The following is a 57671-nucleotide window of genomic DNA, read 5'->3' as shown; positions in this document are numbered from 1 at the left end:
TAGTCTGGGTACTTTTATATATATGGCTTTTACCAGGTCATGGCGGTTGTCACTATGATGAAATGCTCTGTGGCAATTCGGGCATACCGCTATGCAGTTCTCCGTTGTATCTGCTCCCCCATCGGCCAGTGGGATGACATGATGAACTTCAAGAAAAGGAATACCGTCAGGTGTTTTAAACGGAGCAGTAGAACCACAACATTCACATTTTCCCTCACTCTTTTTTAAGACCCATGCTTTTACTTTTGGATCACGATAATAAGTCGTTTGGTTTATAAATTTCTTTTCAGGATTACTGAAGCCTTTGGGCTTTTCAAGCTCCTGAAGATATAATGCAGCCACCTCTTTCTCGTAATCCCTGTCTGCGTTTAGATAAATATTTTTTTCATTAAGTACAATAGACTCCCAAAACAGGCGACTAGCATTTTTGCAAACAAAAAGGATTCTTTTAGTTCTGTTTCCTGTTGGCTTTTCATTCATAAGGTTGTTTCCACTTCCAAACAGCCCCTGAACTTTTCCTATTGCCGCACGCGCTTCTTTTCCTGAAAAACATTCTATATTTATACAGTTATTATTATCAATTTTTATTCTTCTGGCTTCAATGTCCGGCATTATTTTCTTTAGAAGAGACGTTACTAAATATGCTTCAATAGTTTTTACGCCGGACTTTTTTAAACGTTCGATTATAAGCTCTACAGCTTTATTATAATCCCTGTTACGATCTTTCGGTCCCCAGGACTCAATCACTAAACCAAACATCCCCTCTTCGGCTAAAATTTTAACTTCTGAATTCAGCTCATTCCCAAAATCATCAATAACGTTCATTATAATCTCTTTTATTACAATCAATGAAAATAGATTATAATTTAAACAAACAGCATTTTAAATAAAAGATATTTTAATGTTGTCTTGCTTTTTGTTCTGTAAGCGGCCTTCTGACATTAACGGCCAAAACAGCTTCATTCTTTTATTCAAAACCACTTTACTGTTTTATGCTTTGCCTGAACCCTTCACATCATTCCCCTTATCCTGACGTTCCCCGACTCATCAAACCCTCTCGTCACAAGAAAGCAAAAGGGCTGCCAGCCTGAACTGACAGCCCGTTTAAAGGCGCTCGCGGTATGCTGACCCATCCTGTAAAAGCGGGGTCGCCCCCGCTTTCGGGTTGCTACTTACCGGATTCGTAAGCCATAAGCGCAACAACCTCCCTGAATCCGTCCTTATAGTGAACACCGCAGAGCGGGTTTCGCAGCAGGAAAACGAGTAATAACAGCGTTACACAGGCCATTAATGCTCGTAAGATCCGGGGGTTATGCGGCAGCTTCATAGCGTTGTCTCCTTGCCTTTCGGCGGGTAAGAGGCTACTCTGGATGTGTCGAGCATGCAGAGTAGGCCTCGTTGGTTAATAAAAGACCTTCGGGGCTTTCTTCTTTCTGCCTCAACACTATCCGCACTTCTGCCGACGGCCTGAAGCAAAAAGCCTCAAGCGCCACCGCTATCATACTCTCCCGGCTCGTTGATACCTTACACAAAACCGCCCTGTTCGCCCGCTGCTTTTTCTGAAAAATATCTATTACAGCAATAAGTTACAGGAAGTAAAAAACCACCTCCAGAGGAGGTGGCTTTAAAGTGAGCCCCCTGAAAGGGGGCCGCTGCTAACCGGTTGATTAGTTCTGTAGTAACTCCATCTGCATGTCGAGTTCCTGTTCCTTTTTGTCCTGATGCCTCACATATCGCCGGATAATCTCTTCGTTCACACCAACCGTATCCACAAAGTATCCTCGCACCCAGAAATGATTGCCCCACAACTTCTTTCTTATGTGCGGGAACCTGTTATAGAGCCTTATTGCACTGCGCCCTTTCAGAACACCCATGAGCGTTGAAATAGAGAGTTTGGGCGGTACGATAACCACCAGATGAACATGGTCAGGCTGAATATTCAGTTCCAGCACTTCGCAGTCCTTGATGTTGCACAGAATATAGATTGTCCGGTACAACTCCTTACCAATCTTGTCCGTCAGGATCTTGAAACGATACTTGGGTGTCCAGACGATATGATATTTGCAGCGCCAGAATACATGTGATGAACTTCTGTAAAGGCCCATGTTGGTTTTTCCCTCTTACTTGTGGTGAGTAAGGAGAAATATTCCGGCATGGGCTTTCTTCAGGCTATAGCCTTACAGGGACAATCACCACCTCCTCAGGAGGTGGTTTAGGGCTGACAATAAAAAAGGAGGCCGCAGCCTCCTTTTTATATGAACCGCTCAATCAGAAGCTGTAGGTACCGCTGACGGAGAAGTTACGCGGCGCGCCGTATACGCCATATGTGCCCAGGTAGTTGTAATACTCTTTGTCGAACAGGTTATTGAGGTTCGCCTGCAGCGCAAAGTTTTTGGTGACCTGGTAGCGGCTGAAGAGATCGACCACCGCGTAGCTGCCCTGGGTGATGCGCTCATCGCCGTTCGGGCCGGCGACGTCACGCCAGGTTTTGTTCTGCCAGTTCACGCCGCCGCCCACGGCCAGCGCCGGCAGCATCGGCAGCTGATAACGGGTGAAGAGCTTCAGCGTAGTGCGCGGCTGGTCCGGGTTGACCGCCGTGCCGTTGTTCTCTTCCGCCACATAGCGGGTAGCGCCAAAGGTGAGCTGCCAGTTGTCGGTGAGCGCGCCGTTCAGCTCGAACTCCACCCCGCGGCTGACCGCATCCACAGACTCATACGCTTCCTGACCGCCGCTGTTCGGGATGTACTCGCCGGTGCCGACCGGCACCCCTTTCTGCTCGGTGCGGAAGACCGCAAGCGTGGTGGTCAACGCCGTGTTGTTCCAGTCCGCCTTCAGCCCCGCTTCGTAGCTGCGGCCTTTGGTCGGGTCAAGGAATTCGCTGTTAATGTCGCGCTGTTCCGTCGGCTGGAAGATTGAGGTGTAGCTGGCGTAAGCCGACCAGGTGTCGTTGATATCGTAAACCAAGCCCGCGTACGGGGTCACATCATCGAACTGGCTGTTGCGGATCTCATCCGGCTTGCGCTCGAGGTTGTACTGCGCGCTCCAGTCGGTATAACGCGCGCCGACGATCAGGTGCAGCGGGTCTGCCAGCGAAAACCGCGCAGAAGCGTAAAGCGATTTCTGACGGATGGTGTCGCGGCTGTAGAGCGCCCAGTCGGTCCACTGCGGGTCCGCCAGCTGGCTGCCGTCATTGTAGGCGTTGCCAATCGGAATGATGCCCGCGCTCGGGTAAGAGTTATCGTAGTTGTTGCGCTGACGGCTGTAGCTGCCGCCGACCATGATTTCATGCTGACGCTCAAACAGTTCAAAGCCGCCGCGTACGAAGGCATCCACCGCATCCTGCTTGCGGTTGCCGCGGTTCCAGCCGCCCCACGCGCCCTGATACGCCGCCGGGTCCATATAGCCGGTGGAGCGTTCCGGGTAGCCATCCCAGTACATCAGCTTGCTGTCGAAGTTGGTTTCGGTGTGCATCGCGTTAACGCGCGCTTCCCAGCCGTCGCCGAAGCGCTGCACCAGGTTGGCAAAGACTTTGCGGGAATCGTTATCGGAATAGGCCCAGCCCGCCGCCGGGTTGAACTCGCGGTCGTAATGGGTGCGGCTGCCGTCGCTGTACCAGGTCGGCCAGCCGCCCCAGGTCGGGCTGTCTTCGCTGCTTTCCTGGTAGTCGTAACCGAGCGAGAGCGTGGTGGTGTCGGTCAGGTCCGCATCTACGATGCCGTAGAGGAATTTTTTGCGGTAGTGGTTGCGGTCAAGCCAGGTGTCGTTGTCCTGATAACCGGCAATAACGCGCCCGCGCACGTTGCCCGATTCGGTGAGCGGCGATTGCAGGTCCAGCACATAGCGCTGCTTATCCCAACTGCCGTACGTGGCGGAGGCCGAGCCCTGGAACTCGCGGCTGTCGGCGTGCTTGCGCACGAGGTTGATGTAGGCGGACGGGTTGCCGGTGCCGCTCATCAGCCCCGCCGCGCCGCGCACCACTTCCACGCGGTCATAAATGGCGGAATCAAGCGCGGTATCGCCGAAGTTCCAGCGGTCGCTGACCGTGGTCGGCAAGTCTTCGTAAGCGTAGTTGTTGATGAAGAAACCGCGCGCGTAGAAAGTGGTGCGGTTGCTGTCGATGGTATTGGTGGTAATGCCCGTGGTGTTGCTCAGCACCTCGCCCACCGAGTCGAGATCCTGGTCCTTGATGCGCTGCTGGCTGATAACGCTGACGGACTGCGGAATATCGCGCGGCACCAGCAACAGCTTAGTGCCGGTGGTGGTGGTTTTCACGCTGTAATCGGTTGAGCCGTCGGCAGCGGCCGGGGCGTTGCTTTCCACCACGACGGTGTCTTCGGTTTTGATTTCAGCGGCCTTCGCGGCTGCAGGCAGCAGCGCTAAAGCGATGCTGGCCGCCAGTAGCGAGGGCGCAACGGCAGGCTGAGCCTGCACCTTCCTGGAGCGAATAGTGAAAGACATCATTAACCTTTTTAGTATTTGAAATGATGACGCGCCGCCAGCGCAACGGCGATAAGCGCGTATGTAGTCGTTTTTATGCAAAAATTGCGCATGAAAATAAGAATGAGAAATATACTCATTTGGTTTAATGATGTAAATGCGTGAGACAGAATGTGTACAGCGAAGCGCAAAGGTTCACAAAAAATCGGTAAGCAAGGAGTATCGAGAAAGGAGCGTTGCCGGGCGGCCTGATGCCGCGTTTTGTAATGCCCGGCGGAGTCCCGCCAGGCCCACGCGTTTAATGGTGCAGCGATAAGCCCTTGATGGCTTTATCCACCGCTTTTTTCGGCCCGCGCAGGGCCAGCCCCACCAGATTTAAGTTGTCGGCGTCTTCCGCCATAAAGACCTCCCGGTTGGCGGCGTCATGGCCCGTTGAAAACATGGCGAAAACATAAGGCACCAGCGTCAGCTCCCGCTCAACCCCTACCCGGTGCGCCTTTTGCAGGCCCGCAAGGTCGCCTTCAAACACCAGCACAGGTTGGCCAAGCATATTGCCGTACTGGCGGCCTTTGGCATCAACATAAGGCTCTCCCATCGCGTCGGGCGCGGCGGAAGCCACGCCCGTCGCCAGAAAGGCCACAACGTTCAGACGCTGCCAGACGGCCAGATCGTCACGGACAATAATCGCTACTTTGGTATCAAACATCAGGTTCTCCGGATTCATGGACGGCAAAAGCCCATCATCGGAATTCTGACAGGGTCAAATCTAGAACGTTTGTGCAGGAAGGAAACCGCAACGCGTGCGCAGGGCGTGACGGTTCACTGCGCGTTCGCGCACTGGCGCTGATAGGCCGCAGGCGTTAGCCGGTAAGCGCGCTGAAACCAGCGCCCCAGGTGGCTCTGGTCGGCAAAGCCCACCTGCGTCGCCACCAGCGCAGGCTTAAAACCCTGCGCCAGCAGCGTGCGCGCCGTGCGCAGCCTTAAGCGCACAAGGTAAGTGTGAGGCGATAAGCCGAACGCTTTTTTAAACTCGCGGGTCAGCCGAAAGCGGTCGACGCCGGCGTAGCGGGAAAGCTCGTCAAGGCCGATGTCCAGCGCCATGCCGTCATGCAGATAGTCGCGCACCCGCAGCATCTGGCTGGCGGCGTCGCTGTAAACCGACTGCGGCCGGGTACAGATATGCTTTGAGAGCAGCGCCAGCAGGTGATCGAGCGTCTGGTCGCGGGCGAGCCGCCCTTCGCCATGGTGGATAGCCGCAAAGGCCTGCACGATGGCGTTATTGAGAAAGCTGTCGTCGGTAAGGGTATATTTGAACGCCGCCTGTAGCGCAGACACGTCGCCCAGCCCGCGCCGGGCCAGTTTTTCCGCCACCCACGCCTGCGGCAGGTAGAGCATCAGGTAGGTAAAACCTTCCGCGTGCGGGGCGTGGCCGTCATGCACCGCGCCAGGCTCGATGAGAATCGCCCTGCCGGGCGTACTGGTGTGCAGCGAGCGGTTGCAATTAAAGCGCTGAAGCCCCTGCTGCGTAACGCCGACCAGGATTTCATCATGGTCGTGCGGGTCGTACGCGTGGCCGCAAAAATGGGCATGCACGCTCTCTATTCCGGTTTCCCCGTCGCGCTGCAGGTGGATCCAGTCCCGGCTTGCGCCCTGTTGCCCGCCCGTTTTCATATGCTATGCCCCGCCTTTTAAAAAACGCTGAACAGGAAGTATCCGCATTTGTGGGGCTTCATGCAAAACGAGAGGGGAAAAAAGCGCGGAAGGGGTTCCGCGCTCTGAGGGATTATCGCTGCGCCTGCTTCATGACTTCTTCGAATTTCTCCCACGGGCAGAAACCGTTAGCGTCGGTCGGGCAGCCGTTCAGCTCAAGCGTCACGCGCTGAGGCGGGCTTGCCAGCGAAAGCGGCGTGGCGTTGCGAAGCTGTTCGGTGCTCTGGTAGACATACTCCACCTTCATCAGGTTCTTGTTGTTTTTTTCGTCGTGCCAGCGCTGGAAAACAATCTTCCCGCCAATCGGCGTGCGCTCGTACTGGTCGTGAAGTTGATAAGGCTTGAAATCAAGCGCCGTCAGCAGCGAGGCGATATTGGAGTCATGCCCCACCAGCACCGTCACCGGCGCGCGTGTTTTGTTCTCCACCAGCGCGCCGTTGATATATTTCACCAGCGGCGCCGCCACGTTGCGCGCCACCTCCGGCGAGGTGAAAAGCGTATCCTGGTAGCCGTTTTTCAGGGCGGAAAGCTGCCGCCACTGTTCTGGCGTTTTGATCTCCCCCCACGCGACCTGGTCTTGCGGGAAGCCTTCGTAATACTGAAGCGTAAAGGCGTCCGCCAGCGAGTTGCCCACCTTCAGCGGCCCGGAAACGCCCGGCTCTTCGCCCGCGTTGGCTTTAAAACTGTCTTTGCCGTTAGCCAGGTCGCACTGCTGCTTCTCCTTGCAGGAGGCGGAGTCTTTGTAGTCGGTCACCTGCTCAAGCAGCTTATAGCTTTCGTCCAGCGCATAGTTTGCACGCTGCTTTTCCATCGCCTGCACGGCCTGCTGGTTGAAGGCGCTCTCTTTGTTGGTGATAACCGGGTTGAAGGTCGGGTCCATCTTGCCCATCGCCGCCTGATGATGAACGGTGATGTCGCAGCCGGGGAAAGCGCCGTTAGTAAAGAACTGCGCGGTGGCTACGGTACGCTGAAGGCTGTTGGCGTACACGTAAACGCTCGCCGGCTGCGGGCATTCGTTCTCTTTAATAAGCCCCTGCTGCGCCAGCCATTCGCGCATATAGTGGCCCATATAGACTTCGAGCACGCCGCCTTTGGTGGTCAGCTCGCCGCCAGGCACGTCCCACTGCGGCCACTGCCGGGTGGTGGATTGCTCCAGCACGCTGCCGTTATTGGCAAGCGGCGCGCGCAGGTTGTGGCGGCTCATCATCAGTACCTGTTGAAGCTGGTATCCCTCCGGCGCGTCCTGCGTCTGCGCCAGTGCGTTGACGGATAAAGCGCTAATAAGCAAAGCGAGTGTTAAACGGGTCATGCAGGCTCCTTTTTTGTAAGTAAAGTCACCCGAGAGTATGACGTTTTTGTGACACCCCGCCGTTACCGCGCTCCCATTTAGCCAGACGAAGATCGTATTGATGCGAAATAAGGGCTTAGCGTTGATAAATATCCGGTCGCGCTATCTGCCAGACAAAGTCCGGCGTGTTTACCGCCTTATACCCGACCTTTTCATAAAGCCAGGCGGCGGTAGAGGTCACGAGCATGATGCGTCGCAGTTTCGCCATTAGCGGATGGGACTGGCAGCATTCAATCAGCCACAACCCCAAGCCGCCGCCCTGATGCTCCTCCAGCACATACACGTCGCACAGATAGCCGAAGGTGGCGAAGTCGGTCACAAGCCTGGCGAAACCTATCTGCGTCTCGTCAGCAAACAGGCCAAAGCAGAGGCTGTTCGCCACCGACAACCGCACGGTCTCTTTATCAATGCCCTCCGCCCAGGAGGAGCGGGTGAGATAAGCGTGGATAGCGTCAATATCGAGCCGCGTTTTATCGGTCGTGATGCAAAAACGCTCGCGACGCCAGTGAAGCGGTGCGGTCATGTTTATCCTCAGGTTGCTTATCGTTGCAGTTCCGCCACCGTCATAGTGAAGCTCAGCGGCTCGTTGTTTTCATTGGCATATTCATGGGGAACGTCGGTACGCGCCACCGCTGCGCTCCCCTGCGTAAGCGCTGTGCGAACGCCGTCGACAATCAGCGTCAGCGTGCCCTGCTCCACGTGAAAAAGCTCAAACGTGCCCTGCGGATGGCCTGGCGAAGCGAACCGCTCGCCGGGCGGCAGGCTCCAGCGCCAGAGCTCAACCATATCCGGCCCGCTGCTCCCTGCCAGCAGCCGCGCCGCGCCACCCTTCTCGCCCGTCCACAGCACGGGAATATCCGCCTCGTCGATCACGTGCACGTTCGGTTTGCTGGCGACATCCACCATCTCCGCCACCGAAACGCCCATCGCCGCCGCCACTTTACAAAGAATGGCGATACTGGGATTGGCCATTCCCTTTTCCAGCTCCACCAGCATCCCTTTGCTGACGCCCGCACGGTGTGAGAGCGCATCCAGGGTGAGTTTCTGCTGTTTGCGCCAGGCTTTAATGCGCAGGGCCACCGCCTCGCTGACCGACTGCACGTCGGCGCCGGTTTCAGTCAGTATATTGACTTTATTGGTCACTAGTCACTACCATGAAATAAATTAGTCATTACAGGATTATCAAATGGTCGCCATTACGCCGTCAATCGATCCCCGTGTTACCGCCTTGGCGCCCGGCTTTCGCGCGTTGAGTATTGCTGTGCAGGCCGCGCCTGTGGTTAACCCGCAGGCAGGCGAAGCCGCGCTTGCCCTGGCCTGCCGGCAGGTGCTGGCCAACGACGCCGCGTGGGCGCAGGCGCACCTGGATGCCTGGGCCCAGGTGTTCCGCCAGTTTGGCGCAAAACCGAACCGCACGCCCTGCTCCGCCGAAGCGCTGCGCAAACGCGTGTTAAAAGAGGGCTCGCTGCCCGCTATCGATCCGGTTGTCGATTTATACAACGCCGTCAGCCTTCGCTACGCCATTCCGGTGGGTGGAGAGAATGCCGCCGCCTACGTCGGACAGCCGCGCCTGACCCTCGCCGATGGCCGCGAGCGCTTCGACACCCTGAAAGCCGGCGAGCCCGTTGTTGAATCGCCGGAGCCGGGCGAGGTTATCTGGCGCGATGACGAAGGGGTGACCTGCCGCCGCTGGAACTGGCGCCAGGGCGTACGCACCCGCCTCGGCGTGGAAGCGCAACAGATGTGGTTTATTCTGGAAAGCCTGCCCGCGATGCCGCTGGAAGCGCTTCATGAAGCTGGCAGCGCGCTCACCGAAGGGCTGCGGCAGATGATGCCGGGCGCGCAAATCGCTACCACGCTGATTGAAGGCTAAGCAACGCCGCGCGGTGGCGCTGAGCCCTTTTCGGCGGCTATACTCGCCCTGCCCCTGAATACGCTCATTAAAAGGACTGATAATGCTGATAAAAGGTGTAGTACGGCTGCTGGCCGCCGCCGCGTTAGGGAGCGCCACGCTCAGCCACGCCGTCGATTTATCACAGCTGACCGCCGCCGCGCAGCAGGAAGAGAAAACGCTCAACGCCCGTATCGGCGTTGCGGTGCTGGACACCGCCACCGGCAAAACCGCCAGCTACCGGGGCGATGAACGCTTCCCGTTGAACAGCACCCATAAGGCGCTGCTGTGCGGCGCGCTGCTAAAGCAGGCGGACGAGAAAAAAGTCAGCCTCACCGAGGCGGTACGATTCGATAAATCCCGGCTGGTGGAATACTCGCCGGTGACCGAAAAGCACACCGCCCCGCAATCCATGAACTGGCTGCAACTGTGCAGCGCGGCAGTCAGCTACAGCGACAACACCGCCGCCAACCTCATCAGCCAGAAAGTGGGCGGGCCACAGGGCGTCAACGCGTTTTTACGCGCCAACGGCGACAAGACAACGCGCCTTGACCGCGTTGAGCCGGCGCTGAACGAAGCCCGACCCGGCGACGAGCGCGACACCACCACCCCGCAAGCGATAAGCCGGACGCTGCAAACGCTGCTGCTTGGCGATGCGCTGTCCGAAGCGTCGCGTAAACAGCTCACCCGCTGGATGATGGACGATAAAGTCGCCGACGCGCTGCTGCGCCAATCGCTGCCAAAGGGCTGGACGATCGCCGATAAAACTGGCGCGGGCGGCTACGGCTCGCGCTCGATTATCAGCATGGTCTGGCCGGAAAAAGGCGCGCCGCTGGTGGTCGCCATTTATATCACCCAAACTGACGCTTCGCTCTCGCAGAGCAACGCCGCCATCGCCCGCCTCGGCCGCATCATTTTCCAGCAACATTAAGGCCCTTGCGGGCCTGTTGCCGCCGCTCAGCGCGCCGCCCAGCAGAACCGGGGCCTCTTTAATAATCGGTGCGCTTAATCAGGGTGGTGTGGTTTTCGCCATCCTGCCGCGCAATGTTGAACTCATCCACACTCAGCAGAATAAGCATCACGCCCCGGCCGCTTTCCAGATCCATTTCGCTGTCGCTGCCGATTTTGTTCCACGCCCTCTGGATGGCGCCTTCCGGCATCGGCGCGCCGCGGTCGGTAAACTCTACGCGCACTTCGTCAGGCTGGCGCTCGAAAGCCACACTAAAAACGCAGTCGCTCTGCTCGTTCAGCGCGTGACGAATAATGTTCGCCGCCGCTTCGCACACGGCGAGATCGAGCGCATAGCGCCACGCGTCGTCCACCGGTAAAGGCGCCATGTGTTGCGCTAACCACTGCGCGATGTCGGGCAGCGTGCTTAAGGCTGCCGGAAACGTCACAGAACCGTTCATAACGTTACGGATTAAAACGGGACAGCGCCGAGGCGCGGTCGGGGCTGATGGTAAATATCCGGTCCATTCTGGTCAGCGCGAACATATTTTTAATACCGGGATTCAGCGCGCAGACCACCAGTTCGCCTTTGCCGTTCATCATCTTGAGCAGCGAAACCAGCGTGCCGAGGCAGCTGCTGTCGATAAAATCGACCCGGGTAAAGTCGATAATCACCGATTTCGGCTCCGCGTTGATTTCACGCGCAACGCCATCCCGAAACGCGGCGGAAACCGAGGCGTCAAGGCGTCTTACCGCCGGCGTCAACACGTTGACGGCGGGGTGGCGTTCGATTTCGATATTCATTGGGCAACTCCTCTGCGTTCAATAATCAGCAATGACACATCGTCAGTCATCGTTCCGCTGTGGCGGCCCGCGTCGCTGCGCCAGTGGACCAGTTGCTCGCCAAAGCGCGGCAACAGCGCTTCTACCGTAAACCCGGCATGCTGCTGCAGCCACGCTTGCAGCCGGGCCTGGCCAAACTGCTCGCCCGCCGGGTTTTCACATTCGGTAATGCCGTCGCTGAACAGGCATAGCCGTTCGCCCTCATTGAGGGTAAAGGCGGTATCCTCCCACGCCAGGTGCGAAAACAGCCCCACCGGTGCGCCGCCGTTGCCGGTCTCTTTTGCTTCGCCGGTCGGGGTCACGATAAAGGGGGTGGGATGCCCCGCCTGACACAACCGCCCTTCCCCGCTGCGCAGGTCGATGACGCCGTAAATCATGGTGAAATAGCTGACGATGTCCGGCTCTTCGCTACAGAACCTCTCGTTCAGCATGCGCACCACTTCCGCAGGCGACGTCACGCCGCCCTGCTCGTCAAACAAGAAACGCTCCACCACGCGCCCGTGTAAAAATTGCCGCGCCACAGCGAGGGACATCATCGCCGCGCCAACGCCATGCCCCGCCACGTCGACAAAATAGAACCCCAGATGGTTATCGAGCGCAAACACGTTAAAGATATCGCCCGACACCCAGGCGGAGGGCAAAAACAGCCAGTCGGCGAAATAGTCCTGATAGCGCAGCCGGTGCGACGGCAGCACCGACTGCTGCAGCCGCGCGGCAGCCTGCAAATCTTGCTCTATCTGCCCTAACGCTTCGCTTAACCGCGTGTTATGCGCGGCCAGGCTTGCTTCAAGCTCAAGAATGCGGATGCCCGCGTGCAGCCGCGCCCGCAGTTCGCTCTGGTTCACCGGCTTGCTGAGAAAATCGTCGGCGCCCGCGTCAAAGCCTTCGGTGAGATCGTCGGCGCTCTCGCGGGCGGTGAGCAAAATGATGTAAACATAGTGGCCAAATTGCCGCTCGCGAATGGCGCGACAAAGCGTCAGCCCGTCCATTACCGGCATCTCCCAGTCGCTGATGACCATGTTGACGGCGGTCTGCGCGAGGATGTTCAGCGCCGCTTCGCCATTCTCCGCCTCGCTGACCTGATAGCCCCATTGCGCCAGCATTTTCGCCAGCAGGCGGCGGTAGACCAGCGAGTCATCCACAATCAGTACATGTTGCGACATCGCAGCTCCTTAAAGCGGTAAATACCAGATAAGGCTGACCGTGCCTTCGCGGAATTTGGCGTTGCCATTCTGATGGCCCGGAAAGCGCGTGCCGGCATAATTGGCGTATTGAACAGAGAACGAACCGGGCGTATAGCCCGCGTAGCCGAAGCTGTAGCTGTAGTCGCCGTTCCAGGGCTGTTGCTGGCTGCGGTCGGGATACCAGAAGGCGGTGGCGCGAATAAAAAAGTGCTGCTTAAAGGTGTAGCCGCAGCCGCCCAGCAAGACGTTTTTATTTTTCTTCAGGCCGTTACTTTCAACGTCATAGTAGCGAGGCACCCAGCTGTAGCCCGCCTGGCAGATAAGGGAATCGCCTTTGTTAATCAGCAGATGCTTTTCCAGCGGCTTCGGCAGCGAAAATTTATAAGCAAGCGTAACCGCGCCCTGCTCAAAGTAAGTGCGCCTGTCGTTGCCGGAAGGCCAGAAGTGGTTATCGCCATAGTTGCTGTAAACCAGGCTTACCGTGTTGGCGTGCCAGTCGTCATAGCCGAAGCTGTAGCGAAAATCCGTGGTGTAGCGGCTGGTATCGGTGACCGGCATGCGCGTGGTGATATTGGCGAACCAGTAGCTGTAAGGCGAGTATTGCAGACTCAGGTTCAGGGTCTGATTGATCTTCTTTTTCTGTTCGGCGCTGTGTGAGCTGTTCGGAATCGTTATCCACTGCTCTTTCAGGCCGGAACTGAAGCTTAACGCGCCGGAAAACGGCTTATCATTGCCGGAAAAAAGCCGTCCCCAGCGGCTGGTGAAGACCCCCGCCTGCACCGGCTCGCCCTGGCTGTCCCGCAGGGTTTCGTCATGGTTTGTCTGCGTTTGCGCCGCATACGCGGCGGGCGTCGCACTCAGCAAAACGCCTGCCAGCAAGACCTTTTCCCGCATCCTCTTTTCCCTCAGTTGGGTATCCAGCGCGCGCCGACGTCATATTTCGCCATTAACCACAGCACGCCCAGCGCCACAGCGTGTACCAGGGTGTTGGTGAACCAGGCTTCGCGCCATAAATCAAAAGTGACCACCTGGCTTACCGCCAGCACCACGTACACATGCAAAATAAAGGTGTAAAGCGAATGCTGCCCCAGCGGGATAAAGAACCAGCCGGCAGCGCGCCAGAGCGGCGTCCAGCAATAAGTGAGCAGTAAATAGACCGCCACCATCAGGCTGATGTCGTTCAGCACCCGCACCGGGCCAAGACCGTTTTTCGCAGCCCAGGTGTGGTAAAACGCGTTGAAATCCGCAGGCGAAATAACGTGCATCAGCAAAGCGGGCGGCATAAACGGGTTGGTGTGGTTTTGCGCCACAAACGCGAGCGCCAGCGCGATAACCACCAGCACGCCCACCGTGATTTTGCCCGGCGGGGTGCGGGCAAGCGACAGCAACTCCTGCTTGTACCAGCCGCAGGTCATGCCGATAACATAGATAAACTGCCAGGCGAGCAGCGGAAAGGCGAACTCAAACTCTGAAACGGTGACGCGCACCGGCAAGCGTTGCCAGAGACAATAGACCGCCAGCGACCCGGCGAGCAGCCAGGCCGCTTTGCGCTTTATCAATAGCCATAAAAAGAGCGGGCTGACCAACAGCAGGCAAATATAAAGCCCCAGAATTTGCGTCTGGTGCGGGCCGATTTGCAAATAGAGCACAATGTTAAACCACGTCTCTTTAATTTGCGGCGTGGTGGGAAAAAGCGCCCAGGCGGTGCCGGAATAACGATCGGTAAAATGCGTTACCTCAAAAGTATTAATAAACGGCAGGTGCGATAACAGATAAATAGAAAGTATGATGATGATATTTACCTGATATATTTTCCACGCCCGCTGCCAGAGCCCCCAGGATACCGTCAATAAATATGCTTTTTGCAAACGCTGGCGGTTTAGCATTCCCAACATAAAACCTGAAAGAATGACAAACCCTTCCGCCCCGGTGGTTAAACCAAAACGCTCCCAGGTAAATATATTAAATACCGACATCACCTCGGTATGCGCCACCACCATCATCACCAGCGCGATGCCGCGCATAAAATCGATGCGCAAATCGCGTTTATCCGCCAGAGAATAACGCCAGGCCGCTGATTTCAGCAGCCTTTCTTTCGCAGGCGAAGGTGCAGTCTGGCTTATGGACATGGCGATCAGCAGGCCTCAAAAAAACGATGCGGGATATAATTTAATAGCTTAGTTCGCTTTTAACGGCAAAATTCGCGCTGTTTTAAAAAGAGAAAATATATCCTTTAGCACTACTAACCATAAAATAAAGCAGAACTGAAGATTCAAATTCATTAGCGTTTCTGGAAAGTTAACGGCGGCCATCTACACTCACTATTAGGTTTATTTTCATCAGGTTTATTAAACACGGACAGGCTGATCATTTGCTCTGGCAAATTATTTCTTTATGAATTATTAAAACATCAGGACACCGGTTGCTATGGGGTTTTATTTCTCGCGATTTGAATCACGCTTGCCGCCTGAACCATTGCAAACGCCGCGCTGGGTGAAAATTGCCTGGCAAATACTCGCGGTGGCCGGGCTTATTCTTGGCGCTAACTATATTCGCTGGCGCTGGATGTCCTCGTTGAATATGGACGCCCTCTGGTACGCCATTCCGCTGGCGCTGGCGGAAACCCTCGCCTGGATTGGCACGCTGCTTTTTACCATCAACCTGTGGAAAGAGGTCGACCCGCCGCAGCTCGCGCCGCCCGCCGATATCAACGAGTGTCTCGCGGAGCAGGACCATACCGAGCCGCGCCCGGTGAAGGTTGATCTCTTTATCGCCACCTACTCCGAAGATGTGGAGCTGGTGCGGCTCTCCATTCGCGACGCGCTGAAAATGGCTTACCCCTTTCCGCTGGATTACCGCATACACGTGCTGGATGACGGCCGCCGGCCGGAGATGAAAGCGGTCTGCGACGAAGAGGGGGTGAATTACATCACCCGGCAAACCAACATTGGCTACAAGGCGGGCAACCTGCGAAACGGCCTGGAGCAGACCGATGGCGATTTTCTGGTTATCTGCGACGCCGACACCCGCGTCTTTTCTACCCTGCTCAGCCATACGCTGGGCTACTTCCGCGACCCGGATGTCGCCTGGGTGCAGACGCCGCAGTGGTTCTTCGACCTGCCGGAAGGCGAACGCCTGCCGCGCTGGCTGGCCCGCCGGACGGGCAAACCGGGCTACGCGCTGGGCTGGACGCTGGAGAAAATCGTCGGCCCCGTCACGCTCGGACGCGACCCGTTTTTTAACGATCCGCGTATGTTCTATGACGTCATCCTGCGCCGCCGCAACTGGGCGAACGCCGCCTTCTGCTGCGGCGCGGCCTCTGTCCACCGTCGCGAGGCGGTAATGCAGGCGGCGCTCAGAAGCTATGTGTGGAACGTGGAAGAGGAGATTGAGCGCCACACCCGCGACATTCAGGACCCGGCGATGCGCGAAGCGCTGCAGGAGGCCATGCGCCCGCACGTGGCGTTTGACACCGAGCTGACGCCCTATAAATTTCACGTTTCGGAAGATATTTATACCTCCATCGTGCTGCACGGCGATGACGCCCGCCGCTGGCGCTCGGTCATGCACCCGCGCATTGAATCGAAGATGCTCTCGCCGCAGGATATGCTGACCTGGATAATCCAGCGCTTCAAATATGCCGCAGGCTCGCTGGATATTCTGTTTCACGACAACATCTTCAGCCGCCGCCGTTTTAAGCTTTCGCTGCCGCAAACGCTGATGTACGGCACCACCTTCTGGTCCTATCTCGCCTGCGTCTGGAACACGGTGTTTCTGATCTCGCCGATCGTCTACCTCTTTACCGGGATCCCGCCGGTTTCCGCCTGGTCGACGCCGTTTTACCTTCACTTTCTGCCCTTTTTTATTGTTTCCGAACTGGCATTCATGTTCGGCACATGGGGGATCTCCGCCTGGGATGGGCGCGCCTCGTATCTGGCTTTTTTCTCCATGAACCTGCGGGCGTTGAACACGGTGCTTAAGGGCGAGCAGATCAAGTTCCACGTGACGCCGAAAGAGCGGCAGACCGGACGGTTTCTCTACCTGGTGAAGCCGCAAATCGCCATCGTGGCGCTGACGCTCGCCGGGCTTATCTGGGGCGGCATTCAGGTGGCGCGCGGCCAGGTGGATGATCCGTCGGGCTATGTGATTAACATCTTCTGGGGTGCGGTGAATATCGCCGCCATGCTGCCGCTTATTCTCGCGGCGATGTGGACGCCCGCCGACGAGGAGGCGTCGTCATGAAAACCCGGGAGGCGCTGCTGAGCGCCCGCAGCTACATCACCATCCTGCTCGGCTTTTTGCTCGGCTTTGCCATTGTGGTCTGGGTGGAGCGGCAGATGCCGACTCGCGTGGAGAGCAGCGCGGGCATGACGCTGAGCGAAAATTTCCCGCCGCTGCCGGCGCCGCGCGAGCTGACCTTCAACGAAGCGGTCTGGGCGCGGGTCGCCTGGCAATACTTTGTCAACAACACGCAACCCAATGGCCTCGCCAACGCCCATGACGGCGCACCCTGGCTGAACCTCTGGAGCACCGGCAGCTACCTGTTCGCCGCGCTCGCCGCCCGCCAGCTTGATGTCATCACGCAGGCGGAGTTTGACGAACGCATCACCGCCGCGCTGTTCGCGCTGGGCCAGCTGCCGCTGAACGCGCAGGGCCTGCCCGCCGCCTATTACCACGCCGACACGCTCACGATCCTCGGCAAGCCCGACAGCTCCGCCATCGGCATGGGCCGCCTGCTGATGGCGCTGGAAACGCTGCTCTGGCGCTATCCGGGCCATGCGGCGGAGGTACGGGATCTCTTCAGCCAGTGGCAAACCGGCGCGCTTATCACCACCGGCGCGACCACCCGCGACTCCCTGCCGGTGCGCCACTGGATGCTGGCGACGGACGAACCGCGCAACAGCTTCGGCTACCGGCTTTACGCCAGCCACACGCTGCGGCTTATCGACAGCGCGGCGGGGCTTGCCGTCACCAACCCGCCCGAAGGCCAGCAGATGATGGATATCGACGGCATCATGGTGCCGGACGAGGGGCTGCGCACGCCGTGGGGGCGTCAGCCGTCGCTGGTGAGCCTGCCTTATCTGCTTACCGGCCTTGAGCGCGGGTTTGACGCGCAGAGCGGTGAAATCGCCTGGCGCATTATGCAAATTCAGCAGCGCCGCCACAGCCTGCGGGTGCGTAAGCCGCCCATCAGCACCGATTACGCCGAGCCGGCGCCCGATTACACGCGCGATCGGCCCAATCAGCCGCCGGTTAACGAGCCGCTGCTAAGCGACATGCCGCCGGAGCAGCGCGCCATCACCTCAACCCGCTCCGCCTTCGCCTGGTATGCGCTGTTTCGCAACGAGTGGAGCGAGGCGCTGCGCCAGCAGGTGCAGGCGCTGCAGGTGCCGGGCAAAGGCTGGCAGCGCGGGCTGAACCTGAATAACAGCACAAATAACGTCATTGATGCGGATACGAACGCGGTGGTGCTGGAGAGCCTCTCCTTCATCGCGCATGGCCAACTGCTGTGCCTGGCCTGCCTGAACGATACCCCGCCCCGCCCCTCTTCTCTTGCAGGAGCTACGCCATGAAGCTGAACTGTTTGTCCCTGTTTCGCCGGTGGGTCGGCTATGCGGCGCTCGGTCTGTTGTTAAGCGGCGCCCAGGCCGCAACGGAGCTGCCCGCCTCCGGCTATCCGGTGCGCAGCGGCGAGCTCACCGCCCAGGAGATGACGATGGCGAAAAACGCCTGGCAATATTTCGTCGCCAACTATCAGCCGACCACCGGGCTTGTGAACGCGGTAAACAAATACCCGTCCACCACCATGTGGGACAGCGCTTCGTATCTTGCCGCCATGACCGCGGCCCGCGAGCTCGGCATTATTGATAAAGCGGAGTTCGACCGCCGCATGCTGAAAATTCTCGCCACGCTCAACACCATCCAGCTCTATAACAACGAGCTGCCGAACAAAGCCTATAACACCATCAACGGCCAGAAGGTGAACTACCTGAACAAGCCCGGCGATATCGGCTTTTCGGCGCTGGATATCGGCCGCATGCTCTTGTGGCTGAAAATCATCAAAGAGCGCTACCCGGAATATGGCAACAGCGTGGATAACATCGTGCTCGGCTGGGACTTCTCCCACGTCGTCGACCCCTGCGGCACGCTCTACGGCGCGGTAGTTGAAAACGGCAAACCGAAATATGTGCAGGAGGGACGGCTGGGGTATGAAGAGTACGCCTCGGCGGGCTACCAGCTCTGGGGCTTCAACACCTGCCAGGCCAACCGCCCGGAGCCTTACGATCTGGCGGAAATCTATTGCGTGATGGTGCCTTATGATTCGCGCGACCCGCGCCAGACCTATCAGCATAACTATGTCGTTACCGAATCTTATCTGCTGCACGGGCTGGAGCTTGGGTTTGACAACCCCACCGACCGCGACGACAGCCCGCGTAACTTTACCCACCCGTGGATGAAAAACTTCGCCGACCGCGTTTATCAGGCGCAGGAGAACCGTTACGCCATTACCGGCATTTTAACCGCCCGTTCAGAGCACCAGCTCGATAAATCGCCCTACTTTGTCTACGACACGGTTTTCAGCGACGGCTTTAACTGGAACACCATTACCGATAAAGGCCAGTACGTGCCCAACTCGGCGGCGGTGTCGCTGAAAGCGGCGCTGGGCATGTGGGCGCTGTGGGACTCGCCCTACACCGATCGCCTGCTGAGCACCATTGAAAACGCCAGCCAACAAGGCCTTGGCTACTACGAAGGGCTGTATGAAAACGGCGACGGCCCTATCAAGGAGTTCACCGCCAACAACAACGGCATCATGATGGAGGCGCTGCTGTTCAAAAAAGAGGGCAAGCTGCTGCGCTTTAACACCAACCAGCCCAAAAACAAAGATTTCGCCCCGTCGCTGTGGGAGAAAAAGCTGGTCAACCTGTTTGAGGAGAACAACACCCGCCGCAACCGCCCCTTTATCGACCCGACGCCGGGCGTGAAGAACTGGTGCGAACAGACCGGCACCGCGCTGCGCACAGCGCCCTCCTGCCAGGCGTGCCAGTGCGCCTCCTGTAAGGACGATGCGCCTGTCAAATTGCCTCCGGTGACCGCCTCATGCTTAAAACAGTAAGCCGCCTGCTGTTGCTGGCGCTCCTGATAGCCCTGCTCGCTTTTGCGTTCGCCGCAAGAGACGGCGCGGGCTGGCGCTGGCTCACCAAAGGAGGCTGGCACACCACGGCGCGCATCAGCGCCCTGACGCCGCAGGAGCGCGAATGGGCCGCGGTTGCCTGGCGCTACTTCGTCAATAACACCCAGCCGCAGACGGGGCTGGTGAACGGCAGCGACAAGCAGCCGCGCGTTACCCTCTGGCAGATGGGCGATACGCTGATTGCGCTGCTCGCCGCCCGTGAGCTGGGGCTGGTAAAAGAGGCGGAGTTTGACGACCGGCTGACGCGCCTGCTCGGCACGCTCAACCGCCTGATGCTCTCAGAGAGCCGCACGCCGGGGCGAATGTACTCCACCCAGTCCGCCACCATGGTCGATTTCGCCGGCAAGCCGGTGAAAAGCGGCTGGTCGGCCCGCGATATGGCCCGCCTGCTGCTGGCGCTGCGCCTTACCGCCGACTGGGCGCCGCAGTATCAGGAGTACCTTGAGCGCATCGTGCTGCGCTGGAATTTCTGCCCGGTTGTCGATAGGCACGGGGAGCTGTGGTCATCGATGCTGGAGGAAGGCGCGCCGACGCTTCGCGAAGAGCTGCGTCTTGGCGAAAGCGAGTATGCCGCCAGCGCGTTTCGTCTCTGGGGCTTCGACCCGCAAAAAGCGCTGAACCCGCCTGCGCAGAACGTGATTATTTACCAGCGCGCGCTGGCGGTAGACGCCCGCGACCCGCGCACCACCTGGCAGCCTTCGCTTATCTCTACCCTGCCTTACATGCTGCCGGGCCTGGAGTTCGGCTGGCAGCCGCCCGGCATCAACGACGAAATCAGTCAGTCGCTGCGCGAGCGGGCGAATCTCGTCTATCTCACCCAGCAAACCCGCTGGGAAAAAGAAAAGGTGCTGACCGCCCGCGCCGACTATTTTGTCGGCGAAGCGCCCTGGCACGTTGCCGACACCGTCTGGGGCAACGGCTTTGCCTGGAATACGCTTGGCGACGACGGCAAGTATTACCCGCGTCGGGCGCAGGTCACCACCAAAGCGGTGTTCGCGCTGTGGGCGCTCTGGGAAACCCCTTATACCGACGCTCTGATGCGCGTCGCGCAGCGGATGTTCGACGACAAGCGCGGCTGGTACGAAGGCCGGGTGGAAGCGACCGGCGATTACAACCGCATGGTGACGCTCTCCACCAACGCCACGGTGCTGGAGGCGCTCTTCTATAAGGCGCATGGCGGCCCTTTGCTGCGCGGCGGGCTTATCGAAAACGACAGCTACTTCAGCCTGCGGGCGCAGGACACGTTTACTTCGCCGGGCCTCTGCCTGCCGGGCGAGCGCCGTACGGAGGCCAGAAAATGAAATTCTACCGCGACCTGTTTGACGCAAGCCTGAGCCGGGTTTTTCCGCAGGATGACAAAACGCCCTTTTTCAACGCCTTTTACGAGAAGTTCATCCATATGTCGCCGGAAACGGAGCGCCATTTCCAGGCGGTGAACGCCGATGACCTGCGCCGCCTTATCCATAAAAGCTTTTTCGCCATGCTGGCGGTGGACGGCTCGCTGTTCGTGCCCGACTTTCTGGAAAGCCTGGCCCGCGACCAGGGCAGCGGCGGGATTGGCCTGCCGCCGGGCTTCTTCGCGCTGTGGCGTCTGGCGATGCTCAATACCGTGCGCGAGCGCGACCCGCTGTGCGACGAAGAGGTGCTGACCGCCTGGGCGATGTCGATTGCGCCAGGGCTTGAGTATCTGCGCCGCCAGGCGGAGCTGCACTATCAGGCGGGAGAGCAGCCATGAACGCGCACTCGCAATACGATCTTAATGCCCTGCCGGCGGCGGTGATGATTTATGACGCCGAAGAACGGCTGGCGGCGTGGAATGAGAACATCACGCGCTTTTATCCGACGCTCGCGCCGCATCTGCATAAAGGGGCCACGCTCTCAGAGCTGGCGGTCCGCTTTATTGACGCCGCCTACGATACCGAGCCGGGACGTCGCCAGGCGCTGGCGGCCTCCATCGTCGCCAACTGTCGCCAGGATAACCATTGCGAAGTGCGCCACGCGAGCGGGCGCCGCGTCTTCGTGCAACACCAGCGGTTGCCGGATGGCGGCATCGTCAGCCTGCACACGGACATTACGCGTCTCGACATGGCCCGCAACTCCCGCCAGTTGCTGCATGACGATTTTCTGCTGGCGGCGGAATCCATTCATATCGGCATCTGGGACTGGCAGGTCACGCCCGATATTTTGCAGGTTAACGACGCGCTGCTGATGCTCACAGGCCAGCCGCGCGGCGAGTGGCATTACAGCGCGCGCTTCCTGCAGGGGCTGGTGCATGAAGAGGACCGCCCCGTGCTGCGTGAAGCGATGCAGAAGGCGCGCAAACACCACCAGCCGGTGTTTGAGTGTGAGATCCGGGTGCGGCATGCGCAGGGGCACTGGCGCTGGATGCTGCTCTCCGGCCAGGTGATCACGCTCACGATGGACGGCGAAATGGAGCGCGTTATCGGCACGCTGCAGGATATTACCCGGCGTAAAGAGGCGGAGCTTATCGCCATTGACGCGGCGAAAGCGGCGCGCCAGGCGAACGAGGCGAAAAGCGCCTTCCTCGCCAATATGAGTCACGAAATTCGCACGCCGATGAACGGCATTCTGGGGATGACGCAGCTGTGCCTGGAAACAGATCTCAACGCCGAGCAGCGCGACTATTTGACCCTTGTGATGAGTTCGGCCCAGTCGCTTTTGCACATCATTAACGACATCCTGGATTTCTCAAAAATCGAGGCGGGGAAAATTGAGCTGGAGGAAGAGGCGCTGGCTATCCGCCCCTTTATTCAGACGCTCATCCGCCCGCAGATGCCCGCCGCCAGTGAAAAGGGAGTGGAGCTGCTGGTGGATATCGCCCCGCAGGTGCCGGACGTGCTGCGGTTCGACAGCGTGCGGCTGCGCCAGATCCTCACCAATCTCTTAAGCAACGCGCTGAAGTTTACGCATCAGGGCGAAGTGCTGCTGGCGATAGAGCCGGATAAACGGGCGGGCCGTTGGCGCTTTCGCGTGCGCGACAGCGGCATCGGCATTCCTGCTGAGAAGCAGCAGCTGATATTTGAAGCCTTCAGCCAGGCGGACAGCTCCACCACCCGGCGCTATGGCGGCACCGGGCTTGGGCTGACCATCTCCGCGCGGCTTGTCGGCATGATGGGCGGCCTGCTTGAGGTGACCAGCGCGCCGGGCCTCGGCAGCGAGTTTTCGTTCTCGCTGGCGCTGGAAAGCGCCCTTTCCGTCAGCGACAACCGCAAAGAGCAGCGTTTCAGCGGCGAGCGAGTGCTGGTGGCGGACGATAACGCCACCAACCTGCGGCTGCTGAACGCGATGTTGACCGCCATGGGCCTCGCGCCCCGGTGCGTGGATAACCCCCGGGAGGCGCTGGTTCAGGTGTCGCAGCAGCCCCCTTTCCCGGTGATTTTGCTGGATGCGCAAATGCCCGACATGGACGGCGTTTCGCTGGCGCTGGAGCTCTCCGTGCTGCCGCAGGCGCGACAGAGCCGCATCATCATGCTGAGTTCCATGAACCGTCATTTCGACATGAACACGCTTAAGCGCATCGGCATCGCCCATTACCTCCACAAGCCGGTGGATCAGAGCGAACTGCATCAGGCGCTCAATGCGCTGCTGCGCCCCGCCGCGTTGTCCGCCGCCTCGCCCCAGCCCGCGCCAGGTGAGACGCCGCAGCGCCCGCTGCGCATTCTGCTGGCGGAAGACAATCTGGTGAACCAGCGGCTGGCGAACCGGCTGCTGGAGCAACTGGGGCACCGCTGCGAGACGGTGGGCGACGGCGCCGCGGCGCTGGCGCGCTGGCGCGAAGAGAACTGGGATGTGGTGCTGATGGATTTGCAAATGCCCCACATGGACGGCGAAACCGCCATCGCGCTGCTGCGCGAAGAAGAGCGGCCGCGCGCGGGGGCGCGTCAGCCCGTCATCGCCATGACCGCTCACGCCATGCAGGGCGATAAAGAGCGCTGTCTGGCGATGGGCTTCGATGGCTATATCGCCAAACCGATAACGCGGGAAGCGCTGACCGCTGAGCTTAACCGCGTGACGGCGACCGCGGCGCCTGCGCCCGCGCCAAACGCGCAAACGACGCCTGCGGACGAAGGGCTGCCGGTGGAAGCCGCGCTGCTTGAACAGTGCGGCGGCGACCCGCAACTGGTGACCGAGCTGATGGCGATTTTTCGCAGCGAGATAGCCTTGCTGGTGGCGGAGATAGAACAGGCCATCGCCGGGCAGGATCGGGAAGCGCTGCGCCGCGCCGCCCATAAGCTGCGCGGCGAAGCCATCACCCTCGATTTTAATCGGCTGGGCGAGCTGCTGCGCCAGCTGGAAACCGGCGCGAAAACCCTGAGCGAGACGCACCTTAACCAGCTGTTACAAGCCTTGCGCCAGGAGCAAACCCGCGTCGTCGCCTGGCTGCAACGAAGAGAGGAGAAGCGATGATACGTTACGCGCTTGCGCTGTGGTGTTGTGTTGCCGCCTTCGCTCAGGCGACTGCGCTGCCGGTCACCTGGTCTCTTGCCGGCGACTGGCGCGCCCATGACGCCAACGACCCGGCCTTTGACGGCGTGCGCGCCCGCGATGACGGCTGGTCTTCTCTGCGCGTGCCCGCCAACTGGTACAGCGCGGGACGCGATCACCAGGGGGCGCTCTGGTATCGCCACGCCTTTACCCTGCCGAAACTTAGCGATGATACGCTGGCGACGCTCACCTTCGACGGCGTGGATTACTTTGCCGATGTGACGCTTAACGGCCAACCGCTTGGCCGCCACGAAGGCTATTTTCAGCGCTTCTCGCTGGATGCGACCGACGCGTTGCGCCGCCATAACCGGCTGGCGGTGAAAGTGGACAGCCCGTTTGAAGACCCAAAAACTATCTGGCCGCTGCATAAAAACATGGTGAAGGGCGTGCTGAACCAGCACGACACGCGCCCCGGCGGCGCCTGGTCGCCGGAGGGCCAGGACGCCAACTCCGGCGGCATCTGGGCGCCGGTGCGGCTGCACCTGAGCCGCGGCGCGGCGATTGACGAGGTCATCGTACGCCCCGACTGGCAGGCGGGCCTGGAGAAACCCCGCCTGCGCGCGGAGATAGTTTACCGCGCCCGCGAAAACCGTCACGCCACGCTGCGCCTGACGGCCTCCCCCGCTAACTTTGCCGGCGACAGCTTTCGTCTTGAGCAGCCCGTGACGCTCAGCACCACCGGCAAAACGGCGCAGCGTCTGCGCGTCACGCTGCCGATGGACGGCGCGAAGCTCTGGTGGCCCGCAGGCTACGGCAAGCCGCATCTCTACCAGATTCGGGCGAGCCTGCACGACGCGCAAGGGGTGATGGACGTGGCGAAAACCCGTACCGGGCTGCGTAAAGCGCAGGAAATGCCCGATAACCAGGGTTGGCGGATTAACGACAAACGCATTTTCATCAAAGGCTCCAACTACATCGGCTCGCCCTGGCTTAGCGAGATGACGGCGAAAACGTATCGCCGCGATTTTCAACTGGTGCTGGCGATGAACGCCAACGCCATTCGCGTACATGGCCACGTGGCGGGACGGCCGCTTTATCAGGTGGCAGATGAGATGGGGTTGATGATCTGGCAGGATGTGCCGCTCCAGTGGGGGTATAACAACAGCGAGACGTTTGCCGACAACGCGGCGCGCCAGACCCGCGAGATGGTGGCGCAGTTTGGCAACTCCCCGGCCATTATCGCCTGGGGCGGCCACAACGAGCCGCCGTGGAACTCGCCGTGGATGGAAAAACGCTTCCCGGACTGGAATAACAATCTCAACCGGATGTTGACGGAGCGCGTGGCGGACGCGCTGGCGGAGGACACATCGCGCATCGTCCACCGTTTCTCCGCGGTCGAAGAGCACTACTGGCAGGGGTGGTATTTCGGCACCATGCGCGACATGCTGGCGCCCGCCAAAACCGGCATCATCACCGAATTCGGCGCTCAGGCGCTGCCGGACCTGGCGACGCTGAAGACCATTATTCCGCCGCAGCTGCGCTGGCCCGCCACCACGGCGGCGGACGACCCGGGCTGGACGCGCTGGAAATACCATAACTTTCAGCCGTTCCAGACCTTTAAGTTCGCCCACATCCCGCGCGGCGAGAACCTGGAAACGTTTATCCATAATACCCAGCGCTACCAGGCGCAACTGGTGGCGCTGGCGGCGGAGAGCTACCGACGCCAGCGTTACCAGCCGGTCACCGCGCTGTTCCAGTTTATGTTTGTGGAGACCTGGCCTTCGATAAACTGGGGCGTGGTGGATTACCTGCGTAAGCCCAAGGCGGGCTATTACGCCCTGCAGCGCGCCTATCAGCCGCTGCTGCCCTCCATCGAACCGGTGACCGCCGTCTGGCAAAAAGGCCAGCCTGGCAGCGTTGGGCTGTGGGCCATTAATGACACCTTCGCCGATTGCCGGGCGTGCACGTTAACGTGGACCGTGACGCAGAATAACCGCACCCTGCTTGCGTCGCAGACGCGCCGGACGCTGGCCGCCGACAGCCTGAACAAGATTGAGACGCTGAACATCACGCCGCAGGCGGCGGGCGAGCTTCTGGTGAGCTTTACCATTTACGACGCGAAAGGAAAGGTGGTGGGGAAAAACCGCTATCGCGAAACGGTGAAAGAGTAAGGTTTATCGGGCAATGAACAGGCCGGACGCCCCGGCCTGTATTGTCTGGTCAGAAAACGACGCCGCCGGTGCCGAACGCCTCGCTGTGGATTTGCGCCTGCGGGATCCCGGCGTTAATCAGCGCGCGGTGCTGTTCCTGCATAAAAGGGAGAGGGCCGCAGAGATAATAGTCCGCCATTTTCGGCAGGTACGACGGCGGCACTGCGCTGAGATCGAGCCGCCCGTGCAGATGGTAATCCGCGCCCTGCACGTCATGATCTTTCACCTCTTCATACGCGATAAACACATGCAGATTGTGGTTCTCTTTCGCGAGCGCCTTAATCTCCTTGCGCAAGGCGTGTACGTCAGAACCGCGGGCGGCATGCAGGAAATAGATCTGCTTTTTATTTCGCTCCGCCGCCTCGCCGCCGTTTTGCCCGGGGTGGCTGTGCGGGTCGGCGGTTTCCGCCAGCAGATGGTTGACCATAGAGATCATCGGCGTCAGGCCGACCCCTGCGCTTATCAGCACGTTGTCTTTATCGGGGTTTAGCAGATAGAAGTTGCCGGTGGGGGCGCTCAGCTCCACCGTGTCGCCTTCGTTAATGGATTTATGCAGCGTGGAGGAGACGTAGCCCGGGTCCTGCCCCGGCGCGCGGGCCTCTTCACGCTTGACGGAGATACGCAGGTAGTTATCGCCGGGGCTGCTGGAGAGGCTGTACTGCCGCGGCTGCTTCATGCCCAGCGCCGGAACGTAAATGCGCAGGGTGACATATTGCCCCGGCTTATAGTCAGGCAGCGCTTTACCATCTTTCGCTACCAGGTAAAACGAGGTTATCTCCGCGCTCTCCTTGACCTTTTTATCCACCACGAAATTACGCCAGCCGAGCCAGCTTCCCTCGGTGTTCTGGTGCGCTTCGTAGATTTTCTTCTCGGTGGCGATAAAGATATCCGCCAGATCCTGATAAGCCGCGCCCCAGGCGCCAATCAGCTCATGATCCATGGGGATGGTGAGCACTTCGCTTATCGAGTGCAGCAGGTTTTCGCCAACGATATCGTAATCCGGCGCGCTGATATTCAGACTCACATGCTTATGGCAGATAAGCTCAATGACCGGCGCCAGCACGCCAGGATTATCAATATTTTCCGCATAGGCCAGCACGGCGCCCGCCAGCGCTTTCGCCTGCGCCCCGCTGCGCTGGTGCCCCATATTAAATACCTCTTTTAATTCAGGGTTCTTTCGCAACATACGTTTATAAAAATAATCCGTTAACGCCACGCCATTCTCTTTAAGCACCGGCACGGTATCTTTCACTAATTGTTTTTGCGTTTCCGTCAACATAGGACCTCACACGAATAGTTATCGTCATCGTGACGCTTTATAGAGAAGATCTCCTTAACTGCCGTAGGGCTATAACGAGTATAAGAGGAAAAGCAAGGCCCTGCCGGGAAGGGCCAGGATGCGCCTGTGGCGACGGCAAATGAAAAGGCTGCCGCCTGGTATGACATTTGTGGCTGTAACGTTGCTGTCAATTTCGTTACTTAAGTGACGCTCATCAAAATTCCCATTCCGTTATCACATTCTCCCTTACCTGTGCCGATAACGGTTTAAGGCGGAGCATGTCTTGCGCCCGAATAAAAAATAAAAAGAGGTTTCATCAGGTGAACATCATTTCTGTTAAGCATGCTGAGCCGTTTACGGGCCGCATCAAGGAAAGCATTAAAAAAACGCTGGCGGTGCTGGTATCGCTGTTGGGGGTTATTTTTCTGATAGCCATTTTCGCGCTGCTGAACATTGCCCACGATCTTAATGAGCACGCCGACGATCACAGTCGGTTGCTGTTGCGCAAGGCGCTGTTCAGCCGTCAGGACAGTATCCGCTCCCACCTTCAGGACAACGCCGCCTGGGGCGAAGCTTACGAAAACCTGCACCGGCGGGTTAATCCCGCGTGGGCCTGGGATAAGCAGAACCTCGGCGCTTCGCTTTACAAGAACTTTGGTTATGAAGGCGTTTTCGTGCTCGACGGGAAAGACGACACGCGCTACAGCATTCTTAATGGCAAGCGCCAGTCCCGGACACTGGCGGACTGGCTGGGAAGGAACCCGACGCCTGAACTGCGCCAGGCGCTGGCGCGCTCGCAAGGCAAACCGGTTTCCCGGCTCATGCTCGCCCAGGGCGAACTTATTTTGCTGGCCGCCGCCTGGATTACGCCCGGCAGCGATATTAACGTGACGCCTATACCTGGCGCCGCGTCAATGCTGGTTTTTGTCGATCGTCTTACGTTCAGCAAGCTGCAAAGCATGGGGCTTGAATACGGCATCCACGATACGCAGGTGAAAACCCCCGCTACGCCTGTGGCGACCTATCCGCAAGCGAGCCTGACGCTGCCGGTTTATGGTGGCTCTATCCAGCTGGTCTGGCGCAGCGACAACCCCGGCGGCGCACTGCTGACCTGGGTGCTGCCGCTGCTGGTGTTCCTGATGTTCGCCACGCTGGTATTCGCCTTCATGCTGATGCGCAATACGCTGTTGAAAGCGCAGCGTAATGATGAAAATACTTTTCTGCTGGAGCAAAGCCGCCTCGCGCTGGCGGCCAGCGAAAATCGCTTTCGCGATGTCGCCGAGGCCGCCACCGACTGGATCTGGGAGACGGACGAGCAGTTGCGCTTCACCTGGATCTCCGAACGCTTTCCGGCTATTACCGGTTACCGCATCGGCGACTGGCTGGGCCAGCCGTTAACGGAGTTTTTGCAAAACGACAGCTTCGCGCTGACGCAGTGGCTGAAAAACCCGCAGCCTGCAAACAACCTGACGCTGACCCACTGCCGCTATCTTTCAGGCCAGCAGCGCCAGCGTTACTGTAACCTGACGCTGAAAAACGTCACCATGATGAATGGCCAGCGCGGTTTTCGCGGCACCGCGACGGACGTTACGCTTGAGATAGAAGCGCAGCAGCGGGTTGACTACCTTTCCCATCACGATGAGCTCACCGGTCTGCCGAACCGCGTGCAGATGAAAGCGTTTCTCGAAGGCAAGCTGCGGGCCAAACCCACGACAGAGCGGCCGCTCGCCATGATCATGCTGGATCTGGATAAATTTAAACCGGTCAACGATCTCTTCGGCCACGCGGCGGGCGACGATGTGCTGCATGAAATGTCCAGCCGCCTGCGCCGCTGTCTGGGGGATAACGGTCTGGTGGCCCGGCACGGCGGCGATGAGTTTATCCTGATCGTACCGGATATTCGCAGCCGGGCGGCGGTGGAAACGCTTTGCCAGCAGCTGATCGTGGCGATCACCTGCCCCTACCAGATTAACGGCCACGAGATTTTTATCGGCGCGAGCATGGGCATCGCGCTGGCGCCGCAGGACGCGACCGACGCCAACGACCTGCTGCGCTTTGCCGATATCGCGCTGTATCAAGCCAAGACCAGCGGGCATAACCTGTGGGTGTTTTACCAGCCCGATATGAGCGAGCAGATTGTGCAGCGGCGTGAAATGGAGCAGGCGCTGCGCGAGGCGATACGCGCAGACCAGCTGCGGCTGGTTTATCAACCGCGCTACGACATCAAATCCGCCCAGGTATACGCCGTGGAAGCGCTGGTGCGCTGGCAGCACCCTCGCCTTGGCCTGCTGACGCCGGATCAGTTTATTCCGCTGGCGGAAGAGACGGGGCTGATTATCGAACTGAGCGACTGGGTGATGCTGCAAGCGTGCCGGGCGATGCAGCAAACCTTACCGGAGCTGGCGCTGTCGGTGAATATCTCGGCAAGCGAGTTCCAGACGCCCGGGCTGGTTGAGCGGGTCCATAGCGCGCTGGAACAGAGCGGCTTCCCGCCCTCGCGTTTTGAGATAGAGGTGACGGAAAACGCCACGCTGAAAGCGCCGGATATCGCGCTGGAGATGATGCGACAGCTCAAGGCGATGGGCGTGCGTTTTCTGATTGATGATTTTGGCACCGGCTACGCGTCGTTGAGCTATCTGCGAACCTTCCCGTTCGACGGTATTAAGCTGGACCGCTCTTTTGTTATTCCGATGGCTGATTCCGAAAGCGCCTGCCTTATCGTCAAAAACATGATTGGGCTGGGTAAAGCCTACTCCCTTAACGTGACGGCGGAAGGGGTCGAAAACTCGCAGCAGCAAGAGTTGCTGAAAAAATATGAATGCGACATCCTGCAGGGATATTACATTGGCCGCCCGGCGCCGCTTGAGCAGATCAGGGAGCAGCAGGCGCCCGCCGTCAGCGCCAGAGCGCGCCTTGCGCTGGCAAAAACCTGATCGGCGCGCCGGAGTAAGCAGCCAGGTGCGCTATCGGCTTTTCGCGTAAGCGTAAAGCCTGTCGCGGGCGAGGTTTTTCATTTTGACCTCGCACATGATGTCGAAATCGGTAAACGAAAGCGCCCAGTCATTCAGCGTGGGGTTGAAGTAGTAATCGGAGTGGGCGCGCAGTTTGGTTTTTGGCACGCCAAGCGCGGCTTGTTCAGGGAAGCCCTGCGCCGGGATAAGCCCCTCCTGCGAAATGGAGTAGTGCAGCACGGGCCGCACGCCGCGCCAGGAGTCGATAACCTGCGCGATACGCGGGTCGTCAGGCCTGATAAAGGCATTCTCTTTTACCCAGTGGTGGTGAATATCCACCACTACCGGGCAGAGCGCCTGCGCCTGCAAAACATCGTCCAGCGAGCAGGAAATTTCGTCGTTTTCCACCGTCAGCATCCGCCTCGCTTCCGGGCTCAGTTTGTTGAACGCGCGCGTAAACCCGGCGAATCCGGCTTTGCCGTTCATGTGAATATTGATTTTAAAATCCTGAAAGGTTTTGCCGTAGCCCATCAGCCGCGCGCAGAGGGCGTGATACTCCACATCCTCTATCGCCCTTTCCACCACGTCCGGGTTATCGGAGGCTAACACGGAATACTGGCCGGGATGAAAAGAGAGCCGGATGTCGTTCGCCCGGGCGACATCGCCGCAGTCGGCAAACAACGGATAGAGATCGGGCAAAAATTCGTTATAGAGCCGCGTCGCTTCCGGCACCGTATACAGCGGCAGCAAATCGCTGCCGATGCGCATCATGCGCAGGTCGGCAGGCTCAAGGGCGAGCGCCTGAAAGATAAGCCGCAGATTGGTGAGGTTGGCGCGGGCGAGTTCATAAAGCAGCGTGGCCCCGGTTTCGTTATCCAGGCTCAGGAATCGCGTGCGGGTCGTCGCTTTGAAAGGAAAAAGTTGTTTCTGTTCAGCGTTTAAAAATTTACAAGCGAAGCCTAATTTCATGATTCCTCCGGATTAGCATGCGATAAGCTTAGCAGTTGCAACCCGGCGGCTGCGGCGCACATAAAAAAGCCCGAAACGGGTTCGGGCTTTGCCGCGTGCGTGACAAGGCTCAGAAGTTATAGGTTAAGCCGAGGGTATAGCGGCGGCCATCCAGAATGGTGTCGTAGGTGGCGTAATCAATCTGTTTATCGAAAACGTTATAAACCCCGGCGGTGAGCAGCAGATCTTTCGCGGCGTGATAACGCAGCCCCACATCAACCTGCGTGTAAGAAGGCGTGCCCTGCGCCATCGCGGTGCGGCTTAAATATTCCGAGCTTTTGCCGCGCAAGTTGAGGCGGCTCCAGAAGCCGACATCCGGCGTTGCCTGCCAGTCGAGCGTGGTGTTGAACATATGCTTCGGCATCTTGTTCAGCGGTTTGCCGGAGAACTGCCCGCTCTTTTGCTCCGACTCGGTAAAGGTGTAGTTCGCCGTCAGGTTGAGGTCTTTCACCATCTCCCAGCCGAAGGTGGACTCCACACCGCGCATATTGGCTTTATCCACGTTAACGCGGTCGCTGACAAAATCGTAGCGGTGGTTGCCAATCTGACAGGCCGGGTCGGCGCTGCTGTTGCAACGGCGCACTTCGGTGATTTTATCTTTAAAGTCCGTGTTGAAGAGCGTGACGCCCGCGTTCAGGTTATCGCCGTTATCCCACAGCAGCGCGATCTCTTCGCTCAGGCTCTTTTCCGGCTTGAGATCCGGGTTGCCGACGATAATGCCGTCAAGACGGCCGCCGCCGGTGACCTGCCCCCAGCTTGCGGAAGACTGGCGCAGCTCCGGGGCTTTATAGCCTGCGGAAACGCCCCCTTTCAGGGTCCACTGGTCATTGAGGTGCCAGACACCGTAGCCGCGCGGCGTCCAGTTGGTGCCGTAGTTCTCATCTTTATCCATGCGCAGGCCCGCCGTCAGCGTGAAGCTGTCGGTCATCGCCCACTCATCTTCCGAGAAGAGCGCCCAGCTCCAGCGGGTGAGTTTGCTCAGGCCCTGCGCCGCTTCCAGCTGGTTGCCGTTGTCGCGCAGCTTTTCATAGCGATATTGCCCGCCTACCGTCAGCGTATGGTCGCCAAGGAAGATCTGGTTCTGAGTGTTGAACGTGGTGTTCCAGGCCTTCATTTCACGTTCCGGGTTGTTCGACGTCTCCTGCTGAATGTAGCTGGTGGAGTTGAAATCGTCGTAATAACCGTGGTGCGTCAGCGCATACGTGGTGTGCTCGTAGCGGGTTTCGCTTTTCTCATTCGGCGTGCAGGTCGCGCCGCGACACACTTCAGCCGCTGTCGACATGCCCGGCGTGCTGTTGCGGTCCTGCAGTTCGCGGGCGATATCAAGGTCAAAATCGTTTTTGTCATCCGGCGTAACGTTCAGCGTAACGGCGCCGTTGCGCATCCGCTGCTCGTTATAGCCGTTGACAATGCGGTCCTCCTGGCGACGCGAGAAGAGCCCGCTCACCTTCACCCCCAGCAGCCCGTCAATAAGCGGCCCGGAGGCGTAAGCGTTGGTCTGGTAGAGATCGCCGGAATCGCGGTTCTCCTGGAAAGTGGCGTCGCCGTGCACCGAGCCCGTCCAGCTTTTGGTGTTCGACACCTTTTTGGTAATGACATTAATGACGCCGCCCATGGCGTCGGAGCCGTAGAGCGACGACATCGGGCCGCGAATTACCTCGATGCGCTCGATAGACTCCAGCGGCGGCAGCCAGCCCTGCTCAATGCCCGAGTTATCGCTATTCGGGCGAGTACTGCGGGTGCTGATGCGCTTGCCGTCCACCAGGAACAGCGTGTACTGGGAGGCCATGCCGCGAATGCTGATGTCGCTGCTGCTCGCCCCGCCGGTGACCACCACGCCCGGCACGTCCCGCAGCGCGTCGGTGACGTCGCGATAGGCTTTATCTTCAATCTGTTGCTTGGAAATGACGGAGATAGAAGCGGGCGCATTCTGGATCTTCTGCGCAAAACCCGTTGCGGTAACCACCATCTCGTCTTGTTCAGCGCCGAAGAGGTAAGGCGAAGCCGTGGCGGCGCACAGGGCCGCCGTGATGAGTAAACTGCGGGACATAACGTGTTATCCATTCCATGTAATGAGCGAAAATCCACCAGAATTCACCCTTTTAATTCAGCGGGTTTGCGCAGGCGAAGGCCCTTCTGATGGGAAAGCGGCGACAGTGTGCAGAAAAAAATAATTTGTGTAAACAAAAATGATATTGATTATCATTTGTATTGATGCGGCTATTGGCGCGTTCCGCAAGGTGCGAGGGCTGTAAAACAGGGTGTTTTAGCGATGCAGGTGAGCTAACCGCCTGTTTAACAGACGGGCGTTTGTTCAGAACACGTCTGTGCTTATCCGCCTTACCACTTTTTTCGCAATTGATTAGTTAACTTTACGCTTTCACCTTATTTTAAAGGTGATAATGAGAATTATTGTGTTAATATCCGGTTATATATTGGTAAAAACTGGATGTATGTGGCTGTAATCTAAGGAAGGAAAGGTCAATTGGCTCACCACTGACCGGTGCCAGACCCTGCATATATCCTGATGCCAGCCAGGAACGACTTATGGATCCTATTGTTTACGTTGTAGACGATGATACTTCGGTAAGGCAATCGCTGGTCCGCCTGCTGTCAGCGGAAGCGTATCGGGTGGCCGATTTTCCTTCTGCCGACGCTTTTCTGGCGCACGGTTTCAGCCCCGATCCCGCCTGTCTGATCCTGGATATGAACATGCCGGAAGCCGACGGGTTTTCCGTTACCGAAGCGCTCGCAAGTCTCGGCTATTTGATCCCGACGATCTTTCTTACCGGCTACGGCACCATCCCGCTTACTGTAAAAGCGATGAAAGCAGGCGCGTATGAGTTTATGACCAAACCTGCGGTGCCGAATCTGCTGTTAAAAGCGGTGGCGGACGCGCTGAAACTTTCCGAAACCAGAATGGGCGAAACGCGGGAATTACAGACGCTAAAAGCGCATTACGCCTCCCTGACGCCGCGTGAGCAGGAAGTTTTCCAGCTTGCTATCGGCGGCTTGCTCAATAAGCAAATCGCCACCGCGCTCGGCGTGAGCGAAATTACCGCGAAAGTGCATAAAAAACGCGTGATGGAGAAGATGCAGGTTCGCTCGCTGACGGATCTGGTCCGCGCGGCGGAGCGTCTGAATATCGCGAAAACACAAAGCCGTTAAACCGTTTGCCGCAGCCTCGCTGCGGCGGTCGCAAACGTTGACACTTCCAGGAGACCCCATGACCACCGACCCTATCGCCGAGCCGCGCGCGCAGCTTAAAGCCCTCTCCTCAACCCTCAGAAAATTGCATAAAGCGCTGGTGGATTTTGAAACCGTGCGCTTTGGCGACCCGGGCAGCGCCTTTGAACATTTGCAACTGCTCACCAGCCACCCGCAATTCGCCTGGCTGCGACAAATTTCGGAAATCCTGGTGGAGATTGACGAGCGGCTGGATAACAAAGAGGAGCCGGTGGACGCCGCGGCGCTGGAAACCGTGCGTAAAACCGTGGGCGGCCTGCTGGCGCTGGGGCCGGAGAACGGCAGCGAGTTTCATCAGAAATACCTCGATGCCCTGCAGGCTTCGCCCCAGGTGGCGATGGCGCACGGCGAGCTGCGCCATCTGCTGGCGGCGTCCCGCCCGTAATAACAAGGCCCGACCGTCGGGCCTTTTACTCATCGTCGCTGTCGGTCGGCAGAATAAAGGTAAAGACGCTGCCGTAAGGCTCGCGCGAGTGCGCCGTGAGCTTCCCTCTGTGCTTTTCAATAATGTCGTGGCTAATGCTAAGCCCCATCCCCATGCCGTGCGCTTTAGTGGTGTAGAACGAGTCAAAAAGCCGCGCTTTCACCTCCGCGCTCAGCCCGCACCCCGTATCGGCGATATCCAGCTGGATCTTGCCCGGCTGCGGGTTCTCCGAGCGGATCGTCAGAATGCGCCCCCGGCTGTGGATCTCCGTCATCGCGTCAATGGCGTTCACAATCAGGTTTAGCAGCACCTGCTGGATCTGCACGCTGTCGCCGTAGATAAACGCCTGCGCAGCCCTGAGCTCGTACTCCAGCAGAATTTGCCGCCGCTCCAGTTCGCTGCGCGAAAGGGTCATGATGTGGTAGACGATATGGTGCAGGTTGACCCGCGAATAGCTTGTCGTCTGGTTGCGCGTCAGCGCCTGCAGGCCGCGAATAATGTTCCCGGCGCGCTCCCCTTCGCTGATTATCTCCTCAAGGCTTGCGCGCGCGTTATCCAGCATCGCCGGTTCGCGGCTGAGCCAGCGCAGGCTGGCGCCCGCATTGGCGACGATGGACATCAGCGGCTGATTAATCTCATGGGCGATAGAGGCGGTAAGCTGGCCGACGGTGGTGGCGCGGGAAACGCGGGCAAGATCCGCCTGCGCCACGCGCACGGCGTCCTCCGACTGGCGGCGCGCCGTAATGTCGGTGATAACGCCGAAATATTCCGCCACGCTCGCTTCATCGCCCACCGGGTTGCCGACGCCGAGAATGTAGCGGCAGTCGCCGTCGGGGCGAAAAACGCGAAACTCCGCCCGCATCGGCACGCCGTTGCTGACGCTGTCGGTCACAAGCTTGCTGATGCGCGGATAATCTTCCGGATGCACCAGCGTCAGGAAATCCGCCATGGAGAGCGTGCGCTGCCGCCCCGGCAGCCCGAGAATGCGGGCGTATTCGTCAGAGACGAACATCAGGTCCTGCTCAAGATCCCAGCGCCAGGTGCCGGTGTGGCTGATGCGCTCGCCCAGCATCAGCGAGGTCTGGCTGGCGCGCAGCTCTTTTTCCACCCTGCGGCGCTGGATGTTCTCTTCCAGCAGCTCGGCGTACAGGCGCGCCGTTTCCAGCGACACCGCCGCCTGGGCCGCGAGCATGCCGACGATGCGCGAATGCTCGGCGGTAAACATCTCCGGCATCACCCGGTTTTCCAGGTAGAGCACGCCCACCATTCGCGCCTGCTTAAACATCGGCACGCACATCACCGCCGCGCCGGAGGTCACCAGGTACGGATCCTGGCCAAAGGGGCTGAAGATCTCCGGCTTGCTGGTGCGGATCTCCTTACCGGTGCGCATCACCGCGGCAAGAATCGAGAGCGGCAGATCGCTGGCGGTGGGCGCCTCTTTAACAATGCGCACCTTTACGCCGTCTGAGGAGGTCTCCGCGCAGGCCTGGATTTCGGCAATGTTGCTATCGGGAATGCGAATCAGCAGCCCACGCTGCGCCCCGGCGCGCTCAAGCAGCATGGTCATCAGCGTGTGGATCAGCCGGTCGAGGTTGATCTCTTCGGTCATGGCGCGGATAGCCCGCAGCGCGCTTTCGAGATCGTGTATCACCTCGTTCTGGGCGAAGGCGATGGTGTCGTAAGGGGTGCTCTGCCCGCCGGGGGCGAGATGCGGATAGCGCCGCTCAAGCTGGCGCAGTTTGGCCGTCGCGCCCCAGCGGCGCCAGGCGCTGAACGCGCTGCGAAAGTAGGCTTCCGAAGCGATGTGGTAACCGCAGGTCCTGGCAAAACGCCCGGCCATCTCGCAGGCGAGCCCGTTGATGTGGTGAAACTCCGCGCCGCCGGAGAGCTGGATGGCTTTCTCATAGTGCGCGGCGGCCACGTCGTTCTTCTGCGACAGGCGCGCCAGCTCCGCGCTAATCAACGCCTCTTTATCGGCAAAAGTCGCTGGATTATGGCGCGCCCACAGGGCGATTTTCTCATAATGCGCCGTGATTTTCGCCAGCTCCGCTGCGGTCACGCGCCCCGGCGCCAGGGAGAGGGTCAGCGAAAGCGCGCTGTAGAAATGGTAATCGAGCAGGTGAATATAGCCCGGCACCGCGCTGGCGAAGGGTTCGGCTCGCGCCAGGCAGCGGCGAGCATCGCTAAGCTCGCCCGCCATAAAGTGCGCCATCCCCCGGAAGAGCCAGAACCAGAACTGCGTCAGCGGCATCGGCTGACGCCCTTTTTCGCCCTCTCTTATCAGCAGCGAATCCGGAAAAAGATCCGTACCGGTAAAGCCGTCGGTAGCGCCGCTGCGCAGCTGCGTCACATAGAGACGCTGAAGCTGCAGCATGATCTCCACATCCGGGAAGCGCAGCTTGCGAATAAAGGTCAGCCCGCGTTCGATGGTGGTCATCACGCTGTCGAGATGCTCGCCGCGCGTGAGGAAATTCATGGTCTGATGGCGGATGATAAAACAGGCGACGGTCAGGTCGCCCTGCTCCACCGCCGTGGCGAAACACGTTTTCGCGCTCTCCACCGCAAAGCTCAGCGGCTGCTTCCAGGCGCTCGCCAGATCCACCGCCAGCAGCGTTCTGCTTTTAAAAGGGTTGAAGTGGTGCTCCATCACCAGGTCACGCCCCAGCAGGGCGTAGCGAAAGCCGCTGTTATACTCATCATAGCGGCGGCCGATAAGCACGCCGTACCAGGCGAGCGCGGAGGTAGAAGCGCCGCACAGGCCGCTGTCGAGCGTCATGTGCATGATTTTACACAGCAGCAGAAAATGCAGCCGTGGCGAGGCGAAGGCCGCGAACATGCTGGCGCTGAGCAGCAGGCTCATGATCGCCTCGGCTTCGCAGTCGCCACAACGCGCCAGCTCGTTGAACGTTTTAAACGGATTTTCACCCGCCCGCGCCTCTATCTCCCGCCATGCCGTCTCGCAGTCGCCGTCGTCGGGGTGACGGTTCAGATGAACGCCGAAGGCGGCAAGCCACGCCAGCGCCGTTTCAAGCGCCAGCGGCATATCGGACTGCCGCATATGGATTTCCGCCATCATGCAGGCGGCCACCGCTTTCTGTTGCGGACTGCCGGGCGTGATCATCAGCTGATTGCAGAGCGTGAGCGCGGCAGAGAGGTTGCCCTGCAGGAATTCACACTCCGCCTCTTCAAAGCCAAGCAGAAACGCCTCGTCCGGCGCTTTCACTAACGCATCGTCATACAGGCTTTTCGCCGTGTGCAGATAGCGCACCGCAGAGGCGTAATCGCCTGTGCTGCGCGCCCGTCGGGCGGCCAGCTGGCAAACCGCCCGGTAGCGGTCGCGCTCTGGCGAAAAGCGGATATGCCGTAGCGCGCGGGTAATATGGTGTACGGCCAGGAAGAGCTGCTCGTTGCTTTCGTTCTGGTTCAGCGCCTCGGTAAAAAGGCCGGCGGCGGCGAAATTAAGCCGTTCGATTTCGTCAGGCTCAAGCAGCGCCTGGGCCGCTTTGTGCACCCGGTCGTGGGTAAAGGCGTATTCATCGCCGGAAAAACGAATCAGGCGCGCGACGACGGCGGGCTGCAACTGCTCCTGAAGGCATTCCGGCGCAAGGCCTTGCATCTGGCTTAGCAGCGCCAGCTTGCCGGTTCCGCCGACGCAGGCGAGGCAGCCCAGCAAACGGCGTGCGGTCAGCGGCATCTCCTCAAGCTGCTGCAACACCAGGCTCGCCACATTTTCCGTATAGTTGCGCGCCTTGATGGCGGGCAAATCGTAGTGCCACTTGCCGTGCAGCTTGTTGTAGCTGATAAGCCCGTCTTTGACGATGCGCTGAAAAAATTCGTGGGTGAAGAGCGGATTGCCGTCGGTCTTTTCATGAATCAGCGCCGCCAGCTCGCCAAGGCCCGAAACGCGGGCCTGGAACAGCTCGGCAAGCCAGCGCGATATCGCCTTTACGCTAAGCGGCGCGGGGCGGATATCCACCAGCAGGCGCGCGCCGGCGCGTAATTTTTCCAGATAATGCGCGGCGTTGCCCGTGGGGAACGCCTCCGGCTCGCAATGCGAAACCACGATCAGCAGCGGCAGCGATTCGCTGTTGCTCACCAGCGACTCCAGCAGATGCAGGCTCGCCGGGTCAATCCACTGCAAATCTTCAATCACTAAAATCAGCGGGCATTCGCGGCTCGAGAGCGCCGCTACCAGCCGCGCCGCCATCTGATTGCAGCGGGCGCGGGCATCCGCCGCGCGGACGTCGGCGGGCATAAAGGTTTTACTTTCAAGCAGCAGCCCCAGCTCCGGCACCAGGTTCACCGCAAGCCCGGCGTAGCTGCCGAGCGCGTGCGCCAGACGGCGCTTCCAGAGCGCCACCTCCTGCGCATCAAGCCCTAACAGATGCAGCGCCAGCGAACGAAACGCGCCGGCTATCACCGAATAAGGCAGCACCGCGGAGTATTGATCCGCTTTGCTGACCGCAAGCAGCGCGGGCTGGTGGCTAAGCTTTCGCAGCGCAGAGGCGATAAGCGAGGATTTGCCGATGCCAAGCGGCCCGCTGACCGCGGCGAGCGTCAGCGTCCCGCTGGCGGCGACCCGCTCAAACGCCGCCGTCAGTTCGTTATCCTGCGGGTGCGCCAGAAACAGGTTATCGGGCCGCAGCGGCGCAGGCACCACATCCTGCAGGCCCGGCGTAAACACCGCAATCTCGCCGTTTTCTGCAAGGTGCGCCTGGCAGCGGCGCAGATCGGCAATCAGCCCTTCCACCGTCTGGTAGCGCCGCTCCGGCGACTTCTCAAGCAGGCGTAAGATAATGGCGCAAAGCATCGCCGGCACGGCAGGACGCACCTCCTGCAACGGACGGGGCGCGGAGGCGATATGGTGATGCGCCCACTCCGCCTGTCCGCCTTCGCTGAGGGCAAAGGGCAGCGCGCCGGTCAGCAGTTCGTAGAGCACGATGCCAAGGCTGTAGAGATCGCTTCGGCTGTCCACCGCGTCCCGGGTGCGGGCGGTGTGCTCCGGCGACATATAAGCCAGCGTGCCGCCCGACACGATAAGGCGCGTTTGCGTGGCGATATCCGCCGTCCCGCTGGCAAGCCCAAACCCCGCCAGCCGGTAGCTGCCGCCCGGGTCGAGAAAAAAGTTGCCGGGCTTGATATCGCTATGAATAAGCCCCTGCGCGTGCATCTGGCGCAGCGGCGCGCACAGACGAATGGCGAGCGAGAGAAAATCGGCGATGCCGCCCATTTTTAAGTGAGTCGACTGCGCCAGCGTGCGAAAAGGAAACGGCGCGTAAACCAGCGCATAACGTCCGTGGTGGCTGGTGGAGCTGATGGGCTTCACCGCCCAGGCGCCGGAAAGCTGAATGCGCAGCGCGAATTCGTTTTTCAGCAGTTGGGTCGTCTGGTAAACCGCCTCTTCGCTGGCTGCGGCGGCGCTGGCGAGAATAAAGCTGTCCGCGGCGTGCAGCGGCTGGCACAGCGTCCAGGCGATGCCGCCTTCCTGCGCCAGCGGCGTGAACAGGGTATCGTCAGTGAGGGTGAATACCTCACCCTCCATCACGCTTCCGGCGGCGGACAGTTTTTCACTCATAGCAATCCTCACGCAGCGAGTTCCCGGCGAATGTATTCCAGCAGCGTATCAATATTGATGGGTTTGTGTAAAAACGCGACGGCGCCGCAGCCGAGGGCGTAGCGCTGCATATTTTCATCGCCGTGGCCGGAGATAAATATCACCGGCGGCGTGGCCGGTTGCAGGATGAGGTTTTGGTAAAGCTCAAGGCCGCTCATGCCGCGCAGTTTAACATCGAGAATGAGCAGGGAAGCCTCAGCCAGCGCCGCCTCGTCATTGAGAAACGCCTCCGCGGACTCGAAGGCGCAGGTATCGTAACCCTCCGACAGCAGAAGATTGCTAAGTCCGCTGCGAACGGAGCGTTCATCGTCAACAATGACAATGCGTGCTGACAGCGTCATGCTGTTGTCCTCGGTCTGGGCTCACGCGACGGTGAGCGGCGCTCCTTCAGGGTGCTTTTTTGTCTTGCGCAGGCGGAGTGCCGCTGATTTTGGGCACGCATTCATGACGAAACCATGCCAGTGTAACCGGTTGACGGTTAAGCAGCCGTCGGCCTACCGGAATAAGCTGTTCACCCACCAGCATGCCGAACAGCCCCAACAGCGCGATGACCGGAGGTGCGGGCGAATGAACCTGCATTGCGCCGTAGATGACACCCGCCAGAAGACCGGTCACCAGGGAAACAAGATAGGATTTCAACATAGTCAGCCTGTCCGTGTATAGCCCGACGCGGGGTTCGCCGTCTGAGAAGGCGCGGCCTGCGAGGCGCGCGGCTCGTTATGCGAGACGAGCGCGGAAGTGATCTGCTCGCCAACCAGCATCCCCAGCAACCCCACCAGCGCGATGGCGGGGGGCGCGGGAGAGCGGACTTTTAACAACGCATAGACGAGGCCGATCAACACGCCCGCGCCAAGAGAGATAAGCCCTGTGCTCATGGGGTTCTCCATAAAAGGGGAAAGGCTGGCGCGCGGCCAGCCCTTTCGTCTTATTTGTTGGCCGGAACCGGTGCCAGGGTGTGGTGAGAGCCTTTGGCGCGGGCTGGCGCTTTGTGCACCATGGTGTAGGCGTAATCCACGCCCATGCCGTAGGCGCCGGAGTGCTCTTTCACGATGTCCATCACCGCGTTGTAGGTCTCTTTATGCGCCCAGTCGCGCTGCCACTCCAGCAGCACCTGCTGCCAGGTGACCGGAATAACGCCCGCCTGGATCATGCGCTGCATGGCGTAGTCGTGCGCCTCTTTGGAGGTGCCGCCGGACGCATCCGCCACCATGTAAATCTCATAGCCGCCCTCGAGCATGGCGCACAGGGCGAAGGTGTTGTTGCACACCTCAGTCCACAGGCCGGACACCACCACTTTTTTCTGGCCGTTTTTCGCCAGCGCGTCGCGCACTTTCTGGTCGTCCCAGGAGTTCATGGAGGTGCGCTCAAGAATGTCGTGTTCCGGGAAGACATCCAGCAGTTCCGGGAAGGTGTTGCCGGAGAAGCTTTCGGTTTCCACGGTGGTGATGGTGGTGGGAATGTTGAAGACTTTAGCCGCTTTCGCCAGGCCAACGACGTTGTTTTTCAGCACCTGACGGTCGATAGACTGCACGCCAAAGGCCATCTGCGGCTGCTGGTCGATGAAAATCATCTGGCAATTCTGAGGAGTCAGTACTTCAAGCTTAGTGTTGGTCATGAGAATACCCATAGTCGTTAAGTAGCAAGTAAACCGCGAAAGAGAAAGCGGAAGGAAACTGACAGTGACCGGGGTATCGCTCATCTGGCGTAACGCTTTCGCCGGTCCGGCCCGAACGTCGCTGTCGGGACGGATAGTAAAAGTCCTTTTCCGGCAGAACTATTATCTCTGTGTATAACTATACGTTCGTATACCTATACCTTCGTATAACTAGACGCCGTTTTCTCCTGCTGAACATAATCCCGCCAGCTTCGATGCTCTGCTGCGCCAGGGCACACCATCTTACCGTCCGGCGGCGCGCCGCCTTTTGGACGTCACAGACAGGAGGAATTATGGTTTCGCTCGGTAAAGCAGAGCTGATTTTACTCAACGGCAAATTTCACACCGTGGACAGGGAGAACCCGCTCGCCGAGGCGGTCGCCATCCGCGACGGCAAGTTTCTGGAAGTCGGCAGCGAAGCGGACGTGATGCAACACCAGGCCGAAGGCACGAAAATTATCGACCTCAAAGGCAGCACCGCCATTCCCGGCCTTAACGACTCGCACCTGCACCTGATTCGCGGCGGGCTGAACTACAACCTGGAGCTGCGCTGGGAAGGAGTGCCTTCACTTGCCGACGCGCTGCGGATGCTAAAAGCGCAGGCGCTGCGCACGCCTTCGCCGCAGTGGGTGCGGGTGGTGGGCGGCTGGTCGGAGTTTCAGTTCGCCGAGCGCCGCATGCCGACGCTGGATGAAATTAACGACGCGGCGCCCGACACGCCGGTATTTATTCTTCACCTCTACGACCGCGCCCTGCTTAACCGTGCGGCGCTGAAAGTGGTGGGCTACACCAAAGATACGCCTAACCCGCCGGGCGGCGAGATCCAGCGCGACAGCAACGGCAACCCCACCGGCATGCTGATAGCCCGTCCGAACGCCATGATCCTCTACGCCACACTGGCTAAAGGGCCGAAGCTGCCGCTGGAGCAGCAGGTCAACTCCACCCGCCAGTTTATGCGCGAGCTAAACCGCCTGGGGCTGACCAGCGCCATCGACGCGGGCGGCGGTTTCCAGAACTACCCCGATGATTACGAGGTCATCAGCGAGTTGCATGCCAAAAAGCAGATGACCGTGCGCATCGCTTATAACCTCTTCACCCAGCGCCCCGGCCACGAACTGGAAGATTTCGAAAAATGGACCGACATGCTGACGCCGGGCCAGGGCAGCGATTTCTTCCGCCACAACGGCGCGGGGGAGATGCTGGTCTTCTCCGCCGCCGACTTTGAAGATTTTCTCGAGCCGCGCCCTGATCTCGCGCCGGGCATGGAGGATGAACTGGAGCGCGTGGTGCGCCATCTGGTCGAGCACCGCTGGCCATTCCGCCTGCACGCCACCTATAACGAATCGATAAGCCGCATGCTGGATGTCTTCGAGAAAGTGAACCGCGACATTCCGTTCAACGGCCTGCACTGGTTCTTCGACCATGCCGAAACGGTAACCCAGGCCAACATCGACCGCATTAAAGCGCTGGGCGGCGGCATCGCCGTGCAACACCGCATGGCGTTCCAGGGCGAGTACTTCGCCGAGCGTTACGGCATGGAGGCGGTGCGCCACACGCCGCCGGTGGCGAAAATGCTGGAAACCGGCGTGCCGGTGGGCCTTGGCACCGACGCCACCCGCGTCGCCAGCTACAACCCGTGGACCGCGCTCTACTGGCTGGTTTCCGGGCGCACCGTCGGCGGCATGCAGATGTATGACGTCAACGCGCGCCTCGACCGCGACACCGCGCTGATGCTCTGGACGCAGGGCAGCGCCTGGTTCTCCAGCGAGCAGGGCAAAAAGGGGCAGATTAAAACCGGCCAGCTCGCGGATCTCGCCGTGCTGAGCAAAGACTATTTCCGCGTGCCGGAAGAGGAGATCAAGGGCATCGAATCGGTGCTGACGGTGGTGGGCGGCGACGTGGTTTACGCCGCCGGCCCTTTCAGCGCGGAGGCGCCCCCTTCCCTGCCGGTACTGCCGGAATGGTCGCCAGTGGTCAACGTGCCGGGCCACTACCGCAGCGCGCCGGTGCAGCAAAGCCGCGTGGGAATGATGCCCGCCGCGCACCATTGCAGCGGTCCGTGCGGCGTACACAGCCACCAGCATGACGTGGCGCGCCGCTCCTCCGTTCCGGTTTCAGACGATAACGCCTTCTGGGGCGCGCTCGGCTGCAGCTGCTTTGCCTTCTGACGCCTATGAAAAGTTCATCGGCTGTGCCGCCCCGCGTTGATGCGGGGCTGTTCTTCCTGCGCCTCACCGGCAGCCTGCTTTTGCTTTACGTGCATGGTCTGCCGAAGGTGATGCATTTTGGCGAAGAGCTAACCCGAATTGAAGATCCGTTCGGCCTGGGACCGTGGGCGAGCCTGCTGCCCGCGATTTTCGCGGAGGTCATCTGCCCGGTCTTTATCATTCTCGGCGTCGGCGCGCGGCTCGCCTGCCTGCCTGTCATCGGCGTGCTGCTGGTGGCGATGCTGGTGGTGCATCCTGGCTGGAGCATCGCCGAAGGGCAGTTCGGCTGGCTGCTGCTGATTATCTTCACCACGCTGGCGTTAACCGGCCCGGGCCGCTGGCGGCCCGGCCTCACCCAGACACGGGAGCTGCCGTATGGCGCAGGTAAATGATATCCACGCAGCGACGGCGCAAGCCGCCGCACCGCACCCGGCGACCGCCTCCTCCTGGCAGCCGCTGCGCAACCGCGTCTTTCGCATGCTGTGGATTGCCACGGTGGTCTCCAACATCGGCTCCTGGATGAACGACGTGGGGGTGAACTGGACGATGCTGACGCTCAGCGCCGACCCGCTCTCCGTGGCGCTGGTCCAGGCGGCGAGCAGCCTGCCGATGTTTCTGTTCGCCCTCCCCTCCGGGGTGATGGCGGATATCGTCGACCGGCGCAAGTATTTGCTCTTTTCGCAGCTCTGGGTGTTTATCGCCGCCGCCGGGCTGACCCTGCTGTCGTTTACCGGCTACGTCACGCCGGGCGTGCTGCTGGTGGCCGCGTTCCTGCTCAGCGCAGGCGCCGCCATGAGCTCGCCGCCGTTCCAGGCCATCGTGCCGGATCTGGTGGAGAAAAGCGAACTGGCGCCCGCCGTGGCCCTGAACTCGCTTGGCATTAATATCAGCCGCGCCATCGGCCCGGCGCTGGGCGGGTTTATCCTCTCTCTAGCCGGGCCGTGGGTGGTGTTCGCGCTGAATGCGCTCTCCGTGCTGGGCGTGGCGTGGGTGCTGTACCGCTGGAAAGCGGAGCCGAACATTCAGCGGCTGCCGCCGGAGCACTTCTTCCCCGCCGTGCGCGCCGGGCTGCGTTACGTTCACGCCGCCCCTGTGCTGCGCAACGTGCTGGTGCGCACCGTGGCGTTTTTTATCTTCGGCAGCGCCAGTTGGGCGATGCTCCCGCTGGTGGCGCGCCGCGAGCTGGGCCTCGGCCCGGGCGGTTACGGCGTTCTGCTGGCGTTTATCGGGCTGGGCGCGATTTGCGGCGCGGTGGTGCTGCCGCGCCTTCGCCGCCATCTCAACCCGGACCGGCTGATGGTGGCGACCAGCCTGCTGTTCGCGGCAAGCACGCTGGCGCTCGCCTTCGTGCGTCATTTCTGGCTGCTGAACGGGTTTATGTTCCTGACCGGCTTCGCCTGGATTGCGGTGCTCTCCACGCTCAACATGGGCGCGCAGCGCAGCGCGGCGAAATGGGTGAAAGCGCGCGCGCTGGCGGTTTATCTCACCGTCTTTTTTGGTTCGATGACGGTAGGTAGCGCCATCTGGGGGCAACTGGCTTCGCACTTCAGCATTCCGTTTTCGCTCTGCGTGGCGACGGTGGGCATGGTGCTGGCGAGCGCGACGACGCTGCGCTGGCGGCTCAATGAGAACCCGGACCTGAACCTCGACCTGCGCGACGTGGATAACCGCGCCCGCGAGATGGACGTGTCGCTCGACCGGGGTCCGGTGATGGTTATTTATGAGTATCAAATTGATGAGGACGACGTGTATGACTTCGTGGTCGCCATCCAGGAGATGCGCCGCGTACGCCAGCGCGGCGGCGCGCTGAGCTGGTCTGTGTATGAAGATATTCAGCGCCCCGGCATGTTTATGGAGACGTTCGTGCTCGGCGCGTGGATAGAGCATCTGCGCCAGCAGGAGCGCCATACGGTGAATGACCTGCTGCTCATCGGCAAGGTGCAGGCGTATCACCGGGGCGGGGAACCGCCGGCAGTTCGCTATCTGATAGCGCCCATTACATCAACATCACACCCTTAAGCCTTTTACTCACATTGAGGATTTGTTATGAGCACGATTAAGACGCAGGATGGCACTCAGATCTATTACAAAGACTGGGGTTCAGGCAAACCGGTACTCTTCAGCCACGGCTGGCCGCTGGATGCGGATATGTGGGACAGCCAGCTGAATTTCCTGGCCGAGCGCGGCTACCGCGTTATCGCCTTTGACCGCCGCGGCTTTGGCCGCTCCGACCAGCCGTGGGAAGGGTATAACTACGATACGTTCGCCTCTGACATCAACGATCTTATTAATCACCTCGACCTGAACGACGTGACGCTGGTGGGCTTCTCCATGGGCGGCGGCGACGTGACGCGCTACATTGGCCGCTACGGCAGCGCCCGCGTCAACGCGCTGGTGCTGCTGGGCGCAGTGACGCCGATTTTCGGCAAAGCCGCCGACTACCCGCAGGGTGTGGATCAAAGCGTGTTTGAAGGCATTCGCGACGGGCTGCGTAAAGACCGCGCCCAGTTTATTAGCGACTTCTCCACGCCGTTCTACGGCCTTAACGCCGGGCAGACGGTCTCTCAGGGCGTGTTGACCCAGACGCTGAACATTGCGCTGTTGGCCTCGCTCAAGGGTACCCTTGACTGCGTTAGCGCTTTCGGGGAAACCGATTTCCGCCAGGATATCGCGAAAGTCGACGTGCCGACGCTGGTTATCCACGGCAGCAATGACCAGGTCGTGCCGTTTGAAAGCACCGGCAAAGTGGCGGCGGAGATGATCCGCGGCGCGCAGCTTACCGTGTATGACAACGCGCCGCACGGCTTTGCCGTGACGCATCAGGATCGGCTGAACGAAGACCTGCTGGCCTTCCTGCAGTCGCTGTAACAACCCGGGGAAAACGTCCCCGTCGGATCTTCATCATTTTCGCTGTCTTCACAGCGCTGGCTTTCTGTCCCACCCGCGCGCCGCCTGGCGGTACGCGGAGCAAAGCCTGTTGCCGGTTACCCTCTGCGTAGGGGTAACCGGCTTTTTTATGGCTGGCGCTGAGCGAGGCTGAGCCGCATCGCGCAGCGCGTGTCATACGCGAAACCATGCGCCGCTTCCGCCAGCAGCACCGCTTTGAGGCGCGCATCAAGCTCGCTTTCTTCCAGCACGCGAAACCCGGCCCGCTCATAGAAAGGCTGGTTCCAGGGGACGTTTCTGAAGGTCGTTAGCGTCATCGCCGTCACCCCCTCTTTTTGCGCATCGGCGATGGCCCGGTTTAACAGCGCCCGCCCTACACCGCGGCCCTGTATGGCGCGCGCCACCGCCAGCCCCTGAATATGGCTTTCGCTTCCCCGCCGTTCTGCGATGAAAAAACCCACGGGGCTGTTTTGCTCATCCACGGCCACAATCGAATAGCCGTCGTTAATCCGCTTTCTGTGCTCGTCCTCAGACCAGCCGCCGTCCCGGGCAACCCAGGCGAGTTCCGGCAGCGTCAGGAACGCCTCATCTGCCGCGCTTTCCACCGCAGGCAGCAGCGGCACATCCTCCGGCGTCGTTTTTCTTATCAGCAACGTTATCTCCTTGTGCAATGAAGCGCACTGTCAGGCCGCGCGCTGTGTTAAAACTATAAACAGAATGAATGGGCGAACGCTGTCGTCAAGCCATACCGCCCCTCGCACCGCTTTTTATTGTCCCTTGTGAAGCAACTGTCGTCATTTTTAAGGAGTGATTATGAACCTACACGCGTGGCTGAACGCCCTGCATATTATCGCCGGCATGCTCTGGGTTTTCGGCCTGCTGCTAATGGCTTTCGCTTATACGGTGGCGGCGCGCAATCTGCAAGGCCACGGCGCGCTGCTGGAAGGGGTGCGCCGCTGGAGCAGGCAGGTGACTACGCCGTCGATGATTGTGCTGTGGGTGGCGGGCGTGGTGATGCTGGTGATGTACGGCCAGTTTCCCCACGCGTGGCTGGTGCTGAAGATTGTCGTGGTGGTGGCGCTCTCGGCGCTGCACGGCCTGCTTACCGGGGCGCTGCGCCGTCTTAACAGCGGCGAGCGTTCGCGCTTTACCTGGCTTAGCCAGACGCCTGCGCTGCTTATCGTTGCAGTCATCGTCATTATCGTGCTGGCGATCGTCCGGCCGTTTTAAGCGCCCGCGTTGCGAAAAGGCGTCCGTCACCGGTCGGACGCCCGCTGCTTAAAGAAAGTGAATATGCTTTTTGCCGTGGTAGGGCGAAACTTCAATGCGGGTCTCCACATGAAACACCTCCCGCAGCATCGCTTCGGTCAGCACCTCGTCGGGCGTGCCGCTCGCGACGACCTCCCCTTTCAACATGACGATAAGCGCGTCGCAGAACATGGCGGCATGGTTGAGATCGTGCAGCGCCACGATGCTGGTGACCGGCAGCGCGCTTATCAGCCGCATCAGTTGCATCTGGTGGTGAATATCGAGATGGTTGGTCGGCTCGTCCAGCAGGATCTCTGAAGGCGACTGCGCGAGCGCCCGGGCGATATGCACCCGCTGGCGCTCGCCGCCCGACAGGCTCTGCCAGCCCTGCTCGCTGCGATCGCGCATCTCAACCCGCTCAAGCGCGGCGCTGATAATCGCCTCGTCCTCCTGTGTCCAGGAGGAGAGCGGCGAGTGGTGCGGTATGCGTCCAAGCTTTACCACGTCGCGCACGCGAATATTCGCCTCCGTCATGGTGTGCTGTTCAACAAAGGCGACCCGCCGCGCCACGCTTTTCTTCGCCATGCCGGCGATATCGCGCTCATCAAGCAGCACCCTTCCTGCGCAGGGGCGGCGCAACCCGGCGAGGATGCGCAACAGCGACGATTTTCCCGAACCGTTCGGCCCCAGCAAACCCAGCGTCTGCCCGTTTTTCACCTCAAGCGAGACGTTGTTGACGATACATTTTTTCCCGGCGCGCCAGGAGATATTTTCTGCGCGAATGCTCATGCTGCGGTCCTTGAGCGGTATAAAATCACGGCGAAAAACGGCACGCCGACCAGCGCGGTAACCACCCCGACGGGCAGGCTCTGCGGGGCGATAGCGGTGCGCGAGACAATGTCCGCCAGCACCATAAAAATGGCACCCATCATGGCGCACGCCACCAGCAGCGTGCGGTGCAGCGGGCCGAAGAAGTAGCGCATCACGTGCGGCACCACCAGCCCGACAAAGCCTATCGACCCCGCCATGCTGACGATGGTTGCGGTCATCAGCGCGGTTACGGCGAAGAGCATCAGGCGCACATAGCCCACCGGTATGCCGAGCGACGCCGCGGCGTCATCGCCAAAAATAAACGCATCGAGCGCTTTGGCGTAGTAGAGGCAGACCGCAAGCCCCAGCAGGACCACGACCAGCACCAGCTGAAACTCCGGCCAGCGCACGCCGCTGAAACTGCCCAGCAGCCAGAACATCACGTCACGCGCCTGCTGCGCGCTGGCGGAGGTGCTGATGGTGTAAGCGGTAATGGCGTTGAAAAGCTGCGACGCGGCGACGCCAGCCAGAATGGTTCGCTCATTGCCGCCCCGCGCGCCGTTGGTCAGCACGGCCACAAACAGGAAGGCGAGAAACGCGCCGGTGAAAGCGCCCGCTGAGAGCGACACCGCGCCGGCTCCCACGCCCAGCACCACCACTGACACCGCACCGGTGGACGCGCCTGCGGAAACCCCCAGCACATACGGCTCCGCCAGCGCGTTTTTCAGAAGGCTTTGCAGCACCGCGCCGCAGATGGCGAGCCCGGCGCCGCTGCAGGCCGCCACCAGCGCGCGGCTTAAGCGGAAATCCCAGATAACGGTTTCATGTATGCGGTTCAGCGGGATAGCGGTAAGCCCCAGCCGGTTAGTGATGGCAAGGAGGGTGGTCTTAAGCGGAATGGAAAGCTCGCCCACCCCGACGCCAAAGGCGATAACCAGCCCGAGCAGCGCCGCCGAGGCGAGAAACAACCCCAGCCGCTGCGCCGTTTTCCGCGTCTGATGCGAAACCGCCGCCATCGTCATTATTTCAGCCCCAGTTTCTCAAGCTGCCCGGCCACCTGCTCCGCGCCGTACAGGGTGCGGATGGTGGGGTTCATCGCCTGGCCGTCCATCACCACGATGCGCCCTTTTTTCACCGCCTCAAGCTGGCTGACCGCCGGGTCGCTTTTCAGGAACTTAATTTTCTCCTGCGCGTTATCAAGCGCCCAGCGGTTACGGTCGAGGTTCGAGACCACAATCACATCCGGATTGGCGGCGATAATGCTCTCCCAGCTTACCGTCGGCCATTCGCTGTCAGACTGTATGGCGTTCTTACCGCCAAGCAGGCTCGCGATAAAGCCCGAGGCGCTGTTTTTACCGCCCACATAGGCGTCTGAGGAAGGTGAAGCGCTGGAGAACCAGAACAGGTAAGTGGTCTCTTTGCCGGCGTGGCCGAATTTCTCGCGAAGCTTACTTTCACGGGCTTTGAAATCGGCTATCAGCGCCTTGCCCCGCGCTTCGACGTTAAAGATGGTCGCCAGCTCTTCTATCTCCTGATAGAGCCAGGACATGTTCCACAGCTCGCTGCGGCTGCCGTAGATATCGCCGGTGTTCTTTTTCGTGACGCAGACGCCGGGCGAAAGGTAGCTGTTTATTCCCACCGCCGCGAAATCTTCGCGCTTCGCCACTTTGCTGTCCGGCCCCAGCAGCAGCGGCAGCTGCGCGGCGACAAAATCAGGCGACTGCGCGAGAATAGATTCAAGCGTCGGGATCTCCACCGTCAGCACCTTAACCTTTTCGTTCTGCTTCGCAAGCGCTGGCAACACTTTCGTCGGCCAGAAAGCGCTGGCGACCATTTTGTCCTCAAGCCCCAGCAGCAGCATTATCTCTGCGGTGTTCTGTCCCAGGGCGACCATGCGCGCCGGGGGCTGTGTAAAGGTGACTTTCTCGCCGCAGTTTTCAAGCGTCAGCGGATAGACTGTCGCAAGCGCCGCGCTGCTGCCTGCCATCAGAAGCCCTGCCGCCAGCAGCAGCGTTTTTACCCTTCTCATCATTAACCTTTCTTTTTTTATAAGCTGTCACCCACGCCTGCGCCCGTGCCGGAGCAGACCCTGACCACCCGGCCTGCACGCTCGTCGCTGCATTTTCTGCGGCCAGGCCGTTCGCTGCGACGATGTAAATGAAACTCATTCGTAGCGAATGAGCGGTTATACCGGGGCCTCCGGGCCTTGTCAATCAAGGCGCCGCGCCGCTTAAGGGCGGCTAAATAGTTTTACTTTTAACTATTTGCCGCATAACGATTCTGCTAACCCGATGCAGCGCAACGCCGCGATTCCTGCTACGCTTTTGCGCCGCTAATGGACAACGCAGATGGATGGAGCATGCCTGCCTTTTTTTATCGCCCCCCTTCACGCCTCTGGCCGCCCTTGCTGTTAGGCAGTCAGCTGGTGTTTAACATCGGCTTTTACGCCGTGGTGCCGTTTCTGGCGATTTTTCTGCGTGACGATATGCGCCTTTCCGGCGGGGCCATCGGGCTGGTGATTGGCTTACGCACCTTCTCCCAACAGGGGATGTTTTTACTGGGCGGCGCGCTGGCGGACCGCTTCGGCGCGCGCGGCGTTATCCTCTGCGGCTGCCTGGTGCGCATTTCCGGCTACCTGCTGCTGGCGCTCGGCGCGACGCTCTGGCCGATTGTGCTGGGCGCCTGCTTAACCGGCATCGGCGGCGCGCTCTTCTCCCCGTCGATTGAAGCGCTGCTGGCGAAGGCGGGCACCCAAAGCGAGGCGGCAGGCAAGCGCAGCCGCGCCGAATGGTTCGCCCTGTTCGCGGTCTGCGGCGAGCTTGGCGCGGTGCTTGGCCCGGTGCTTGGTTCGCTGCTGGCGGGGTTCGGCTTCCAGCGGGTGGCGCTGGCGGGAGCGGGCGTATTCGTGCTGGCGCTGCTGGTGCTTTTCTTCACCCTGCCGCGTACCCCGCGCAAGCAGGCGGCGCTGCACATCGCCCCCTGGTGGCAGACCTTCCGCAACCGCCGTTTCGTGGCGTTTATCGTCGCTTACAGCGCCTACCTTTTCAGTTACAACCAGCTCTACCTGGCGCTGCCGGTGGAGCTGCGCCGCTCCGGCAGCAGCGAGAGCGACCTCGGACCGCTTTTTGTGCTCGCCTCGCTGCTGATTATCGCGCTGCAACTGCCGCTGGCGCGCCTCGCCCGGCGCTGCGGCGCGGCGCGCATTCTGCCGCTGGGCTTCGCGCTGCTGGCCGCCGCCTTTGCAAGCGTGGCGCTGTTCGCCGCCGACACGCCGCCCGCAGGCTGGCAGCGGCTGCTGCCCGCCGTCTGCATGGTGACGCTGCTGACGCTTGGTCAGATGCTGATTGTGCCGGTGGGCATGGATTTAATTCCCCGCTTCGCAAGCGACCAGAACCTTGGCGCGCATTACGGCGCGCTGGCTTCCATGGGCGGCCTTGCCGTGCTGGCGGGCAACTTTGCGCTGGGCGGCCAGCTTGACCATGCGTTGACCCCTTCGCCGCAGGCGGCGCTGCCCTGGCTGTGGCTTGCCGCCGTGCCGCTGTGCAGCGCGCTGGCGATGGTGTTTATCTGCCGTCCGTTTACGCGAGCCGCCCGCGCAGGAAGTCGATAAACGCGCGCACCTTTTCCGACACGTGCCCGGTGTCCGGGTAGACCGCGTAAACGCCCTGCGCCGGAAAGCGGTAGTCCGGCAGCAGATGGCACAGGTCGCCCGCTTCCAGCGACGGTCGCGCCAGCCAGTCGGGCAGCAACGCCACGCCGCCGCCCTCCCGGGCGAACGCCAGCAATGCCGAGGCGCTGTCTGCCGACAGCACAGCGGGCCGGGTGATGGCAAAATCCAGCGTCTGCCGCTGTGGGCCGGTGAGCTGCCAGCGCAGAGGCGAAGGCAGACGGCTATGGATTATCCATTCTGCTTGTGCCAGCGCTTCGGGCGAGGCAATGGGGTTTTCTTTCAGCCACTGCCGCGAGGCAACGGGCAGCACCTCAAAACGGGTGAGCAGCGCCGCGCGGTAGGTAGAGTCCGCCAGCGTGCCAAGCCGTATCGCCACATCAAAGCGTTCGGCGATCAGATCGGCATGCTGCGACGACGAGACGTGGCGGATGCGCAGCGCCGGATGCGCCCGCCGAAACGCCGCCAGCGCCGGAATGACTACCTGCGCGCCATATTCGCTGGTACTGGTGATGCGCAACTCGCCGCGCAGCCCGCCGTGATGACGCTGCGCCTCTTCCCGCATCGCCTGCGCCTCCTGCAACAACGCGGCGGCGCGCCGGTAAAAGGCTTCTCCCGCCTCCGTCAGCGCCAGCCGCCGCGTGGTGCGCAGCAAAAGCGACACGCCTAACTCTTTTTCCAGTTGCCGGACGTTAAAACTCACGACCGCTTTAGTCATCCCAAGCGCGGCCGCCGCTGCCGTAAAGCTGCCCGCCTCCGCCACTGCCACAAAGGCCGCCACCCGCTGCAAATTCAGCATACCTGCCCTGCCGATTGTCAAAATAAGGTTGACAGTGTATCAGCCCGCCCCCCGTTTATCCGCCCTGTGCCGCCGCTTACAGTAGGCGTCTACCGGAGGAGGCGTTATGTCTTATCGCAGCAAAGTGGCCGTGGTTTACCTGCTCGGCTTTTTCATCGACCTGATTAATATGTTTATCGCGAATGTCGCTTACCCGGCGATAGCGCATAGTCTGCGGGCTTCCGTCGCCGGACTTGCCTGGGTCAGCAACGGCTACATTATGGGCCTGACGCTGGCCATTCCCCTGAGCGCCTGGCTTACGCAGCGGGCCGGGGCGCGGCAGGTTTTCCTGCTCTCGCTGGCGCTGTTTACCCTTGCCACCGCCGCCGCCAGCTTCGCGGATTCCCTCAGCGCCCTGGTGTTCTGGCGCGTGGTGCAGGGCGCGGGCGGCGGGTTGCTTATCCCGGTAGGCCAGGCGCTGGCCTGGCGGCTTTATGCGCCGCATGAGCGGGCGAAAATCGCCTCGGCGGTCATGCTGGTGGGCCTGCTGGCGCCGGCGCTTTCGCCCGCTGCGGGCGGCCTGTTGATTACGGCGCTCGGCTGGCGCGGGGTCTTTTTCGCCAGCCTGCCGCTGGCGCTGGCCACGCTTGCGCTGGCGTATTGCTGGCTGCGCCGCGAAGCGCCTGCTGACCGGTCGGCCCCGCCAGACGCCGCCGGGTTAGCCCTGGGGTGCGGCGCGCTGTTTCTGCTGCTGTTCGGCCTTACGCGCCTTAGCGGCTCGCACGCAACGGGGCTTGCGGCGCTGCTGCTGTTGGCAGGCGGAACCCTGCTTGCGCTGTTTGCGCGCCGCTGTCGTAAACGCCCCGCCCCTGTGCTCAACCTGAACCTGCTGGACGACCCGCTGCTGCGCTTTTCTATGGCGGTGTACCAGGGCGTGCCGGGCGTGTTTATCGGTATCAGCCTGGTCGCCATGCTCTGGCTGCAAAACCAGCTCGGCCTGACGCCCAGCGCCGCAGGCATGCTGATGATGCCCTGGTCGCTCGGCTCGTTTCTGGCGATTTGCCTGACCGGCAAAACCTTCAACGCCCTGGGGCCGAGGCCGCTGATTATGGCGGGCTGCCTGTTGCAGGCAGCGGGGATCGCGTTGCTCACGCAGATTGAGAGCGGCGAGCAGCAGGCCGCGCTGGCTGGCGCCTTCGCGCTGATGGGCGTGGGCGGCAGTTTGTGCAGCAGCGCTGCCCAGAGCAGCGCCTTTCTTAACACGCCGAATGCCGCCCTGCCGGACGCCGCCGCGCTGTGGAACATTAACCGCCAGCTCAGCTTTTGCTTTGGCGTGGCGCTTTTTACGCTGTTGCTTGACCAGCTCTGCGCGCACTTCGCGCCAGCGCAGGCTTACAGCTGGACATTCTGGTGCGCCGCGCTGGCGACGCTGCTGCCGCTGCCGCTCTGCTTTCGTCTTGATAACCGCGCGGTTAAGCTGCGCCTCGTACCGAAACAGGAGACCTCATGAACCCTTATTTTACCGAAGTGCTGCAAGCACATGTCGCGATTGAAGCCTGGCTAGGCAAAGGCGATGGCGACGTGAACGCCCTTATCGCCCGCTTTAGCCCGGACTATTCCATGATTACGCTTTCCGGCGCGGTGCTGAACCACGAGCAGCTGAGCCAGTTTTTTCTCGCGCAGCGCGCCGCAAAGCCAGGCCTGCGCATTGAAGTGGATGAGATGCGCCTGCTTGCCGAGTGGCCGCAAGGTGCGGCGGTGAGCTACCGCGAACGCCAGAGCCTGCCGGGACAGCCCGCGACCACCCGCCGCTCTACCGTCATTTTCACCTTAAAAGAGAGCCAGCCGCTGTGGCGCCACCTGCACGAGACGGCGGAAGGCTAACCTCCCCGGCAGCAAAAGCGGTTTACGCCCATACTTAAACGCTGTGCAGTTTTGCTTTCAGCGATGCGCCCAACGGCGATGGAGTGAACGCGACAAAAAAGCCGGGCTTACCCGGCTTTTTGCGTCACGCGGTTAGCGCTTTTATGCCGCGACGGGCGTTAGCGCCGCCGCCGTCGGTTGCAGCGGTTTTTCATCGCCGTTAGCCGGCAGCTGGAAAGTGGAAACGGAGGTGTTCAGCTGCGTCGCCTGGTCTTGTAAAGACTGCCCGGCGGCGGCGGATTGCTCAACCAGCGCCGAGTTGTGCTGCGTCATGGCGTCAATCTGGTTCACCGCCTGGCTCACCTGCTGAATGCCCTCGCCCTGCTCTCTGGAGGCGAGCGCGATTTCGCTGACGATATCAGCGACCCGCTTAATCGCCCCTTTCACGTCACCGATGGTCCCGCTTACTTGCGTCGCCTGCGCGGAGCCGTTTTCGATTAATGAAACCGAAGTGGCGATAAGATCCTTAATCTCTTTCGCCGCCGTGGCGGAGCGCTGCGCCAGCGTGCGCACTTCCCCGGCCACCACGGCAAAGCCGCGCCCCTGCTCGCCCGCGCGCGCCGCTTCCACCGCGGCGTTCAGGGCGAGGATGTTGGTCTGGAAAGCGATGCCTTCAATGATATTGGTTATCTCAGAAATTTTGGTTGAACCGGCGCGAATGTCGTTAATCGTGCTGACCATTTGCTGCACCGCAGCGTTGCTGTCGCCGGCAATGTTGTCGGCATCTTTCGCAAGAATGTTGGCCTGATGCGCGCTTTCCACATTCTGGCGAACCGTTTCCGTCAACTGGGTCATGGTGGAGGCGGTTTGCTCAATGGCGGCGGCCTGCTCTTCGGTGCGCGAGGCGAGGTCGGCATTACCCATCACAATTTCGCCAGAAGCGCTGGAAACGGCGCTTGCCGACAGTTTTATGCCGCTCACGATGCCCGCAAGCTGCGATTGCATTTCATTCAGGCTGAACAGCAGGCTGCTGCTGTCGTGCGGCTTCAGCGCCACCGAAGAGGTGAGATCGCCGCTGGCCACTTTTTTGGCGATCAGCGCCGCGTAATCCGGTTCGCCGCCAAGCTTGCGGTACAGGTTGCGGGCAAGGGTCCAGCCCAGCAGGCCGATCACCAGCATCAGCACGCCGCCAATCGCGAGCAACGCTTTCGCGCTCTGCCAGAAGGCCGTGTCGATATCGTCAATGTAATCGCCGGTTCCCACAATCCAGTCCCAGGGTTTAAACCAGACAACGCCGTAGAGCTTTTGTACTTTCTCCGTTGCGCCAGGCTTGGTCCCCCATGCGGTCAGCGTGGCGGTTTCCCGCCCTTCCAGCGCCGCGCGATAGCGTACGCCCGCCTCTTTGCCGCCTTTGGCGTCCACGGTGCCGATACGCTTCGCATCCGGGTGAACGTAGTTGACGTCGTTAGCATACCCCCTTGCCCAGAAGTAAAGCTGGTCGTGCCGCAGGCTGCCGAGAATACGGCGGGCTTCCGCCTGCGCCTGTTCGCGGGTGAGCTTGCCCGCCTGTTCCTGCTCATAGAGTTTGTCGAGGGAGGATTTCGCCAGCGTCACCAGCGTGGTGACCTGCCCGGTGCGCTCCTGCAGCATGGTGTGCTTGAGGGTGGAAAGGGAGACGGCGGCGAGCGTCGTGACGCCAATCAGCGCCACCAGACAGAGCCAGAGAATGTGAGTACGGAGTTTCATTTTTAGCCTTATGTAAAATTTTATTATTCATATAGTTATCGTCTTGTTAATCGATTGCTTTAACTGGTACAACCACTT

48 protein-coding genes (1 of these 48 cut by a window edge) are annotated in these 57671 nt (G+C 60.1%); 20 read left to right on the top strand and 28 right to left on the bottom strand.

Annotated features, from left to right (window positions below; all coding sequences use genetic code 11):
• From IEX01_RS00530 to IEX01_RS00490, 9 genes are all read right to left on the bottom strand, one after another.
• A protein-coding gene (locus tag IEX01_RS00530; RefSeq protein WP_188723087.1) for an HNH endonuclease crosses the window boundary here: on the bottom strand, window positions 1-825 show its 5' portion. 21 nt of this gene lie to the left of the window's left edge; 825 of the gene's 846 nt are visible here — the first part of the coding sequence; the start codon lies at window positions 823-825; its stop codon lies beyond the left edge, outside the window.
• Between the two features lie 343 nt (window positions 826-1168).
• On the bottom strand, window positions 1169-1327 hold the full coding sequence (locus IEX01_RS00525) for a Hok/Gef family protein (RefSeq protein WP_188723086.1): 159 nt from the start codon (window positions 1325-1327) through the stop codon (window positions 1169-1171).
• A gap of 340 nt (window positions 1328-1667) precedes the next feature.
• The gene (gene tnpA, locus IEX01_RS00520; protein WP_188723085.1) at window positions 1668-2105 is read right to left on the bottom strand and encodes an IS200/IS605 family transposase; all 438 of its coding nucleotides are present in this window, start codon (window positions 2103-2105) and stop codon (window positions 1668-1670) included.
• A gap of 163 nt (window positions 2106-2268) precedes the next feature.
• On the bottom strand, window positions 2269-4458 hold the full coding sequence (gene fhuE / locus IEX01_RS00515) for a ferric-rhodotorulic acid/ferric-coprogen receptor FhuE (protein ID WP_188723084.1): 2190 nt from the start codon (window positions 4456-4458) through the stop codon (window positions 2269-2271).
• A 277-nt stretch (window positions 4459-4735) separates the two neighbouring features.
• The gene (locus IEX01_RS00510) at window positions 4736-5143 is read right to left on the bottom strand and encodes a DUF2000 family protein (RefSeq protein WP_024559874.1); all 408 of its coding nucleotides are present in this window, start codon (window positions 5141-5143) and stop codon (window positions 4736-4738) included.
• Window positions 5144-5256: 113 nt separating this feature from the next.
• Window positions 5257-6108, bottom strand: a complete 852-nt coding sequence (locus tag IEX01_RS00505) for an AraC family transcriptional regulator (RefSeq protein ID WP_024559873.1) — start codon at window positions 6106-6108, stop codon at window positions 5257-5259.
• A 112-nt stretch (window positions 6109-6220) separates the two neighbouring features.
• Window positions 6221-7456 carry a bifunctional glucose-1-phosphatase/inositol phosphatase gene (gene agp, locus IEX01_RS00500; RefSeq protein ID WP_188723083.1) on the bottom strand — a complete coding sequence of 412 codons (1236 nt, stop codon included), beginning with the start codon at window positions 7454-7456 and terminating at the stop codon, window positions 6221-6223.
• A gap of 115 nt (window positions 7457-7571) precedes the next feature.
• Window positions 7572-8018: a GNAT family N-acetyltransferase gene (locus IEX01_RS00495; protein WP_188723082.1), complete on the bottom strand. Its 447-nt coding sequence runs from the start codon at window positions 8016-8018 to the stop codon at window positions 7572-7574.
• A gap of 17 nt (window positions 8019-8035) precedes the next feature.
• On the bottom strand, window positions 8036-8638 hold the full coding sequence (locus IEX01_RS00490; RefSeq protein WP_024557765.1) for a helix-turn-helix domain-containing protein: 603 nt from the start codon (window positions 8636-8638) through the stop codon (window positions 8036-8038).
• A 43-nt stretch (window positions 8639-8681) separates the two neighbouring features.
• On the opposite strand from IEX01_RS00490, the gene IEX01_RS00485 reads away from it, so the two are divergent.
• Together IEX01_RS00485 and bla are read left to right on the top strand one after the other, a co-directional pair.
• Window positions 8682-9368: a B3/B4 domain-containing protein gene (locus IEX01_RS00485; RefSeq protein WP_188723081.1), complete on the top strand. Its 687-nt coding sequence runs from the start codon at window positions 8682-8684 to the stop codon at window positions 9366-9368.
• 82 nt (window positions 9369-9450) lie between these two features.
• A complete protein-coding gene (gene bla, locus IEX01_RS00480) occupies window positions 9451-10317 on the top strand; it encodes a class A beta-lactamase (protein ID WP_188723080.1) in 867 nt (288 codons plus the stop codon).
• 58 nt (window positions 10318-10375) lie between these two features.
• Here bla and IEX01_RS00475 read toward each other — a convergent pair whose 3' ends face one another.
• From IEX01_RS00475 to opgC, 5 genes are read right to left on the bottom strand one after another with little or no spacing between them, the layout of a single operon-like run.
• The gene (locus IEX01_RS00475) at window positions 10376-10783 is read right to left on the bottom strand and encodes an ATP-binding protein (protein ID WP_229701794.1); all 408 of its coding nucleotides are present in this window, start codon (window positions 10781-10783) and stop codon (window positions 10376-10378) included.
• 16 nt (window positions 10784-10799) lie between these two features.
• Window positions 10800-11138, bottom strand: coding sequence for an STAS domain-containing protein (locus tag IEX01_RS00470; protein WP_024557761.1), 339 nt, complete (start codon window positions 11136-11138; stop codon window positions 10800-10802).
• Entirely contained in the window at window positions 11135-12340 is a 1206-nt protein-coding gene (locus IEX01_RS00465) for a PP2C family protein-serine/threonine phosphatase (RefSeq protein WP_024559868.1), read from the bottom strand. Before IEX01_RS00465 ends, IEX01_RS00470 begins: the two co-directional genes overlap by 4 nt.
• Before the next feature lie 9 nt (window positions 12341-12349).
• Window positions 12350-13255: a hypothetical protein gene (locus IEX01_RS00460; protein WP_188723078.1), complete on the bottom strand. Its 906-nt coding sequence runs from the start codon at window positions 13253-13255 to the stop codon at window positions 12350-12352.
• Window positions 13256-13266: 11 nt separating this feature from the next.
• On the bottom strand, window positions 13267-14490 hold the full coding sequence (gene opgC, locus IEX01_RS00455; protein WP_188723077.1) for an OpgC domain-containing protein: 1224 nt from the start codon (window positions 14488-14490) through the stop codon (window positions 13267-13269).
• 298 nt (window positions 14491-14788) lie between these two features.
• Here opgC and IEX01_RS00450 point away from each other — a divergent pair, with 298 nt between their 5' ends.
• The 7 genes from IEX01_RS00450 to IEX01_RS00420 are packed head-to-tail and all read left to right on the top strand — an operon-like array spanning window position 14789 to window position 26173.
• On the top strand, window positions 14789-16603 hold the full coding sequence (locus IEX01_RS00450) for a glycosyltransferase family 2 protein (RefSeq protein ID WP_188723076.1): 1815 nt from the start codon (window positions 14789-14791) through the stop codon (window positions 16601-16603).
• Window positions 16600-17934 (top strand): DUF3131 domain-containing protein, encoded by a 1335-nt coding sequence (locus tag IEX01_RS00445; RefSeq protein WP_188723075.1) that lies wholly within the window; start codon window positions 16600-16602, stop codon window positions 17932-17934. Before IEX01_RS00450 ends, IEX01_RS00445 begins: the two co-directional genes overlap by 4 nt.
• Complete coding sequence (locus IEX01_RS00440; RefSeq protein ID WP_188723074.1) at window positions 17931-19478, top strand: DUF3131 domain-containing protein; 1548 nt, start codon at window positions 17931-17933, stop codon at window positions 19476-19478. The genes IEX01_RS00445 and IEX01_RS00440 overlap by 4 nt, the downstream gene beginning before the upstream one ends.
• The gene (locus IEX01_RS00435) at window positions 19463-20857 is read left to right on the top strand and encodes a DUF3131 domain-containing protein (protein ID WP_188723073.1); all 1395 of its coding nucleotides are present in this window, start codon (window positions 19463-19465) and stop codon (window positions 20855-20857) included. Before IEX01_RS00440 ends, IEX01_RS00435 begins: the two co-directional genes overlap by 16 nt.
• On the top strand, window positions 20854-21291 hold the full coding sequence (locus IEX01_RS00430) for a globin (RefSeq protein WP_024557753.1): 438 nt from the start codon (window positions 20854-20856) through the stop codon (window positions 21289-21291). The genes IEX01_RS00435 and IEX01_RS00430 overlap by 4 nt, the downstream gene beginning before the upstream one ends.
• Complete coding sequence (locus IEX01_RS00425) at window positions 21288-23984, top strand: response regulator (protein WP_188723072.1); 2697 nt, start codon at window positions 21288-21290, stop codon at window positions 23982-23984. Before IEX01_RS00430 ends, IEX01_RS00425 begins: the two co-directional genes overlap by 4 nt.
• Window positions 23981-26173 carry a glycoside hydrolase family 2 protein gene (locus tag IEX01_RS00420; protein ID WP_188723071.1) on the top strand — a complete coding sequence of 731 codons (2193 nt, stop codon included), beginning with the start codon at window positions 23981-23983 and terminating at the stop codon, window positions 26171-26173. Before IEX01_RS00425 ends, IEX01_RS00420 begins: the two co-directional genes overlap by 4 nt.
• A gap of 49 nt (window positions 26174-26222) precedes the next feature.
• On the opposite strand, the gene hmpA is transcribed toward IEX01_RS00420, so the two are convergent.
• Window positions 26223-27491 (bottom strand): NO-inducible flavohemoprotein, encoded by a 1269-nt coding sequence (gene hmpA, locus IEX01_RS00415; RefSeq protein ID WP_188723070.1) that lies wholly within the window; start codon window positions 27489-27491, stop codon window positions 26223-26225.
• Between the two features lie 320 nt (window positions 27492-27811).
• Here hmpA and IEX01_RS00410 point away from each other — a divergent pair, with 320 nt between their 5' ends.
• Complete coding sequence (locus IEX01_RS00410) at window positions 27812-30424, top strand: EAL domain-containing protein (protein WP_308423920.1); 2613 nt, start codon at window positions 27812-27814, stop codon at window positions 30422-30424.
• Between the two features lie 30 nt (window positions 30425-30454).
• Here the strand turns inward: IEX01_RS00410 and IEX01_RS00405 are convergent, their stop codons facing one another.
• Together IEX01_RS00405 and IEX01_RS00400 are read right to left on the bottom strand one after the other, a co-directional pair.
• Window positions 30455-31411, bottom strand: a complete 957-nt coding sequence (locus tag IEX01_RS00405) for a UV damage endonuclease UvsE (protein WP_024559859.1) — start codon at window positions 31409-31411, stop codon at window positions 30455-30457.
• Between the two features lie 109 nt (window positions 31412-31520).
• On the bottom strand, window positions 31521-33500 hold the full coding sequence (locus IEX01_RS00400) for a ligand-gated channel protein (RefSeq protein WP_024559858.1): 1980 nt from the start codon (window positions 33498-33500) through the stop codon (window positions 31521-31523).
• A 497-nt stretch (window positions 33501-33997) separates the two neighbouring features.
• On the opposite strand from IEX01_RS00400, the gene IEX01_RS00395 reads away from it, so the two are divergent.
• Window positions 33998-34618 carry a response regulator transcription factor gene (locus IEX01_RS00395; RefSeq protein WP_024557746.1) on the top strand — a complete coding sequence of 207 codons (621 nt, stop codon included), beginning with the start codon at window positions 33998-34000 and terminating at the stop codon, window positions 34616-34618.
• Window positions 34619-34676: 58 nt separating this feature from the next.
• The gene (locus IEX01_RS00390) at window positions 34677-35081 is read left to right on the top strand and encodes a hypothetical protein (RefSeq protein WP_024557745.1); all 405 of its coding nucleotides are present in this window, start codon (window positions 34677-34679) and stop codon (window positions 35079-35081) included.
• A 25-nt stretch (window positions 35082-35106) separates the two neighbouring features.
• Here IEX01_RS00390 and IEX01_RS00385 read toward each other — a convergent pair whose 3' ends face one another.
• The 5 genes from IEX01_RS00385 to IEX01_RS00365 are packed head-to-tail and all read right to left on the bottom strand — an operon-like array spanning window position 35107 to window position 42349.
• On the bottom strand, window positions 35107-40695 hold the full coding sequence (locus tag IEX01_RS00385; protein ID WP_188723069.1) for an ATP-binding sensor histidine kinase: 5589 nt from the start codon (window positions 40693-40695) through the stop codon (window positions 35107-35109).
• Between the two features lie 8 nt (window positions 40696-40703).
• Complete coding sequence (locus IEX01_RS00380) at window positions 40704-41075, bottom strand: response regulator (RefSeq protein ID WP_024557743.1); 372 nt, start codon at window positions 41073-41075, stop codon at window positions 40704-40706.
• 46 nt (window positions 41076-41121) lie between these two features.
• On the bottom strand, window positions 41122-41376 hold the full coding sequence (locus IEX01_RS00375; RefSeq protein ID WP_024557742.1) for a XapX domain-containing protein: 255 nt from the start codon (window positions 41374-41376) through the stop codon (window positions 41122-41124).
• A gap of 2 nt (window positions 41377-41378) precedes the next feature.
• On the bottom strand, window positions 41379-41609 hold the full coding sequence (locus IEX01_RS00370; protein WP_024557741.1) for a DUF1427 family protein: 231 nt from the start codon (window positions 41607-41609) through the stop codon (window positions 41379-41381).
• 50 nt (window positions 41610-41659) lie between these two features.
• Window positions 41660-42349 (bottom strand): hydrolase, encoded by a 690-nt coding sequence (locus IEX01_RS00365; protein ID WP_024557740.1) that lies wholly within the window; start codon window positions 42347-42349, stop codon window positions 41660-41662.
• A 332-nt stretch (window positions 42350-42681) separates the two neighbouring features.
• Here IEX01_RS00365 and IEX01_RS00360 point away from each other — a divergent pair, with 332 nt between their 5' ends.
• From IEX01_RS00360 to IEX01_RS00345, 4 genes are read left to right on the top strand one after another with little or no spacing between them, the layout of a single operon-like run.
• Complete coding sequence (locus tag IEX01_RS00360) at window positions 42682-44556, top strand: amidohydrolase (RefSeq protein ID WP_024559855.1); 1875 nt, start codon at window positions 42682-42684, stop codon at window positions 44554-44556.
• A gap of 5 nt (window positions 44557-44561) precedes the next feature.
• Window positions 44562-44987, top strand: a complete 426-nt coding sequence (locus IEX01_RS00355) for a DoxX family protein (RefSeq protein WP_024557738.1) — start codon at window positions 44562-44564, stop codon at window positions 44985-44987.
• Window positions 44971-46614 carry an MFS transporter gene (locus IEX01_RS00350; RefSeq protein ID WP_188723068.1) on the top strand — a complete coding sequence of 548 codons (1644 nt, stop codon included), beginning with the start codon at window positions 44971-44973 and terminating at the stop codon, window positions 46612-46614. The genes IEX01_RS00355 and IEX01_RS00350 overlap by 17 nt, the downstream gene beginning before the upstream one ends.
• 27 nt (window positions 46615-46641) lie before the next feature.
• The gene (locus tag IEX01_RS00345; protein ID WP_024557736.1) at window positions 46642-47463 is read left to right on the top strand and encodes an alpha/beta fold hydrolase; all 822 of its coding nucleotides are present in this window, start codon (window positions 46642-46644) and stop codon (window positions 47461-47463) included.
• 146 nt (window positions 47464-47609) lie between these two features.
• Here the strand turns inward: IEX01_RS00345 and IEX01_RS00340 are convergent, their stop codons facing one another.
• The gene (locus IEX01_RS00340; RefSeq protein ID WP_229701793.1) at window positions 47610-48134 is read right to left on the bottom strand and encodes a GNAT family N-acetyltransferase; all 525 of its coding nucleotides are present in this window, start codon (window positions 48132-48134) and stop codon (window positions 47610-47612) included.
• A 160-nt stretch (window positions 48135-48294) separates the two neighbouring features.
• On the opposite strand from IEX01_RS00340, the gene IEX01_RS00335 reads away from it, so the two are divergent.
• On the top strand, window positions 48295-48711 hold the full coding sequence (locus tag IEX01_RS00335) for a CopD family protein (protein WP_024557734.1): 417 nt from the start codon (window positions 48295-48297) through the stop codon (window positions 48709-48711).
• A 48-nt stretch (window positions 48712-48759) separates the two neighbouring features.
• Here IEX01_RS00335 and eitC read toward each other — a convergent pair whose 3' ends face one another.
• Genes eitC through eitA form a run of 3 tightly spaced genes read right to left on the bottom strand, consistent with a single transcriptional unit; the run spans window position 48760 to window position 51568 of the window.
• Complete coding sequence (eitC, locus tag IEX01_RS00330; RefSeq protein WP_024557733.1) at window positions 48760-49518, bottom strand: siderophore ABC transporter ATP-binding protein EitC; 759 nt, start codon at window positions 49516-49518, stop codon at window positions 48760-48762.
• Complete coding sequence (locus IEX01_RS00325; RefSeq protein WP_373289674.1) at window positions 49515-50555, bottom strand: FecCD family ABC transporter permease; 1041 nt, start codon at window positions 50553-50555, stop codon at window positions 49515-49517. The genes eitC and IEX01_RS00325 overlap by 4 nt, the downstream gene beginning before the upstream one ends.
• Window positions 50556-50560: 5 nt before the next feature.
• Complete coding sequence (gene eitA / locus IEX01_RS00320) at window positions 50561-51568, bottom strand: siderophore ABC transporter substrate-binding protein EitA (RefSeq protein ID WP_024561015.1); 1008 nt, start codon at window positions 51566-51568, stop codon at window positions 50561-50563.
• 330 nt (window positions 51569-51898) lie between these two features.
• Here eitA and IEX01_RS00315 point away from each other — a divergent pair, with 330 nt between their 5' ends.
• Window positions 51899-53149 (top strand): MDR family MFS transporter, encoded by a 1251-nt coding sequence (locus IEX01_RS00315; RefSeq protein ID WP_188723066.1) that lies wholly within the window; start codon window positions 51899-51901, stop codon window positions 53147-53149.
• Here the strand turns inward: IEX01_RS00315 and IEX01_RS00310 are convergent.
• Entirely contained in the window at window positions 53118-54005 is an 888-nt protein-coding gene (locus IEX01_RS00310; RefSeq protein WP_024557729.1) for a LysR family transcriptional regulator, read from the bottom strand. The two genes, IEX01_RS00315 and IEX01_RS00310, sit on opposite strands and share 32 nt — an antisense overlap.
• A gap of 106 nt (window positions 54006-54111) precedes the next feature.
• Between IEX01_RS00310 and IEX01_RS00305 the strand changes: the two genes are divergently transcribed.
• Window positions 54112-55494 (top strand): MFS transporter, encoded by a 1383-nt coding sequence (locus IEX01_RS00305; RefSeq protein ID WP_188723065.1) that lies wholly within the window; start codon window positions 54112-54114, stop codon window positions 55492-55494.
• Window positions 55491-55868, top strand: coding sequence for a DUF4440 domain-containing protein (locus tag IEX01_RS00300; protein WP_188723064.1), 378 nt, complete (start codon window positions 55491-55493; stop codon window positions 55866-55868). The genes IEX01_RS00305 and IEX01_RS00300 overlap by 4 nt, the downstream gene beginning before the upstream one ends.
• Window positions 55869-56009: 141 nt before the next feature.
• Here IEX01_RS00300 and IEX01_RS00295 read toward each other — a convergent pair whose 3' ends face one another.
• Complete coding sequence (locus IEX01_RS00295) at window positions 56010-57593, bottom strand: methyl-accepting chemotaxis protein (RefSeq protein WP_188723063.1); 1584 nt, start codon at window positions 57591-57593, stop codon at window positions 56010-56012.
• Window positions 57594-57671 lie beyond the last annotated feature (78 nt).

This window comes from Franconibacter daqui, assembly GCF_014644275.1.
GTDB classification, from domain to species: Bacteria; Pseudomonadota; Gammaproteobacteria; order Enterobacterales; family Enterobacteriaceae; genus Franconibacter; species Franconibacter pulveris.
Note: the sequence above shows the minus strand (reverse complement) of the source record. Positions and strands in the feature narration are given on the sequence as shown.

Excerpts from the sequence above, each read along its gene's own strand:
- IEX01_RS00305 (WP_188723065.1), top strand. The coding sequence starts at position 54,112 with ATGTCTTATCGCAGCAAAGTGGCCGTGGTTTACCTGCTCGGCTTTTTC.
- IEX01_RS00350 (WP_188723068.1), top strand. The coding sequence starts at position 44,971 with ATGGCGCAGGTAAATGATATCCACGCAGCGACGGCGCAAGCCGCCGCA.
- IEX01_RS00470 (WP_024557761.1), bottom strand. The coding sequence starts at position 11,138 with ATGAATATCGAAATCGAACGCCACCCCGCCGTCAACGTGTTGACGCCG.
- IEX01_RS00405 (WP_024559859.1), bottom strand. The coding sequence starts at position 31,411 with ATGAAATTAGGCTTCGCTTGTAAATTTTTAAACGCTGAACAGAAACAA.
- IEX01_RS00300 (WP_188723064.1), top strand. The coding sequence starts at position 55,491 with ATGAACCCTTATTTTACCGAAGTGCTGCAAGCACATGTCGCGATTGAA.
- hmpA (WP_188723070.1), bottom strand. The coding sequence starts at position 27,491 with ATGTTGACGGAAACGCAAAAACAATTAGTGAAAGATACCGTGCCGGTG.
- IEX01_RS00390 (WP_024557745.1), top strand. The coding sequence starts at position 34,677 with ATGACCACCGACCCTATCGCCGAGCCGCGCGCGCAGCTTAAAGCCCTC.
- IEX01_RS00395 (WP_024557746.1), top strand. The coding sequence starts at position 33,998 with ATGGATCCTATTGTTTACGTTGTAGACGATGATACTTCGGTAAGGCAA.
- IEX01_RS00445 (WP_188723075.1), top strand. The coding sequence starts at position 16,600 with ATGAAAACCCGGGAGGCGCTGCTGAGCGCCCGCAGCTACATCACCATC.
- IEX01_RS00315 (WP_188723066.1), top strand. The coding sequence starts at position 51,899 with ATGCCTGCCTTTTTTTATCGCCCCCCTTCACGCCTCTGGCCGCCCTTG.
- IEX01_RS00385 (WP_188723069.1), bottom strand. The coding sequence starts at position 40,695 with ATGAGTGAAAAACTGTCCGCCGCCGGAAGCGTGATGGAGGGTGAGGTA.
- IEX01_RS00335 (WP_024557734.1), top strand. The coding sequence starts at position 48,295 with ATGAACCTACACGCGTGGCTGAACGCCCTGCATATTATCGCCGGCATG.
- IEX01_RS00460 (WP_188723078.1), bottom strand. The coding sequence starts at position 13,255 with ATGCGGGAAAAGGTCTTGCTGGCAGGCGTTTTGCTGAGTGCGACGCCC.
- IEX01_RS00345 (WP_024557736.1), top strand. The coding sequence starts at position 46,642 with ATGAGCACGATTAAGACGCAGGATGGCACTCAGATCTATTACAAAGAC.
- IEX01_RS00380 (WP_024557743.1), bottom strand. The coding sequence starts at position 41,075 with ATGACGCTGTCAGCACGCATTGTCATTGTTGACGATGAACGCTCCGTT.
- fhuE (WP_188723084.1), bottom strand. The coding sequence starts at position 4,458 with ATGTCTTTCACTATTCGCTCCAGGAAGGTGCAGGCTCAGCCTGCCGTT.
- eitC (WP_024557733.1), bottom strand. The coding sequence starts at position 49,518 with ATGAGCATTCGCGCAGAAAATATCTCCTGGCGCGCCGGGAAAAAATGT.
- IEX01_RS00375 (WP_024557742.1), bottom strand. The coding sequence starts at position 41,376 with ATGTTGAAATCCTATCTTGTTTCCCTGGTGACCGGTCTTCTGGCGGGT.
- IEX01_RS00505 (WP_024559873.1), bottom strand. The coding sequence starts at position 6,108 with ATGAAAACGGGCGGGCAACAGGGCGCAAGCCGGGACTGGATCCACCTG.
- tnpA (WP_188723085.1), bottom strand. The coding sequence starts at position 2,105 with ATGGGCCTTTACAGAAGTTCATCACATGTATTCTGGCGCTGCAAATAT.
- IEX01_RS00465 (WP_024559868.1), bottom strand. The coding sequence starts at position 12,340 with ATGTCGCAACATGTACTGATTGTGGATGACTCGCTGGTCTACCGCCGC.
- IEX01_RS00400 (WP_024559858.1), bottom strand. The coding sequence starts at position 33,500 with ATGTCCCGCAGTTTACTCATCACGGCGGCCCTGTGCGCCGCCACGGCT.
- IEX01_RS00435 (WP_188723073.1), top strand. The coding sequence starts at position 19,463 with ATGCTTAAAACAGTAAGCCGCCTGCTGTTGCTGGCGCTCCTGATAGCC.
- eitA (WP_024561015.1), bottom strand. The coding sequence starts at position 51,568 with ATGAGAAGGGTAAAAACGCTGCTGCTGGCGGCAGGGCTTCTGATGGCA.
- IEX01_RS00440 (WP_188723074.1), top strand. The coding sequence starts at position 17,931 with ATGAAGCTGAACTGTTTGTCCCTGTTTCGCCGGTGGGTCGGCTATGCG.
- IEX01_RS00425 (WP_188723072.1), top strand. The coding sequence starts at position 21,288 with ATGAACGCGCACTCGCAATACGATCTTAATGCCCTGCCGGCGGCGGTG.
- IEX01_RS00485 (WP_188723081.1), top strand. The coding sequence starts at position 8,682 with ATGGTCGCCATTACGCCGTCAATCGATCCCCGTGTTACCGCCTTGGCG.
- opgC (WP_188723077.1), bottom strand. The coding sequence starts at position 14,490 with ATGTCCATAAGCCAGACTGCACCTTCGCCTGCGAAAGAAAGGCTGCTG.
- IEX01_RS00325 (WP_373289674.1), bottom strand. The coding sequence starts at position 50,555 with ATGGCGGCGGTTTCGCATCAGACGCGGAAAACGGCGCAGCGGCTGGGG.
- IEX01_RS00420 (WP_188723071.1), top strand. The coding sequence starts at position 23,981 with ATGATACGTTACGCGCTTGCGCTGTGGTGTTGTGTTGCCGCCTTCGCT.
- IEX01_RS00365 (WP_024557740.1), bottom strand. The coding sequence starts at position 42,349 with ATGACCAACACTAAGCTTGAAGTACTGACTCCTCAGAATTGCCAGATG.
- IEX01_RS00355 (WP_024557738.1), top strand. The coding sequence starts at position 44,562 with ATGAAAAGTTCATCGGCTGTGCCGCCCCGCGTTGATGCGGGGCTGTTC.
- IEX01_RS00430 (WP_024557753.1), top strand. The coding sequence starts at position 20,854 with ATGAAATTCTACCGCGACCTGTTTGACGCAAGCCTGAGCCGGGTTTTT.
- IEX01_RS00495 (WP_188723082.1), bottom strand. The coding sequence starts at position 8,018 with ATGACCGCACCGCTTCACTGGCGTCGCGAGCGTTTTTGCATCACGACC.
- bla (WP_188723080.1), top strand. The coding sequence starts at position 9,451 with ATGCTGATAAAAGGTGTAGTACGGCTGCTGGCCGCCGCCGCGTTAGGG.
- IEX01_RS00295 (WP_188723063.1), bottom strand. The coding sequence starts at position 57,593 with ATGAAACTCCGTACTCACATTCTCTGGCTCTGTCTGGTGGCGCTGATT.
- IEX01_RS00510 (WP_024559874.1), bottom strand. The coding sequence starts at position 5,143 with ATGTTTGATACCAAAGTAGCGATTATTGTCCGTGACGATCTGGCCGTC.
- IEX01_RS00310 (WP_024557729.1), bottom strand. The coding sequence starts at position 54,005 with ATGCTGAATTTGCAGCGGGTGGCGGCCTTTGTGGCAGTGGCGGAGGCG.
- IEX01_RS00360 (WP_024559855.1), top strand. The coding sequence starts at position 42,682 with ATGGTTTCGCTCGGTAAAGCAGAGCTGATTTTACTCAACGGCAAATTT.
- IEX01_RS00450 (WP_188723076.1), top strand. The coding sequence starts at position 14,789 with ATGGGGTTTTATTTCTCGCGATTTGAATCACGCTTGCCGCCTGAACCA.
- agp (WP_188723083.1), bottom strand. The coding sequence starts at position 7,456 with ATGACCCGTTTAACACTCGCTTTGCTTATTAGCGCTTTATCCGTCAAC.
- IEX01_RS00525 (WP_188723086.1), bottom strand. The coding sequence starts at position 1,327 with ATGAAGCTGCCGCATAACCCCCGGATCTTACGAGCATTAATGGCCTGT.
- IEX01_RS00370 (WP_024557741.1), bottom strand. The coding sequence starts at position 41,609 with ATGAGCACAGGGCTTATCTCTCTTGGCGCGGGCGTGTTGATCGGCCTC.